Consider the following 55,701-nt stretch of genomic DNA (forward strand, 5'->3'; position numbering starts at 1 on the left):
TGCCGGCCCGGGGATAGAGCTGCTCGGTCTGCAGCATGGAGCGGGTCTGGTTGTCGTAGAGGGTGAGCGACCAGAAGCGGGCGGCGGGAATCTCCTTGGGAAGTCTGAGCCGATAGGTCTTCGCGCCGTCGAAGGGTTCGCCGTCGGGATCGACGTTGCTGACCAGGTACTGCGAACCGACGCCGGTCAGCCGCATGCACATGGCGGGGGTGATGCAGGTCGCGGTATAGAGGAACGACGTGCGTCCGTGCAGCCGACGAGCCCCCTGGTTCGGGAAGAGCTTGATCCCGTCCGGGGTGACCAGTGGCGGCGGGTTGGTGAACTCGAACCCACCGACCCACAGCATGTTCCACCATGCGGAGCCACCCTCGTAGTACCGGAAGTCGTCGCTCGGGAGGGCCCCCATCCCGAGGGTCCGGGAGGCGGCGTTGCCCACAGCCGCCGCCTCATCGAGGATCGCCCGCAGCCGCTTGTCGGGGGCGAACTTCTCGCCCTTGACGATCCCGATCGCGGCGAACTGGCCGGCGAGCTCGGTGTCGAGCGCCTCGGCCGGCTCCAGTTGCACGAGGGCGTCGAGGAGCTCGTAGTGTCCGAAGTCGGCGGGCGGAATGGTGTTGAACGCCAGCCCTGTTCCCTCCACGAACCGGGGGCTCTGCGGACCGGCCGGCTGACCGAGACGACCCTCCCCCGTCAGGAAGGCGCCGATGCTGCTGCCGACGCCGCCGGGAGCGTACGGGTAGATCTTCAGCTGCTCCTTGACCTTGGCGACGGTCGGCGCGGGGTCCATGCCCGGGTTCTCGTTGATGAACGCACGTCCGACGATGGTCAGGTGGTTCGTGCGCGATTGGCGGACGTAGTACCCGCCTTCGGGCAGGGGCCCGTCGTACCCGGGGCCGACCAGCAGGTAGGTGCCGCCCTGGCCGCGATCCGCACCGGGCAGCCCGAAGTCGCTGATCCAGCGGAACCACATGTCGTCGAAGAGGCCGAGCGTATCGGCGGGAGTCTCCACCACCAATGGTCCCTGCGACAGGTCGAGAAACGCCCAGAAGTAGACCGTGTCGGCGTTGCCGGTCAGGAACAGCGACCGGGAGTCCATCAACTCGGAGCAGATCATCACATCGCCGTCCGCGATCCCGACCTCCAGGAAGCCCTGTCGCAGGGCGTAGGTCGACACACCTTGGAAGGTGTTCATGAACGTCTCGACGCCGTGCAGGTAGTCCAGGTGGTCGCGCAGCTTCTCCGCGGTCCCGCCCGTCGGGTAGCCGTCGGTGAACTCCAGGACACCGATCCCTGCCTCCACCCTCGCCGGGGTCATGATCGCGGTGGGTACAGGCGTCTTGGTCACATCGGCGGGCATCGCGGCCTCCTCCAGATCGTTTCCTCTGGCTGGAACGTAGTTCTGGCCTTTGCCACGGTCATCACGCTGTTCGTGTGAATTCACATCATGTGAGTGATGCGAGCGGTGACAGCTCCGCCGTTCAATGGCACTGTCCCGAACCGGGACCTGTCCGACGACGGGTCGGGCCGTGGAGGCCGGAAAGGAAGCGTCCCTTGGACTACACCGCCGTCCTACGCCGCCTCTCACTCCACGACGACCAGGTCGTTGCAGATGTCCTCGGCAGCGCGGACACCCAGCCGGGGCTTGATCCGATTCTCGATGCGAGAACGGTCGCGCTAGTGCGGCTTGCTGCTCTGGTCGCGGTCGGCGGAGCGGTTCCGTCGTACGGCGCTCAGGCCGATGCCGCGGTCGATGCCGGCGCGACGGCTGCCGAGATCGTCGAGGTGCTGGTGGCAGTCATTCCGGTCGTCGGGCTGCCGGTCGTGGTTGCGGCGGCCCCGAAGCTGGCGCTGGCGCTGGGGCAAGACGTCGACGACGCCTTCGGAATCCTGCCTGGTGGGTGATCGGGGTCAGCCGCCGAGCAGACCGATCCTGGTGGCCTGTTGCACCGCGTCGCTGCGTGAGGAGACGCCCAGCTTGCGGTAGATCGACGCGAGTTCGGAGCTGACGGTGTTGCGGCTGACGAACAGCCGTTCCCCGATCGCGCCGATCGTCAGATGCGTCTGCAGGTAGGGCAGCAGCCGCAGTTCCGCTCCGGTCAGGGGTGCTGCGCGGGTCGCCGCGCTCTGGGCGTTCGCTGCCACGGTCTGGCGGACCTCCGCTACCTGTTCGACGAGCGCGCCCAGGGCCGGCCGGTGGCGCAGGATCTCGTCGATCTCTCGCAGGAGATGGCGAGCGGTGGCCTGATCGCCTCGTGTCGAGTACGCCTTGGCGAGCTGCAACCGGGCGCGCACCGCGAAGAAGGGCAGCACGAACGTGCACGACGGACGTGCTCGCATCGCCCGGGCGAGCTCTCGGTCCGCCCCCTCCAGGTCGCCCCGATGCACCGCAAGGCGAGCCGCCAGGGCGAAGGCCAGCACGCTGACCGCGTAGTCCTGCATCCGATGCGCGTCGATGACCGCGACCGCCCGTTCGACGCGTTCGGTCGCCTCGTCCCAGTGCCCGTGATCCATCGCCAGCAGTGCGAGCTCGGCCTCGCCGTCGACGACCGTGTCGGTGTTGCCGAGTGTCGTCCCGATACTGACCGCCTCGACGAACAGCACCCGCGCCTCGTCCAGGTCGGCAGCGAGCAACTGCGCGTGCGCGGACAGTAGTACCGCCGTGTCGAGCCACGGGCTCCACGTCGGCTCCTGGGCTACCGCGGCGTTGGCGTCGACCATCATCTGCTCAGGTCCCGAGGCGCACACGACGGCGCGCAGCATGGCTCGAGCGGAGTCGAACGATGCCGTACCGTCCACCGGCACCTGGTCGAACGATGCGGCATCCACGATCGCCGCCCACCGTTCGGCCGCCGCGGTCTGCCCGGTCAATGCGGTCACCCAGCCTGCCAGTACGGCGAGCGGTGGATATCCCTCGACGGCGGAGTCGCCCAGCGTCGAGAGCCATCGCTGGACGGTCGACATCTGGCCGGCGTTGTACGTCGGCAGCACCAGGGCCGTGACCAGCTGGACGCACCGGTCTGCCACGGCGGTGTTCAACAGGTGCTCGACGGCCAGGCCCGGAGATCCGTTCGACTCGTACCAGTCGGCGGCGCGCAGGTGCAGTTTGACGAGGACCTCGGGCTCGACGCGCCGCAGCTCCGCGAGGAGGAACTCCCGGTACAGGGCGTGGTAGCGGAACCACTCCCGGTGCCGGTCGAGCGGGATCAAGAACGAGTTCGATGCCTCCAGAGCGCGCAGCCGTCCCTGCCCGCCGGATTCGCCCGTGACGGCATCACACAGCGGGGCACACAGCTGGTCGAGCACCGCCGTACGCCGCAGGAAGCGCTGGGTCTTCTTGGGCAGCAGCATCAAGGATTCGCGGTACAGGTAGTCGGCCACATAACGGTCGTCGCCGGAGACTTCCAGCCCCCGGTCGCGGTCGTGGCCTGCGATCACAGCGGCGAGGTAGAGACCGACCGGCCAGCCCTCGGTCCGCTCGGTGACCGCGGCCGCCAGCTCATGAGAGATGCCGACGCGAGCCTCGGCGAAGATCTGCTCGGCGCCGGTCTCGTCCAGGGCCAGGTCGCCCGCGTCGAGTTCCACCGCGTCGCCCGACGCGCGGAGCCGTGGCAGGTGGGGCTGCTCGAACCGACTTGCGGCGACCAGCTGGGAGCCGTCGGGTATCCCCGAGATCGCCACGCCCAGGGCGTCGTGACAGGCCGACGCACGGAGCTCATGAAGATCGTCCACGATGAGCACGAACGGTTCCGGACTCGACCTGAACGCCGCGGCGAGGCGGGGCGCGGCACGTCCCAACACATCCACGCACAGGCCGCCCATGTCGGCGGCCAGGCCGGCGTTGTGCGGCGAGACCCGGGCGAAGGCCGAGGCCAGCAGGGTGAGCAGAACCGCGGGGTCGTCGTCGTAGCGGTCCAGGGACACCCAGCCGACCGGACGATCCTCGACGAGCGCCCATTGCGCCAGCAGGGTCGTCTTGCCGTAGCCCGCGGGCGCGGTCACACCGACGACGCGGCAGCCGCCGGCCCGCGTCGCATCGATGATCGCGGCGCGACTGACCGACCCCCGGCGAGGCTGTGGAATCGAGAGCTTGGCCTCGAGCAGGGATTGATCAAGCTGAACCGCGGCGCCAGGTCCGTCCCACACGACCTTGAACCTACGTTTACCGGGGCAGGAGGACCTCATCCCCCGCGTATGAAAGCCGGACAGACGGGTTCACGCAGTCTGCATGATGCGGCGCCTTCTCATTACGAGTGCGATCGGAGCATCGAGCGAGCAGTGACGACGGAGGTCATCATGGCGACCGACTACAACGAACGCGCCCGACGGCTGCGCAATGCGGTGGAACCGGTGGCGGCCGGGGTGTACTTCGCTCCGGAGGCGCACGCGGCCTACGGGAAACTGGGGTTCGATTCCACTGAGGTGGTGGGCAAGGACGGCATCAGCCGACCGGAGATGAAGGCGTACTTCACCAGTCGGGGCGCGAGCCTGGGCCACGTGCCGGGAGAGGTCGTGGCTGCCGCCTTCGGCTGCTTCAACCCGAAGGTCGTCGTACCTGGCGTGGAAGCCGGCTGGCGGATCACCGACCGGGAGCCGATCCTCGAGGCCCGGCTGCAAGGTGCGACCGAAATGCTACAGCGGGTGCTCGGCGAGAAGCCCGAGGGCCTGGGCAGGGTCACCGACCTGCTGCGGCGGGCGGCCGACGCGGCGCCGTGGGCCGGTCGGGCCATCTACTCAGGACTGCGCTCGGAGGGCTTCCCCGGCACCCCGATAGGTGACATGTGGCGGGCCGCGGACCTGGTGCGCGAGCACCGCGGAGACAGTCACGTCATCTCCTGGGCGGTCGGCGGCGTCGACGCCATGGAGATCCTGCTGCTGACCGAACAGTATTGGGGGGTACCGGCCCGCGCCTACGCCCCGAGCCGCGGCTGGACCGACGCTGACATGGACGCCGGATTCGCCCGGCTCCAGCAACGGGGCCTGATGACCTCCGACGAGCGGATCACCGACGCCGGACGGGCATTCCGAGAGGAGATCGAGGTCCGCACCGACGAACTCGAACGGCCGCTCCTGGACGCACTCGGCAACGACCTGGACGAGCTGCTCGAACACCTTGACGCCTGGTCCGAGGCGATCATCGACGCCGGCTCCTACCCACAGCGGATCGCGGGGGTCTACAACGTCGGCGGCGGACCACACTTCGGCTCCGGGCTGACCATCGACACCGCAGCTGCGCAGTACGGCGAGAAAGCCTGACGATGAACGAACTGCGCCCATGAAGCCACTGACTGCGCGGCGACGACGGTGGCTGATCACGCGGGGACTGCTCCGGGCACTCGTCACCGCGGTAGTGATGGTTGCCCTGTACTACGTCCTGCCACTAGACAGCCGGTCTGACATCGCTGTGTTCGTCGTGCTCGTGGTCGGCATTGCGCTGCTCACCGGAATGATCGCCTGGCAGGTGCGAGCGATAGTCCGCTCGGACTATCCGGGCGTCCGCGCCGTCCAGGCCCTCGCCTCCACGACTCCCCTTTTCCTGCTGCTGTTCGCGTCCACGTACTTCGTCCTGAGCCTCAACGATGCCGCGATGTTCACCGAGCCGCTGACCCGGTCGGACTCGATCTACTTCACCGTCACCATCTTCACCACGGTCGGCTTCGGCGACATCTCGGCCAAAGCCGAGACCACCCGGCTCGTCGTCACCGCCCAGATGCTGCTGGACCTCGTAGTGCTGGGACTCGGCATCCAGGTGATCCTCGGGGCCGTGAAACAGGGCAAGGCGAACACCGACACCGAGACCTGACGGGTGGCATTTCACACGATGTAGGTGATTCAGCATCGGATGTACGGCGGTTGCATGGAGCATGCAGACGCGACATCGCCAGGTGACCCGCGGCCGCCGACTGTCGTACCTACCGGCGGCGACAGGAGGAATCAGATGACGAGCACGCCCAGCACCGCACGCGACGTCTACGAGCGGGCCCGGCCATTCGCCCTGACGCTCCTGCTGGGGGCCGCCGCCTTCACGATCGTCCTGGTCGGGATCCGGTCCATCGCCGACATCATCGGGCCGGTGTTCCTGGCCCTGGTCATCACGGTCACCCTGCACCCGATCCGCCGCCGGCTCGAGCGGCACCGTCTTCCCGAGTGGGCCGCCTCGATCGTCATGCTGCTCGCCGCCTACCTGCTGCTCTTCCTCCTCACCCTCGCGCTGATCGTCTCGGTGGCGCAGCTGGCCGCGCTGCTCCCCCAGTACGCCGCCCAGATCAACGAGGCGGTCGCGAGCGTGGGCAACACCTTGCGCGGTCTCGGTGTCAAGCAGGATCAGATCAACGCCGTGGTCCACGCGATCGACCCGGCGCGGATCGTCGACCTCGCGATGTCGATACTTTCCGGCACGCTGGGAGTCGTCAGCAATCTCTTCTTCCTGTTCACCGTCCTGCTCTTCATGGCCTTCGACACCGACTCCACCCGCCGGGGTCTGGCCACGGTGGGCGAACACTTTCCCAACCCTGTGGCCGCGCTGGACAACTTCGCGCGGGGCGCTCGCAACTACATGGGCGTCTCAGCCGGCTTCGGACTCGTCGTCGCGGTGCTAGACGGCATCGCCTTACAGATCATGGGCGTACCCGGGGCGTTCGTGTGGGCCGTGCTCGCGTTCGTCACCAACTTCATTCCCAACATCGGCTTCGTCATCGGCGTGATCCCACCCGCGCTGATCGCGCTGCTGGACAGCGGCCCCGGGACGATGATCGCCGTCATCGTCGTCTACAGCGTGATCAACTTCTTGATCCAGTCGGTCATCCAGCCACGCGTGGTGGGCGACGCCGTGGGACTCACGGCGATGCTGACCTTCCTGTCCCTGGTGTTCTGGACCTGGGTCATCGGACCACTCGGCGCGATCCTCGCCGTACCACTCACACTGCTCACCCGGGCCCTGCTGGTCGAAGCCGACCCCCGCACACGGTGGGCCTTACCCCTCATCGCTGGTACGCCGGCACCGGACAAGCAGCCGAAGTCCAAGGCCGCGCCCGAACCGCTCCAAGAGGAACCCCTCGGATGAGTTCGTGCTGGGTTCATTCAACCTGGATGATGCCTCGAACCGGCCGCAGGCGCAGGGTGGGCTGCGGCGTCGGACTCGCCGTCGCAGCAGACCTTCTGAGGAGAAGCCATGTCGGATCCCACCGCATCTGATACCCCCGTTCTCGACCTCCTGGAGCGCATGACCGTCGATTCCGTGGCCACGTCGAGCCTCGACGTGCAATCCATCGCGCTTGTCAGACTCGCCGCCCTGGTGGCCAGCGGTGCACCTGCCGTGTCCTACGCCCTGAACCTGGCCGTCGACGCCGAGGTCGGCCTCAACGCCGACGACGTACGCGGCGTCCTCGCCGCGATCGCACCCATCGTCGGAACGTCGCGCGTCGCCGCGGCAACAGGCCGCATCGCGATGGCGCTCGAAGTCGCCATCGACGTGGCCACGGCAGACCTGGAAGACGACCTCGACACCAGTGACTGAGCCAGCGGCTTCATCTGGCTCTGACAGGACGACTATGTCCGGACTCGACGCAGCAGGCGCGGTGTTGCCGTTGCCTGTCGCGAATGGAGGTGCGTGATGGCGACCCAGCCGAATGTGGTGTTCATCCTGTGCGACAACGTGGGCTGGGGCGATTTCGGGGTGTACGGAGGGGGCACGCCGACTCCTCGCATCGACCAGCTCGCGGGCGAGGGCATCCGGTTCAACAACTACACCGTCGAGGCGCAGTGCACGCCTACACGTTCGGCGATCATGACGGGTCGCCAGTCGGTGCAATCGGGAACGTACAGGATTCCGTTCGCAGGCGAGGGGAAAGCCGGGTTGGCGCCCTGGGAGTACACGATCGCCGAGCTGCTTTCGGATGCTGGCTACGCGACGTCGTTGTTCGGCAAGTGGCATTGCGGTGACACCGAGGGCCGGCTCCCGACGGATCAGGGCTTCGACGAATGGTGGGGCTACCGCAACAGCGTCGATGAGGCCGGCTGGACGTCGTACGCGACGTTCGATGCGATCGCCAAGGCCAAAGGGATCCAGGCGCCCCAGCTCTGGGAGGGGACGAAGGGCGGCACCCAGACCGCGGTGCGTGAACTGAACCTGGAGGTGCGCCCGCTTCTGGACGAGTTGATCGTCGAGCACACGACCGAGTACATCAAGCGACAGGCTGCAGGAGATAGGCCGTTCTTCACCTATGTTGGGTTGTCGCACATGCATCCGCCGGAGGCGGTGCACCCGGACTTCGACCAGACGTCCCCGGCGCGGTTGGGGCAGTACGCGGACCTGATCGCCGAGATGGACTACCGCGTCGGACAGATCGTGGACTGCATCGAAGAGGCCGGGATCACCGACAACACGCTGATCGTGTTCTCCAGTGACAACGCGGCCGGCGGGACCCACGCGTTCCAGGGCGGATCGAATGGACCTTTCCGCGGGTCGTTCGTTACACCTCCGTGGGAGGGCTCGATGCGGACCGCCGCAATGGTCCGCTGGCCGGGGACGGTGCCTGCGGGCGTGGTCACCGAGGAGATGTTGTCGGCCCATGACTGGTACCCGACGTTCGCGGCGCTGGCCGGGGCTTCGGACAAGGTGCCGACCGACCGGCCGATCGACGGCATCGACGCTTCGAGGTTCCTGCTCGGCGAGAGCGAGACCAGCGGCCGGGAGAGCATCTTGTTCTTCGGTCCCGATGGTTCGCTGATGTCGGTCAAGTGGCACAACTTGAAGGCGGTCCTGCGTTACTGCGAGGGCATTGATCAGCCGATCGTGACGCCCCAGTGGCCGATGTTGTTCGACCTCGCCAGCGACCCGGGCGAGTTGTACAACATCATGGAAACCAAGCTGGATATGGGCTGGATGGTGGGCGTCGCCCTCAAGTTCGTTGCCGACTACAAGGAGAGCCTCGCCAAGTATCCGAACATCAAGACCGGCCAGGACTTCAACGGGTACCGGTGATGGCCACCACCACGCACCACCTCCGGCACCGGCGGGCCCTCAGCCCAGAGGGCCTGCCATGCTGATCGCGCTGCTGGCGCTGCTCGGTGTCAACCTGATCGTCATCGTGGTGCTCCTCGGCTTCGTATTGGCTCGCAAGCGATGGGTCGACCGACAACCGGGCGCCTTCCGCGGAGCCATCCGCCTCGCCGACGGTCAGCTCGACGGCATCGCGCCGAAGTGGCGCCGCGGCTACGGTCGCTGGGTCCGAGACGTCTTCGTCTGGACCAAGGCGCCGTTCCTGTTCCGCAACGAGCTACTCGCCGCCGACGGCGTCGAGGAGCAACGCACCGCGGCGCCCGGCGAGGTCAAGCGGCTGGGTGACAACCCCGCCGTGATGCGGCTGAAGGTGGGCAGCGCCAGTGTGGAGGTGGCAACGCCCGCCGGCCAGGAAGAACGCCTGCTCGGGCCGTTCCGCTAACACCATCCGCGGTGCAGCTCGGGCCTGACCAACTATGCGACTGCCGCGACACGGACATGCGTGCATTGCCATTCGTCGGATCCGGAGCGGCTGCCGATGCCACGAATGGCCTGGGTGCTCCTCGGAGCGTTCGTAGCCACGATGGTGGTGCGCCTCGCCGGCATCCGGTGGGGCGCTCAGCGGCGCCGCGTTCTACTTCTTCCGCCGGGCCTTCGGGCTCATCGTCGTGGCAATGGTGATGCACGGCTTGTTCGACATCGGGACGTTCCTGACACCTGACTACGCCCCGGACTCGATAGGCAACACGGCGTTCGTGCTCAACATCGTCGTGTACGTCCTTGCGGCGGGCGCCGTCCTTTACCTGATCCGGAGGGACCGCACCTTCAAGGTCACCCCAGCCGGGATCGTCCCGCTGGCAGAACAGGAGGCTGCAGGTTGAGGCGAGCGCGAAGCAAGGCCTCCCCGGGGCGAACAACACGCCCCGTCCGGCTGCGACGCCGAGGAAGGCCTGCCAGTTGGCAGGGCCGTCGCCGGGGTCAGTGCGCCGGGTGTGACCGCAATCGCTGGGGGTCAGCAATCCCTAGTGGTGGGTCGGTGGGATGGGGGCTTGGCTCGCGTTCTTGGGCAGAATGGCGTCGGGAGCACATCCCATCGAGAGGGGAACCATGGCCGAACCCGGCGTGACCCGCGTCGCCGTCTACATCGACTTCGACAACATCGTGATCTCGCGCTACGACCAGGTGCATGGTCGTAGCCAGTTCCAGCGTGACAAGGTGCGGGCGTTCGACCGGGCGGAGACGTCGGCCGAGCCCGACATCGCGGACAAGCTCAGGCGCGCCACGGTCGACATCGGCGCAGTCATCGACTTCGCCTCGTCGTTCGGCACGCTCGTTCTCACGCGCGCCTACGCGGACTGGTCAGACCCCGTCAACGCCGACTATCGAGGGCAACTGGTCAGCCGCGCAGTGGACCTGGTGCAACTGTTTCCCGCCGCCGCCTACGCCAAGAACGGTGCCGACATCAGACTGGCCGTAGATGCGGTAGAAGACATGTTCCGCCTCCCGGACCTGACCCATGTGGTGATCGTGGCCGGGGACTCCGACTACATCGCCTTGGCACAACGCTGTCGGCGCCTTGGCCGCTACGTCGTGGGCGTGGGGGTGGCCGGATCGACCAGCAGATCGCTCGCCGCAGCCTGCGACGAGCTCGTGACGTACGACGCCTTGCCCGGTGTCACACCCATCGACACCTCCCAGTCGGCGACCGAACAACCGGCAACCTCCAAGGCCGAACCCGACGCACCCGCCGGAACCTCGCGACGTATCAGGCGCGCGGGCGCCGCGGTGCCCAACGAGGCCGATCCCGACTCCGAGGACCCCCAGCGGCTGGCGACGAGCCTCCTCGAACGGGCGCTGCGCCTGGGACAAGAGAAGGACGACGCAGACTGGCTGCACAGTTCCGCGGTGAAGAGTCAGATGAAGCGGATGGACCCGTCCTTCAGCGAGCGGGCGCTCGGCTACCGATCGTTCTCGGACTTCGTGAGATCACGGGAAGCCGTCGCCGAACTCGACGAGACAACCTCCGCACAGCTCGTACGGCTCAATCCGACGCTGGCCGCACAGTAGCGGACGTTAGCTGCACTCGGTGGCGAACTGTGAGGTGATCGCGGATCGCCGTGCTACTGGGTGTCGACCACGCGCACCCCGGGACCGCCGGAGGGATCGCGGCCATCGAGCCAGTTGTCGATCACCTGCGCCAACTCGCGTGGGTGGCTGAAGTTGATGGCGTGTGCTGCGCGCTCGATCACCACCACGCTGACATGCGCCCGCCCACCGACGTCTCGTACGCGATCCGGGCCTGGCATGAGCGGATCCCGGCCGCCCAGGACGGCGAGCGACGGAACCGGCGCGTGCAGCAGGCGCTCGAGGGATGGGAACCGGGTGAGTTCGTGAAACAGTCGCAGACCGTTCAAGGGCCCGAACTTCACATAGTCGGGCAAGGCGACCGGCACCATCCGCGGGCTCTCCCGGATCACATCGAGACCGAGCTGGCCGAGTGCGCGCGGAAGTGGCTGGTTCTGGATTCCGCCGGCCGGGGAGACGAGAACCAGGCGGTGCACCCGTTCGGGCGCTGCGTGGGCGATCTCGAGGCCGATGGGACAGCCCATGGAGTTGCCCACCAGGACCGCGGTGTCGATGTGCATCTCGTCGAGGACGGCGAGGAGCGTCTCGGCGAGCTCGGGAATGCCGAGCACGTGCTCGCCTCGTTCGCTGCGACCGTAGCCGGGCAGGTCGGGCACCAGGTTCACCCGACGCCCGGTCAGTAGCCGTGCGGTCGGCATCAAATAGCTGCCGGAGATGCCGAAGCCGTGCACATGAACGATGGGGACGTCAGCTGCATCGCCGAGACTGCGGCGGTAGTAGACCGACCGGCCGCGCACGCTGATGTACCCGGCAGTCCACCCGCCGCCTGTGAACGTGTCACGCTCCGAGCGCACCCGGCTCACTCCTTCGACCGCCGTCCGACAAGTGTCGGATGGACGGGGAAAGCAGCCATCATCCGAGACGGATGACTGGACGCGTCGTCCGGGCGGCGTGCTCAGCCGCTCAGCCCGACGCCGATGACGAAGCCGCCGATCAGGATCATCATCGTGGCACCGACCGTGGTGGAGTGCGCCGCGATCCACCCCTTCGCCGAGAGGAGGCGAGGTTCCATCCACCGCGGGAACAGGAGCGTCGCCACGATCGGAATGCCAACGGTGCAGGTGGCGATCGCGGTGTAGAAGACCACCAGACCGAGGTCGTCGTGGAACACCAGGTTCAACTCGACGATCGCCAGGCCTGCCGCCACCGCCAGGAGCAGCGCCTTCGGACGAAGGTTCAGCACCAGGCCGATGCCGAACACGGACAGGATGCCGAACGTGCCGATTCTGTCCAGCCACCCCGGTCCACTTCCGCTCCCTGCGCGGGACCGACGCGCGAGGGTCACCACGCCCAGCAGCACGAGGACAATGCCGATCACCACCTCGAGCTTCCCGACGAGGGCCTCATGTTGGCGCGGTCGGCCGGGAAGTGCCTGGCCGGCCACAATCGCCAACTCGACTGTGGCGAAGGTGCCGAGCACCGTGCCGGCCAGGAAGCCCAGGCCGGAACGGCTGCGGCTGTCCGACAGCAGGAGGAAGATGGTGGCGGTGATGGGGACGCTGCTCAGCGCCGCCGCGAGGGCCAGCGGTATTAGCTGAAGCAGCGCCTGCCCCATCGCGTCTCCGATCTCCACCCCACGACCAGGCTTCCGGCTTGGCATACCAGGCCGTCCCGTCATCGGAAGTATCGCGCACCCGGCACCCAATGCCTCAGCGAGGAAGGCCGCGGCCGGCAAGTCGGTAGGGCGGTGACGCTGAGGGGCGTAGCGGGGGGCGTCATACCAACCGAAGGAGGTCAGGCACGGATCAGGAGGACTGGACGGGTGGGGGCTTGTACAGTTCCTGGACAGCAACGTCGATGTCCCCGCCGCCTACCTCGACCGGCTCCAGGTACAAACGCGCCGCGGCAACCAAGCCGCCACGCACGATCAGGATCGTGACACCGCGCATAGCGAACAGTGAGCCGTCCGCGTGATGACCGCGCCAATCCCACTCCCCCCACTCGGTCCCTCCCTCCACCGAACAGGCAATCAACTCCGAGACAAAGTCCGGCACACCCTCAAACACCGACGACCAGTTCTCCAGGACCTGCGCGCGCCCACCAAAAGCACGGCTCGGGTGAAGCGGTTGGACGCTTTGGTAGTCCTCGGCGAACAGAGACGCTACCGCCCGGGCATCATGGGAGTTCGTCGCATCCCTGAGCCGTTCGAGCATGGTCGACATACCAACAAAACCTAGACCGCGACCACCGTGGACGTAAGGCCACGCATGTGACCTCCTTCGCGACCGGAGGAAGGCTGGAGACACAGCACCTCGCGGCGGTTTCAAGCAAGCGCCGTTCGCCGCGATGGTGGGGAGGCGGAGGCCCTGTTGCTCGGTTGAGTAACAGGGCCTCTGAGGCGGTGACATCGCCAGAGCATCTACTTGACTTCGGACTTCATGACCAGGTGGAGGCCGAGGATGGAGGGCAAGACGAGCCAGGTTGACGCTGTGACTGCGACGTTGGCCCATTGCTCGGCGGTGAGGGTGCCTTGGAAGAGGGCGGCCTGGGCGTAGTTGAGGTCTACCCATGGCTGTAGGTGTCGGAACCAGTCTTGGCTGGTGGCCAGGATGCCGGCGACGGTGGGCAGCAGGAGCGAGTAGACGAAGTACGTCACCAGGGCCGCCGCCGAGCTGCGGATCAGCATGCCCAGCATGGTGCCGGTCAGCAGACAGAGCAGGCTGCCCAGCACGATGTTCAGGCCCTCGGCGAGCGACACGTCCCACACCATGTCCGTCCCGGCGATCGCGGTTCCCACCACGTTGCCGATGGCTCCGATCACGAAGGCGAACAGCATCGAGGCGATGGCCACGGCGACCGACGAGACGACCTTGGCCGCGATCACGCGGTTCCGGTGCGGGACCAGCGTGAACGTCGTCAGACCGGTGCGTTGGCTCCATTCGCCGGTGATCGACAAGATCGCGATGATCGGCAGTACGACCGTCATCGGGAATCCGATCGCCTTGGCGAAGGTGTAGTAGGTGAGGTCCGCGTCGGGGGCGAACGCGATCGTCCCGATCGTGGTCAGCAGGGCGGTGATGACGATGCTCGCCATCAGCCAGAAGCCGGAACGGGTGTCGAACATCTTGCGCAGCTCGACCTGGACGACTCGCGACAGGGGCACCGGGTGTACGTCGGCGCGCTGCTTGTCGACGGGGTCGATGACGATGGCGGTCATGCGGCTTTCCTTTCTCGTTGGGTGTCGGCCCTTTCTCGTTGGGTGTCGGCGGTGAGCTGAAGGAACATCTCCTCCAGTCCGCCGTCGGCGGTGCGCAGCTCGATGAGGGCCACGCCTGCCTCGTGCGCCACTCGTCCGACCCGTGCCGGGTCCGCGTCGGTGCGCAGAGCCCCGTCGTCGGAGACGGTGGTGTGAAGACCGGATGTGTCGAGCGCCCGCTTGAGCGCGTACAGGTCCACGGCTCGGGCGACGGTGCCCGCGGACTGCAGGAGCTGCGTCTTCGAGCCCTGGCAGACGATCCTGCCCTTGCCGATCATCACGATGTCATCGGCAACGACCTCGATCTCGCGCAGCAGGTGCGAGGACAGCAGGACGGTTCCGCCCTGGTCGGCGTAGTCGCGGAGCAGGTCCCGCATCCAGCGGATGCCGGCCGGGTCGAGCCCGTTGGCCGGCTCGTCCAGGATCAGCACGGCCGGGGCGCCGATCAGGGCGGTGCCGAGGCCGAGCCGCTGGCGCATCCCCAGCGAGTAGTTGCGCACCCGGCGGTTCGCCTCGGTTTCGGTGAGGCTGACCAGCTCGAGCATCTCCGCGACCCGATGGCCGGGTAGCCCCATCGTCCGCTGGGCGATGGTGAGGATCTCGCGGCCGGTGCGGCCGGCATGCTGGGCCGAAGCGTCAAGCATCACGCCGACCTCTCGGCCTGGGTTGGGAAGGTCTGCGAACCTTCGACCGGAGATGGTGGCACTCCCCGAAGTGGGTGAGGTGAGGCCGACCATCATGCGCATCGAGGTGGACTTGCCGGCCCCGTTCGGACCCAGGAAGCCGGTCACCCGGCCTGCTGGCGCAACGAAACTGATGTCGTCCACGACGGTGCTGGCGCCGTACTTCTTGGACAGCGAGTCGATGGTGATCATGTCTCAAACGCTAGGAACTCGGCGGCGTCAGCGCGTCGTCATGAGGTCGCGCTTCAGTCCGACCAGCCGATGAGTTGAGGGTCCTACTCAGGTAGGACCCTCAGCTTGGGTCGTCCGGTTGCGTCTCGGACGTGTCGAAGAGGCCCGTCTGGTAGGCGAGGACGATCGCCTGTGCACGGTCGCGCAGCGCGAGCTTTTGCAGCAGGCGGGTGACGTGAGTCTTCACCGTGGTGTCGCTGATGAACAGCTCGTGCCCGATCTCGGCGTTGGACAGACCGCGCGTGATCAGGCGGAACACCTCTGTCTCGCGGGTGGTCAACGTGTCCACGGCCTTCGGCGGAGCCTGTCGTTGGAGTCGGGTGAAGTGCTGGATCACCCGTTTGGTGATAGCGGGCGAAAGGAGGGCATCTCCGGCGGCGACGGTTCGCACAGCGGCGATCAGCTGCTCGGGAGGGTCGTCCTTGAGGACGAACCCGCTCGCGCCGGCTCGCAGTGCTTGGTACACGTAGTCGTCGAGATCGAACGTGGTGAGGATCAGGATCCGCGCGGACGCATCGGCGGCGAGGATCCGTCGGGTCGCCTCGAGCCCGTCGAGCTCCGGCATGCGGATGTCCATCAAGATGACGGTCGGGTGGAAGCGGGCTGCCTGGGCGACGGCCTCGAGGCCGTTGCTCGCCTCCGCCACGACCTCCAGGTCGGCTTCGTCGGCGAGCAGCAGCCGGAACCCCGCCCGTACCATCGATTGGTCGTCCACCACGAGGACACGGATGGTCATCCGGCACCGTGATCCAGCGGAAGCTGCGCGCGGAGTACGAAGCCGCCGGCCCGGGATGTGCCCGCGCTCATGCCCCCGCCGAAGATCCTGACGCGCTCGCGGATGCCGACCAGTCCGTGGCCGACACCGGCGTCGGTGGAAGGACCGCCGGGACCGTCGTCGCGGACTTCGAGTCGAAGCTCTGTGGCGGAGTAGTGCACTTCCACCTCCGCCTGGCTCGCACGAGCGTGCTTCAGGGCATTGGTGAGCCCCTCCTGCAGGATCCGGTAGGCGGAGAGGTCGAGGCCTGGCGGCAGCGCGACCGGCTCACCGCTGATCTGGAGCCGTACGGGAAGCCCCGCGGCTCGTACGTCGTCCACGAGTGAGTCGAGGTTGCCGAGTCCCGGATGCGGCAGGAGCTCGAGTTCGTCGTCGTCATGTCGCATGGCGTTGAGCAGGCGGCGCATCTCCGCGAGCGCCGTGCGTCCGGCTTGCTCGACGTTCGTGAGGGTCTCGCGATCCTCCGTGTCGGTCTCGGGCATCCGGTGGCGCACAGCCCCCACCTGCAGGACCATCACGCTGACGGCATGCGCGACGACATCATGGAGCTCTCGCGCGATCCGTCCGCGCTCCTCGGCCACCGCGACGCGAGCCGCCGCCTCTCGCTCTCTCTCGGCCCGGGTCGCGCGCTCCTCGGCGGCCTTGGTCTGCTCGGTTCGCTCCCTGAGCGCGTAGCCGACCAGCCAGCCGATCGCGAACAGCACCGGCGTGAAGATCACGTCGCCTCGCGCGTGATTCGGGTCGTTGTAGATGACGATCGCCGCACCGCCGAGCACGATCGCCAGGCCGACCCGTGCCTGCCTGTCGCGGGGCAGGTTGCCGAGCAGTAGGGCAGCACCCATTCCGGCGAGGAAGAGCCCGGCTTTGTCGACGATGAGCAGGCCGTCCACGAAGGAAAGCGCCGCACTCCACAGCCAGGTGACCGCCGGTGCGCCGAAGGGGAAGCGGCGTCGCGCGAGCAGGGTGAGAACGATCGCGGTGACCGCGAGCACTTCGAACAGGAGCAGGAGGCCGGTCGGGTGACCCGGGTCGTCGCGCCGCGCCGTACTGATCGCACTCTCGACCGCCGCGATCACAATCAGGACGTCGAGACCGTACTTCGAGAAGAACAGCCGCGCTCGGCTCACCTCGTCAACGTACGTCACCACGATCGTTGTCGCGTCCTACCAAGGTCGCACGGCCACTCATCGCTTGGTGCCCCCGTGAACAAGGCCTTCCGACGACGCGCCCCGGGGGGACCCGCCCATAGCGTCGTGAACACCAAGGATTGCTGAGGACAAGCCTCAGCCCGCGGAAACGAATGAGTGGGCGACATGACGACATCCGATACCGCTACCCGGGCAGTCCACATCCCGACCTGGTCCCGCGGCACTGTGCTGAAGGTGTGGGCAGCGGCGGCCCTTCCCATGGGAGTACTCGCCTGGGTCGTCGCGCCCGCCCTGGCGCACGCTTTCTCGGGGCCGATGGCCCTTCCACAAGCACTCATCGTGTGCCTCGCGGCTGGATTGATCTGGCAGTTCGTCCTCGTTCTCATCGTCGTACGACGCGAACAGGGCACCTTGCGCTGGCCGGTCGTCAAGGCCGCACTGTGGCTCAACGCCCCGATCAGCCCGCGCACCGGCAAGCGCAGCAACCGGCTCTGGTGGATGGTCCTGCCGCTGACGGCTCTGCTGGCCCTCGAAGAAATGTTGCCGTCTCTCCCTACTCCGGTGTCCCGCGACCTCGGTCTGCTGCTCGGATCTGACAGCGGGCAGGCGTGGATGTCCGGCAACTGGATCTGGTTCGCCCTGCTCGTCATCGTGTTCATCTTCAACACCGCTCTCGGCGAAGAGCTGTTGTTCCGAGGTCTGCTGCTGCCCCGGATGGGAACATTCGGCCGAGCCGACTGGCTCGTCAACGGCGTGCTCTTCGCCTGCTATCACCTGCACGAGCCGTGGGTGATCCCACAGACGTTCCTGGTCGACACATTCGCCGAGGCCCTGCCCTCGCGCCGCTGGCGCAGCTCCCTGATCGGCATCGCGGTCCACAGCTCACAAAGCATCTTCTTCTTCGTGATCGCGCTCGCACTCGTCCTCCGCTGACACTCGATGTCAAGAGCCCTCGGTCTCGGGGTCGAGGCGTTGGGTCAGCCACTGCTGATAGGACTTGGATTCGTCGAGATCGGGCTCCGCACCGCCGGGGAGGGGGTGGTTGAAGACGAGGTGGGCGGTGGCCTCGAGGGTGGTTCGGAGCAGCTCGGCGGGACCGCTCGCCTCGAACCCCAGGGTCCACCAGTATTGGCCGATGGTGCTGACCTCGGTCAGTTCCACGTCGCACTGCGGCTCCTGGTCCAGTTCCGAGGGCCGCGCCACGATCTGTCCTCCGGCCAGCGCGAAATGGGCCATGCGTCGGTTCTTGCCAACCGGTCGCCAGCCGAGCGGGCTGCCGCTGTCCTGGTCGGCCACGCTGACCGGGAAGGACCACTTGTGCCAGGACTCCAGGCGTCCCCTGGCGCGGCCCTCCACCTCCAGGTTTCCCGGGCTCCCGTGGTACATCTTGACCTCCAGCGCCCTGCCCCCGCGGATCTTCACCGAAAGCCCGGGCAGCCGCGGATCCAGCAGGTAGCTGTCCTCGCGTGACTCCGTCCCGATCGGGAACCGCGCGAACCATCCGGCCACCGCGGTTTCCAGCCGGCCCGGGAACATCCAGCGAACCTCCAGGCTGCGCTCGCCGGCCTGGCCCGCAGGCGGTTCAGCCGTCATCGCCACACGCTCCTGACGCTGGCCGGGGGCCAACATGTCTGCGGGCCGCCGACTCACTGGCTTTCGGGCGTGGGGGTGACGGTCATCGGCAGGGCGCCGCCCTCGGCGGCCTCGAGCTCGTCCTTGTCCGGCAGTCCGCGCACAGCTCCGATGATCGCCACAGCGATGGCGGCTCCGAGCAACGGTCCTGCGATATAGACCCACCAGCCCGTGTAGTCGTTGCCGACGATGTCGGGCCCGAGGGTACGGGCCGGGTTCATCGACGCGCCGCTGATCGGGCTGGCGAACAAGCCGAGCAGCGCGACCGTCGAGCCGACCGCGATCGCCGCGTTGTGGCCGATGCTTCGAGCGCCGGTCGCTGTGTTGAGGATGATGCTGGCCAGGATCGCGGTCAGGACGGTTTCCATCACGAACGACTTCCACTCCCCGCCGGACGAGTTGACCGGGTAGTTCCCGCCCGTACTGACGTCGCCGAACATCAACTGCAAGAACAATGCGGCACCGATGGCTCCGGCGAACTGGACCACCCAGTACGGCACCACCCATTTGGTGGGAAACACTCCCCGGGCGGTGAAGGCGAAGGTCACAGCGGGGTTGATGTGGAGTCCCGACAGCGGGCCCCAGGCATAGATCATGGCCATGACCACCGCCCCGGGCGCGATCACCGCCGCGGTCCTGCTGATCGGTGCGTTGCCCACGTAATGGTTGATCACACCCGATCCGGCCGCCACCGTCACCAGGACGAAGGTGCCCAGAAACTCGATGATCAGCCGGATCCACAACGGCCGTTGCCGCAGGGTGTCTTCCTCGAACCGGACGAAGTACCGGTGCCCAAGCGATTCGATGCGCTCGGCATCGGGATCGACGGCGGGGTCTGCCATGACGCCTCCCTTTCCTTGTCAGCCGTCCGGACTGGACCGCCCGGCTTCGGGTTCAGATGTCGGTGGTCGCTTCGACCCTGCCGTCTTTGACGGCGCGCTGGAGCGCGGCGTAGTCGCGTTCGTTCTGGTCGGCGTAGGTTTCGGCGAAGTCGGCGATCGCCTCGTCGAAGGCGCTCGAGCCGCCGAGGTAGGCGGCCAGGGCGACGCGGTCGCCGGAGCGAGCGTGAGCGCGGGCCAGGGTCCGTCCGCACACGCGGGCATAGACCGCCAGACCCGAGGGAGCCACGTCCTCGATCGGGAAGGAGAACTTCCAGTCCTTGAGCTGGCGGACGTAAAAGTCCCGGTCCACTCCGTCCGGGCCCAACGTGTGGGTCCAGCCGAGGAAGATATCGCTTTCGGCCTGCATGAGGTGCTGTCCGGCGACCACGCGCTCGCCCTGGTTGGCGTACCGGCTGCGCCCGCAGTAGTCCGCCAGGACCGACGGCTGTGCCTCCTTGGCCTGCAGGAACACCGGCTCGACGCCGTCTCCGCTGTCCATCAGCACGATCCAGGCGCGGGTGCCGACGCTGCCCACGCCGACGACCTTGCGGGCCGCCTGGACCAGCGTGAACTGCTCGAGCATGTGCCGCCGGTCGGACTGCAGGGTGCGCCGGTACTTGCCCAGCACCGTGCGGATCTGCTCGTACACCTCGCCGGCCTGTACGTCGGCGAAGACCTCCTCGACAGGGACGATCATCGGGGGGTCACTGATGATCCGCCGACGGCCTTCGTCCACCGTGGTCAGCTTGCGCAGCGCCTGGGTGCTGTCCCGGGTGTGGGCCTTGGCCAGCAGCTTCTCCGTTTCCTTGAACCCTCTGGGCTTCATCTGGGATCGGAACTGCCCGATGGCGTCTTCGATGTCCAGGTGCGCGTACCACACCTGCAGGAATGTCTGCTTCGCGAACGCGCGCATCGCCTTCCGGTACGCCTTCACCCCCGTGAGGACGATCTTGCGGCGGTGTCTGCCTGGGTACCCGTTGTCCCGCCCCGCCACTGCCAGGCTCGCCGCGAGCCGCTTCACGTCCCATTCGAACGGCCCGGGCAGCGTCTCGTCGAAGTCGTTGACGTCGAAGACCAGCTCCCGCTCCGGTGAGGCGTACGCGCCGAAATTGGACAGGTGCGCATCTCCGCACAGCTGCACCCGCAGCCCCGACGTGGGCGTCGTGGCCAGGTCGGCCGCCATCGGCAGCGCGGCCCCCCGGTAGAAAGTGAACGCCGACACCAGCATCCGCCCGTTCCGGATCGGCACCAGCTCCGGCACCCGCGACTTCGCCTGCTCCAGGAGCAGTCCCACCGGATCCCGCGACCCGCTGGGCTGGAACTCCGCCTGCGACTCCAGGGGAGTGAGCCTCCGGGCGTCCTTCCCCAGCGCGACCCGGTCCGCACGGCTCAACTGGCTTCGTGTCGCGGCCGGCTTCGAAGGCCTATGGACCGCCCGCGCAGCAGGGCGCGCCGATCTGCTACCCCCAGTCTTCACAGCCATGGCTCCCCCTTCCGCCCCACCCCTACCCTGATACCGAGAAGGGCGGCGCGGCATCACCCCTGCTGGGTGACAAGAAGCGGAGAGTTTCCGCCTAGAAGCTGCCGATGCCCTTGCCGATCATGACGACGCCGATCACGAGCAGCAGCACCGCCATCACGGTCGTGTTCTCCCGGACGAGCCAGGTGCGCAGAGCTTCGAGCGGCTGGGCCATTCGGTCGGCGGCGACGAGGTAGGCAATGACCGGTATCGCGACGGTGGAGGCGGCGATCGCCGTGTAGACGACGATGACGACCACGATCTGACCGGTACTGAGGTCGCTTTTCCCGATGACGACGCCCGCCCCCGCGGCCATGATGAGGTTCTTGGGGTTAACAGCCGAGAGCAGTACTCCGAGCCCGAGCCCTTTGACCGGGGTCAGCGTGTCGATGGCCGACATCCATTTCGGCAACTCCGGCGGCGCATCACCGCTGGGCCGATCGCGCCACTGCTTGCCGGCCAGGACGAGGAGGAGGGCACCGAGGACCAGTTTGATCGTGCCCTGGACCGGCTTCGAGGCGTTGGAATCCTCCTCCGGCAGAAGGGACGACAGCAGGGTGAACGCGGTGACGGCGATGACCACGCCGGCGACCCAGCCGGCCAGGAACCCGATGCTGGTCGTCCTCGCGTTCGGTGACAGGAGCATGAGGATCGCCGCGATGATGGGGATGGGGCTGATCGCCACGCCCAACGCGAGGGGAAGGATGTCACCGATGACGCCGCCCATGCCTACCCCCGTCGGAGCCATCCCACTCGCCGGTCGAGATTCGAGCGTCAAGCGTTGGCGGTGGCAGGGCATCACCCCGCGGGGGTGATCTCCCGGCAGATGCCGTCCGTTCACCAAGAGCCACCGAACCACTACGCCGGAGATCACCCCGCCGGGACGATGCGGTCGGTCGCGTCCACGCGGATGGTGGGGGCGGCTGAGAGGAGTCCGTCGTGTCGATCGGTGCACCGTCATCTTCGCCGCCGGCGATGGATCCTTCGGCGGTCATCCGTTCGAAGCCGTATCTGATCGCGCTGGTCCTCGCCGCGATCCTCGGGATTCCGATCTCCGCGATCGCGTACGGTTTCCTGGCGCTGACCGGTGCGATCCAGGAGTCCGTGTTCGACGATCTCCCGAAGCAGATCTTTACCGGGGGCGCGCCCGCGTGGTGGCCGGTGCCCTGGTTGGTGCTGTGTGGACTATTGACCGGGTTGACCATCCGGTACCTGCCCGGCAACTGCGGGCACTCACCCGCCTTCGGGTTCAAAGCCGGTGGAGGTCCGCCGGCTGACCGGGACCTCCCCGGCGTCATCCTGGCCGCATTGACCACCCTCAGTCTCGGCGCCGTCCTCGGGCCTGAGGCTCCTCTCATCGCCATCGGTGGTGGCCTCGCGGCGCTGACCGTGCATCTCATCAAGAAGGACGCGCCACCGATGGCCCTGACGATCATGGCGTCGGCGGGCAGCTTCGCGGCGATCAGCACGCTGCTCGGCTCCCCTGTGCTCGGCGCATTCCTGATCATGGAGGCCGCCGGCATCGGAGGTGCGACGCTGAGCTTGGTGGCGCTGCCGGGGCTGCTGGCCTCCGGCGTCGGCGCTCTGGTCTTCGTCGGTCTGGACAACTGGACGGGACTCGGCAGCTTCTCGCTGGCCCTGACCTCTGTGCCTCCGGCGGTGGATCCGACGGTGGCCACGATGGCCTGGGCTCTGGCCATGGGCGCGGTTGGGGCGCTACTGGGCTGGGTGATCCGCTGGATCGGGCTGTCACTGCGTCCGGTCGTGCACGTGAACCGGGTGCTGGTGACGGCGGGTCTCGGCCTGGTCATCGGCCTGACCGCGATGGCGTACCAGCTGATCTCCGACCACAGCTTCACACAGGTGTTGTTCTCCGGCCAGGATGCTCTGCCCGAGCTGGTCGACGACGCCGCGGACTACTCGGTCGGCGTGCTGATCCTGCTCGCCGCTTGCAAGATGTTCGCCTACGGGCTCTCGCTGAGCGCGTTCCGCGGCGGACCGGTCTTCCCCGCCATGTTCACGGGTGCGGTGATCGGCATCGCCGCGAGCGGGTTGCCCGGCATGAGTCTCGCGCCGGCGATCGGCATGGGCATCGGAGCCATGTGTGCCGCGATGCTGCGGCTGCCATTGACCTCCACGCTGTTGGCCACCCTGCTGCTGGGCAAGGACGGTGTGACGGTGACACCGCAGGTCGTGGTGGCTGTGGCGGTCGCCTTCGTCCTCACCGACATCCTCCCGACTCCGGGCAAGAAAGCCGAAGCGCCTGTTGGCGGTACGCCGCGACCGAGAGGAGACCCAGGTGAGTGAGACCGGGATGACAGCGACCGACGCAGAGCGTCCGCCGTACGTGCTCTCGGCGGACGAGGTCGTCGCCGCGGCCGGCTCCGATGCCGTTTCCGGGCTGACCGGGAGTACGGCAGCCAGCCGGCTCTCGTCGTACGGCGCGAACGAGATCGCCGCGGAGAAGCCGCCCTCGGCCTGGGCCATCGCGGTGCAGCAACTGCGCGACCCGATGAACATCATGCTGATCGCCGTGGTGGTCGTGAGCCTGGTGATCGGGGAACTCTCGACCGGAATCATCGTCGCGTTGCTCATCCTGCTGAACGTCGGGCTGGGCACCCGCCAGGAGCTCACGGCACGGGCCAGCGTCAACGCCCTCGCCGACCTCCAGGTGCCGCAGGCGCGAGTGGTTCGCGACGGCGAGGTGACGATGATCGCGGCCACACAGTTGGTCCCGGGCGACATCGTCCACGTCGAGGCCGGCGACATCGTGCCCGCGGACGGCCGGATCGTCCGGTCCGCGACCTTGGAGGCGCAGGAGGCCGCGCTCACAGGAGAGAGTGCGCCGATCGCCAAGGGCGCGAGCCCACTCGCCTCCGCGGACGTCGGTCTGGGCGACCAGACCAACATGTTGTTCCAAAGCACCTCGGTGACGCGGGGCACGGGCACGATCGTGGTCACGGCGACCGGGATGCAGACGCAGATGGGCCGGATCGCGACCATGCTCACCTCGGTGAAGCGCACCCGGTCACCGCTCCAGCGCGAGCTGGACTCGCTGACGAAGGTCCTCGGGATCGTCGCCTGGGGATCGGTCGCGGTCATCGTCGTGGTCGGCCTGATCCGCGGGGTGCCGGGCAAGGACCTGCTGCTGCTCGGCACCGCCATGGCCATCTCGGCGATCCCGACCGGCATGCCGGCGTTCGTCTCGGGCCTGCTCTCGCTCGGCGCGAAGCAGCTGGCCGAGGCGAAGGCCGTGGTGAAGAACCTCACCGATGTCGAGACGCTCGGTGCGACGAGCGCGATCAACACCGACAAGACGGGGACGCTCACGCTGAACCAGATGATGGTCTCGACGTTGTACGCGAGCGGGTTGTGGTTCACCGTCGACGGGGAGGGATACGCCAAGAGCGGCGCAATCCGTTCGGTGGCCGGCGCGCCCGTGCCGGACTTCACCCGCCTCGGCCTCGGGCTGGCCCTCGACAGCGACGCGGTGGTCGGCGACGACGGATCGGTGATCGGCGACCCGACCGAGGCCGCGCTGGTGGTGCTGGCCGCGAAGCTCGGCATCGACGCCGAGGAGACCCGGCAGGCTTACCCGCGGCTGTCAGAGGTTCCGTTCGATTCCGAGTACAAGTTCATGGCGACGTTCCACCGGGTGACCGTCGACGGCGCCGAGCACGTCATCGAGCTGGTCAAGGGCGCGCCCGACGTCGTCGTCGCGCGCTGCAGCCAGGCGGGCGGTCCGCTCAGCGGCTCGCAGGTCCCGATCGCGGAGTCGAGGCACGGCATCGACGAGGCCAACACACGGATGGGACAGAAGGGCCTGCGCGTCCTCGCGTTCGCGGCCCGGCTGGTTTCGGACGACGAACTGGCCACGATGACCGGTGATCCGATGTCCTTGACCACGGGGCTGTCGTTCGTCGGGCTGGCGGGCATCATCGACCCGCTGCGCACGGAGGCGAAGAGCGCTGTCGGTACGGCGCTCACCGCCGGCATCGACGTACGCATGATCACCGGTGACCACGCGGTCACCGCGCAGGCGATCGGTGAGGAGCTGGGCCTTGGTCCCGGCGCGATCAGCGGCGCGGAACTGGTGGCGCTCACCGACGACGAACTGAAGCGGCGGATGCCCGAACTGCACGTGTTCGGGCGGGTCACCCCCGAGGACAAGCTGCGACTTGCCCGGACCATGCAGGAGCAGGGCCTGATCGTCGCGATGACCGGCGACGCCGTCAACGACGCGGCCGCCCTCAAGCAGGCCGACATCGGGGTGGCGATGGGAAGCGGCAGCGAGGTGACCAAGCAGGCCGCGCGGATGGTCCTCACCGACGACAACTTCGGCACCCTGGTCCACGCCGTCGAGATCGGGCGGCGCGTCTACGACAAGGTCGTCTCGTACGTGCGTTATCAGATGACGCAACTGCTCTCGCTGGTCCTGCTCTTCCTCGCCGCCACCGTGTTCGACATCAACGACGGGGCGGCGATGACTCCGTCGATGGTGCTCTTCCTGTTGTTCTTCGCCACCGCCGCCGGAGTGGTGATCATCGCCGTCGACCCCGGTGATCCCGACGTCATGCACCGTCCACCGCGCGACCCCGCCGTACCGATCACGAACCGGAGCGCTGTGGTGATGTGGATCGTCTACGCGTTCGTGCTCTTCATCGCGGCGTTCGCACCCCTGGTCGCGGGGCCGGACGACCCGAGTACGACGCAAGGCAGCGTGTCGATGACGATGACTTTCGTGGTGATGGGTCTGGGGACGATGTTCAACGCGGTGGTCAACCGGCGCGACCCGGCCAGCGGCCTGACACCACCGATCGTGAAGGCGCTGGGGATCGCCCTGATCTCCGTCGTCCTGGTGTTCCTGGCCACCCAGCTCCCGACGATCCAGAGCGGGCTGCTCACCGTCGCGCTCAGTCCGCGTCAGTGGCTCACCTGCTTCGGCCTGGCCGCGCTGCTCCCGATCGTCGTCGAGTTGGACAAGCTGGTCAGGAGGCGCAGGCAGCCGACGCCGGCGACGGTCAGCCCGGAGCAGGCCGTCGCGCCGGCTCGGGCCCGGCACACGCCCGCCGCGTAGGTTCCGGCCTCGTCCGCAAGGGGGGATGCAGAACGTTCCGGTGAGCGGTCGACTGATGGTCGGGCGATACCTGAGGAGGTAGGGGCACAGAATGACATCTCGCGAGCAACAGATCGCCGACTTCATCGAGCCGTTCCGGGTCGAACCGGGCTCGAAGGTCAAGCTGGCGAGGGACTTCGCGCCGGACTTCCAAGGCACGATCCGGTCCAAGAAGCGCGGCCGCAAGATGCTCGACCGCGGAATCGACCTGTTGGCCGAGTATCAGTCCCGGCTGTATGCGCAGCACACCCACGGTGTGCTGGTGGTCCTGCAGGCACTCGATGCCGGCGGCAAGGACGGCACCATCCGCCACGTCATGACCGGGGTCAACCCACAGGGTGTGTCGGTGCACGGCTTCAAGGTCCCTTCCAGCGAGGAGCTGGATCACGACTACCTGTGGCGCTACGGGCTGCACCTGCCGGCCCGCGGTGAGATCGGCATCTTCAACCGTTCGCACTACGAGGAGGTCCTCGTCGTCCGCGTGCACCCGGAACTCCTCGACCGGCAGAAACTTCCGCCGGGCAGCCGCCAGGGCCTCTGGAAGCGCCGCTATCGCGAGATCAACGAATGGGAGCGGACCCTGAGCGACAACGGCATCAAGATCGTGAAGCTCTTCTTGAACCTCTCCAAGGAGGAGCAGCGGATCCGCTTCCTGCGGCGGATCGACCTGCGCGACCACAACTGGAAGTTCTCCTCGGCCGACATCCGCGAGCGCGACTACTGGGACGACTACCAGCGCGCGTTCTCGCGGATGCTGTCCAGCACCAGCACCGAGTGGGCGCCGTGGTACGTGATTCCCGCCGACCGCAAGTGGTACGCGCGGATCGCGGCCGGCGCGGTGATCGCCAACACGCTGATCGAGATCGATCCTCGCTATCCCAAGGTCGGCAGGGACGCACGGAGGGCGCTGCAAGAGGTCAAGAGCGTCCTCGAGGCACAGGCGCCGACCGGCGCGGCGGCCGATCCGTTCGCGGAAGAGTAGGCCACGCGCATGACGACTCTGGCCCTTGACGGCGAGTCTGTCCGGACGGTCGGCTGACCACCATGACCGCGACCGCGAAAGAACCGGATGTAAGACCTCCTGGGTGGCTGGACTACGTGCCTGGCGTGGGCATGGCCAGGTCGTACCAGCGGTCGTGGCTGCCCAAGGACGTCGTCGCCGGCCTCGTGCTGTCGGCGCTGCTGGTGCCCCAGGGGATGGCGTACGCCGAACTCGCCGGACTGCCGCCCGTGACCGGGCTCTACACCTCGATCCTGTGTCTGATCGGCTATGCGGTGTTCGGACCGTCCAGGGTGCTGGTGCTCGGTCCCGACTCGTCCCTGGGCCCAATGATCGCGGCGACGATAGCGCCGCTCCTGCTCGCCAACGGTGATCCCGCTCGGGCCGTCGCGCTCGCGTCGATGCTGGCGGTGATGGTCGGCGTGGTGATGACGGTCGCCGGGCTGGCCCGGTTCGGGTTCGTGGCGGACCTGTTGTCGAAGCCGACGCAGATCGGCTACATGAACGGGCTGGCGCTGACCATCGTGATCGGTCAGCTGGCCAAGCTGTTCGGGTTCAAGGTCGATGCCGACGGGCTGCTGGCCGAGCTGGGCGCCTTCGTGTCGGGGCTCGCGAACGGCGACGCCAACACGACCGCCGCGATCCTCGGGATCGGTTCGCTGGCCGGCATCCTGCTGCTGAATCGTTTCCTGCCCAAGCTGCCGAGCGTCCTCATCATCGTGGTGCTGGCCTCCGTCCTGGTCAGCGCGTTCGACCTGCAGTCCCACGACGTCGACACGGTCGGCAAGCTCCCCCAGGGCTTTCCGCCGTTCACGATCCCAGGGGTCAGCTGGGGCGACCTGCCGCCACTGTTCGTCGGGGCGCTCGCCATCGCCGTCGTCGCGCTCGCCGACACGATGTCCACGGCATCGGCGTTCGCCGCCCGCCGGGGCGACCGGGTGCGCGGGAACCAGGAGATGGTCGGCATCGGTGCGGCCAACATCGCGACCGGGTTCTTCCAGGGCTTTCCGGTCAGCACCAGCGGGTCCCGCACCGCCGTCGCCGAGCAGGCCGGTTCCAAGTCTCAGGTGACCGGCATCGTCGGCGCCGCGACGATCACCGTGGTCCTGGTCTTCGCCACCTCCCTGATGCAGTACGTGCCCCAGCCGACTCTGGCCGCGATCGTCATCGCCGCCGCGCTGTCGCTGGCAGACATCGCCGGGACGCGCCGGCTGTGGCGACAGCGCAAGACGGAGTTCACGCTGTCGATCATCGCGCTGCTCGGCGTGGCGCTCCTGGGTGTGCTGCCCGGCATCCTCATCGCCGTCGGGCTGTCCATCCTCAACGTCTTCCGCCGCGCGTGGTGGCCGCACCAGGCCGAGCTCGGCCGGGTCGAGGGGATCGACGGCCTGCACGACACCGAGAGCTATCCCGACGCCGAGCTACTGCCCGGCCTGGTCGTCTACCGGTTCGACGCGCCGCTGATCTTCGCGAACTCGCGGATGTTCAGCGAGAAGGTCCGGGAGATCGCCGAGGATCAGCCCGATCTCCGCTGGATCATCGTGGCCGCCGAGCCGATCACCGACATCGACACCACGGCCTCGGACATGCTGCACGAGCTGGACGCCTGGCTCAACGCGCGCGGTGTGTCCCTGGTCTTCGCGGAGATGAAGGATCCGGTGCGCGAGAAGGTCGGGCGGTACGAGCTCACCCGCACGATCGATCCGGCGCACTTCCTCCCCACCCTCGACGAGGCTGTCGAGGAGTACGTCCGGCAGACCGGCGCGACCTGGCGAGCTCCGAGCCCGGAGAGCTGAGCGCCCTGTTTGTTGTCTGCTTGTCGGCGTAGGTTGTTGGTACCGAGGATCTCCTGTGCCCTGACCCCGCTGGGACCACCAACCACTGCCGACACCATGAAAGTAGAAGCGGATGGACGCTCAGGGCGTGTTCAGCACAGAAACGGTCGGATTGGCTGATGTAGCGCCCACGGGCTTGGTGCGGCTGCATGACGGCGACCTGCTCGAGCTCGGCATCGGTGCGGTCCGCAAACGCATCGAGGACGCAGAGCTGCGCATGCTTGCGTACAACGGGTCGATCCCGGGCCCGACGCTGCACGTGGACCAGGATTCGGAGATCACGGTGCAGGTGCGGAACGACGGTGACGTAGAGACGACCGTGCACTGGCACGGCCTGCGGTTGGAGAACCGGTACGACGGCGTCCCGCACGAGACGCAGAAGCCGATCGAGATCGGCGGATCGTTCACCTACACGTTGCAGTTCCCCGACGCCGGCCTGTACTGGTACCACCCGCACATGCGGGAGGACTTCGCCCAGGAGATGGGCCTGTACGGCGCGATCGTCGTCGAGCCGTGGGACTCGTCGTACTGGCCCGCCGTCGACCGGCAGCTCACCCTCACGGTGGACGACCTGCTGGTCGAAGACGGACACATCGCGCCCTTCAACCGGTCCGGGCCGACCTTCACCGCCATGGGCCGGTTCGGCAACGTCATGCTGATCAACGGTGAGACCCAGTTCTCCGGCCAGGCAGTGCAGGGAGAGGTCGTGCGCCTCTACCTGGTCAACACGGCCAACACCCGCATCTTCAACGTGGCCGTCCGCGGTGCCCGGGCGAAGCTGGTCGGCGGCGACAGCGGCCGGTACGAGCGCGAGACGTTCATCGAGGCGGTATTGCTCGCCCCCTCCGAACGCGCGGTCGTCGACGTACTGTTCGACACCCCCGGCGAGGTGCGGCTGGAGAATCGCACCCCGGACCGGGTGTACGACCTCGGCGGGTTCACGGTCACGGCCGGCGAGGGCGGCGCTGCTGCCGCGTCGTTCGAGACGTTGCGGACCGACCCTGAGCTCACCGCCGTACACCAGTCGATCGGCCCCGACCTCGACCGGACACCCGACAAGATCCTCGCATTCCTGTCCCAGATGCCGCTCCTGTACGGCACGAACGACGTACTCGCGTCCAGTTACGCCTGCCCGATGCATCCCGACGTCACTGCCACCGAGCCGTCGAAGTGCCCACAGTGCGGCATGAAGCTGGTGCCCTCCACCGCGATGCCTCAGGAGGCCGCAGCGCACGGCGGACACGATCACGGCGATGGCCTGGAGTGGGAAGATCTGATGCCGGAGATCAACCGCGCATCGGATCCCGGCAACATGATCTGGCAACTCGTCGACCGGGAGACCGGCGCCGAGAACGGAGCCATCACGTGGGCTTTCACCGTCGGCGACCGGGTGAAGATCCGGCTGGTCAACGAGATGGACTCCGACCACCCGATGCACCACCCGTTCCACATCCACGGCGCCGGCCGCTTCCTCATCCTGTCCAGGGATGACGAGCCGGAGACCAACCTCGTCTGGAAGGACACCGTCCTGGTGCGCGCCGGCGAAACGGTGGACATCCTGCTGGACGTGTCGAATCCCGGGCTGTGGATGGCGCACTGCCACATCGCCGAGCACACCGAGAGCGGCATGATGTTCAGCTTCAACGTCGCCCGGCGTCCCGAGGCGGTGTCGTCATGACGGACGTCCTGGACGCGCTGGTGATCGGCGGAGGCCAGGCCGGTCTGGTGATGGGCTACCACCTGGCAGAGCGCGGGCGGCGCTTCCTGATCCTGGACGCCGGCCCGGAGATCGGCCACGCGTGGCGCTCGCGATGGGATTCCCTGCAGTTGTTCACACCGGCCCAATTCGACAATCTGCCGGGAATGCCTTTCCCCGCAGCGAAAGACACCTATCCCGGCAAGGACGACGTCGCGGACTTCCTGCAGGCGTATGCGGCGCGGTTCCAGCTACCGGTGAAGCTCAACACAACCGTCGAATCGCTGACGCGGAGCGACGGCGGGTACGTCGTGACGACGGGGCGAGACACCTGGAAGGCACGGCAGGTGGTGGTTGCCACCGGGCCCTTCCATACCCCGTTGATCCCGCCGATCGCGAACGACCTCGGCGCAGATGTGATCCAGATCCACAGCGTGGAATACCGGCGACCGCACAACCTTGCGGGCGAAAAGGTCCTGGTCGTAGGAGCCGCGAATTCGGGCTGCCAGATCGCCCTGGAGCTCAGCGCCACCCACACCGTGGAACTGGCTGCCGGCCAACGGATCCCGACGATCCCTCAGCGGCCCTTCGGTCGCGACGTGTGGTGGTGGGCGAGCGGGCTCGGACTGGACCGGGTCACGGTCGGCTCCCGGCTGGGAAACCGGCTGGCCGGACGTGACCAGGTGATCGGCAGCGGACCGCGACAGCTTGCGAAGCGGCACGGCATCCGGATCCGTCCCCGCGTGACGGCGGCGACCGGGCGGACCGTGACCTTCGCCGACGGGACTGCGTCGGAGTACGACGCTGTCGTGTGGGCGACCGGGTTCACCACGGAGTACAACTGGATCGACGTGCCCGGCGTACAGGACGAACGGGGACGCATCCCGCACAACCGCGGCGTCACCTCGTCCCCCGGTCTGTACATGCTCGGCCTCACCTGGCAGCACACCAGGACCTCGGCCCTCCTCGGCTGGGTCGGCTCCGACGCGTCGTACCTCGCGGATCAGATCGCCGCCGCCGGCTCGGATCAGTCGATCCAGACCGTGCAGTCCCCACCCCGCTGATGTCGAGACTGTTCGCCGACGAGCGGGTCCCGCTCGCCTGGGGACTCGTCTGGGGCGTCATCCAGGCCGCGGCGCCGCTCGGCTTCTGGTGGCTCGATGCGGCGACCGTCTACGCCCTCTCGGTGGTACTGATCGCAGCGGTCTACATCGGCTTCGCCGTCGCCGACGGACGACCGGCGGTCATCGCCGTCGAGACCACCGTCGCCGGCGCATTCGTCGTACTCGCCGCTGTGGGCATCACCGGATCGGCGTGGCTACTCGTCGTCGCCCTGATCGGCCACGGGTTCAAGGACCTCTGGCAACACCGCACGCACTATGTCGCGAACACCCGGTGGTGGCCCCCGTTCTGCCTCGCCGTCGACTGGCTCGCCGCGACGATCATCGCGATCGCGATCGTCGCCGGCGTCTCACTCCGCCAGTGACGGTTCCCTTCCGGGCACCTGGCAGGACCGCGGTCCGGCGGCCGATGACGCGAGTACGCTCGGAAAGACACCAGCGGCTTCGGGATCAGTGGAGGTAGCGATGACTGACGAACCCTTCGAAACGTCGGAGGATGTTCACCACGACCGCCGCGAGCACGGCGGCCTGCCACTGCACCCGGACGATGATGATCTCGCCCGCCGGACGGAGCAGGAGCGGGTCGAAGCCGGTGTCGACGCCTACGACCCCGACGACGTCCCGCCGGCCACCGATGTGCCCGCGGCGGACGATCCGACCGACACCGAGGAGTATCGGGAGGAAGAGGCGGAGATCAAACGCCAGACGGAGGAGAGCGAGCTCTACCCGCTGACCGATCGCCACCCGTTCCCGCCCTCCCACTACGACAAGTCCTGACCCAGCCGGCGCAAGCGTGTCGTAGACGGGTCGGTCACTGTGGGGCAGGGTGGGGGACCTGTAGTTGTCGCAGGCCGCTCAGCCGGGTACGGCAGGAGGGTTTCGCACCCGGCTGAAACGGTCGGCGCCGCTCGCGGCGTCGCCGGCAGATCCGTGATGAGGGGATCCGTCCGTCAGCGTCGCGGAGCGGGGTAGGGAAGTCGCGGTTCGCGAGTTGAGGGGTCGCGACCTCCGCTAGGTTCACAGTGGGGTCCGCGGCATCGCACCGCAGGATAGGCTCCAGGAGAACCGGCCAGACGGGCATTCCTCCGTGGTGAATCCGGCCGCGCTCGTCCGGCTGCGCGCTGGTCATCGTCGCGCAGCCACGCTGGAATGGCGAGCGTCCGGCGACGCTCCGAGAAACGGACACCCAGGCCCCAACTCAAGTCACTAGCTGATGAACCGCCGGGTCTGGGGCAGCGCGTCTGTGCCACGGTACGCGGCGGACGCACCTCGAATGTACGTCAGACCAGCCGCAACCGGAACCACGAACCGCGCTTCACGCCCTGACAGATAGGCAAGACTGGGCGCCGAGTCCTGTGGAAGGGGTATCTATGCACGTTGTCGTCGGCGCCGGTCCTGTCGGGTCTGCTACTGCTCGGCTACTCGCGGGTCAGGGAGAACAGGTTCGCGTGATCACCCGCTCGGGGAGCGGGCCTGAGGGCGGCGGGATCGAGCGGGTCGCGGCGGATGCGAGTAATGGGGAGGCGCTGGCGCGGCTCGCCGAGGGCGCGACGGCGATCTACTCGTGCGCGGGACCGCCGTACCACCGGTGGTCGACGGATTGGCCTCCGCTGGGGGCCGCGCTCATCCGGGCAGCCGAAACGACAGGCGCCGTACTGGTGACAACCGGCAACCTCTACGGGTACGGCGCTGTCGACGGAGTGATGACCGAGGAGACGCCGCTGCTACCCAACTCGGTCAAGGGGCGGGTGCGCGCCAAACTGTGGACCGATGCGTTGGCCGCGCACGAGGCCGGGCGGATCCGGACCGCGGAGGTGCGGGGCTCGGACTACCTCGGCGCCGGCGCGGTGTCGGCGTTCAGCGTGATGGTGCTGCCCAAGGTGATCAAAGGCGGGCGCGGCCTGGCGCCGGCGGACCTCGACGCACCGCACAGCTGGACGTACGTCGGTGATGTCGCGAAGACCCTGGTAGCGGTAGCGGCCGACCCGAGCGCCTGGGGCCGCCCATGGCACGTGCCGACCCCGGCCCCGGTGTCGGTCCGGGCCCTCGCCACCCGCGCCGCAGAACTCGCGGGAGCACCCCCGGCCCGCGTTGCGAAGATGCCCGCGATCGCGCTCCGGCTCGCCGGCCTGTTCAGCCCGGACGCCCGCGAGATGCTCGAGACGCAGTACCAGTGGCAGCGCCCGTTCATCGTCGACTCCACCGCCGCAACCGTTGCCTTCGGCATCAAGCCCGCCCGCACCGACGACGCCCTCCAGGAAATGGTCGTTGCGTGAGGACCTTTAGGCTGTGCGGATCGACGGAAGGGCAGGGATGAGTTCCAGGAGACCGCGGCGCTGGTTGCGACGGCTGGTTGTCACGTTGGTGGTGCTCGGGGTGCTGGCGGTTGCCGTCGACCGGGCCGCCGCCTGGGTTGCGGAGAACCAGCTCGCGACGATGGCCGAGAAGGAGGCGGCGCAGTACGACGTACGCGCGGCCGACACGTCCGTCAAGATCGGCGGGTTCGGGTTCCTGCCGCAGCTGGCCAGGGAGCGGTTCTCGAAAGTCACGCTGACCATGAAGCAACCGACGTTCGACTCGATCCCGGCGGAGGATCTGAAGGTCGAGCTGCACGGCGTCCACGTGCCGCGCGGTCTGCTGACGCGGACGCCCGGCGCGGCGGTCACGATCGACACCACTGACGTCCGGCTGCAGCTGTCACCGGCCGAACTGGCCAAGCTCGCGGTCCGCAGCACCGGTGTGCAGGGACTGACGCTCGATGCGGTCGACGGCAAGCTGCGCGCGAAGTTGTCGATCCGCGGTGTCGAGGCCGAGGCGACGCTGCGCCCGCAGGTCGAGAAGGGCCGCATCGTCCTCACCGTCGACGAGCTGTCCGACGCGGTCCCGTCGTTCATCCGGAACGCGGTGCGCAATCAGCTCTCCCGGGCGATCACCCTCCCCAAGCTCCCGTACGGCGCGACGCTGAAGCAGGTCAGCGTCGAAGGCAGCTCCATCGTGCTCACCGCCACCGCCGGCGACCTGAAGTTCGCCGCCTGAATACCTGTACTGACAGGGCCTCCCACAGCCGGCGGAGTCCTCGTAGCGTCGAGCCCAACGGAAAGAGGGTTCGACATGGAGTATGTGCGGTTGGGGCAGACCGGCCTCAAGGTCAGCCGGCTCGCATTGGGATGCATGAGTTTCGGCGAGCGCAACGAGTTCCATCAGTGGACGCTGGACGAGGAGAGCTCGCAGCCGTACTTCCGGCAGGCACTGGAGCTCGGGATCACCTTCTGGGACACGGCGAACACGTACGGCGGTGGGAGCTCCGAGGAGTTCGTCGGTCGCGCGATCAAGCGGTACACCCGGCGCGAGGACGTCGTACTGGCGACCAAGGTGTGGGGCAAGATGCACGACGGCCCGGGCGGATCGGGGTTGTCGCGCAAGGCGATCCTGGAGCAGATCGACGCTTCGCTGACCAGACTGGGCACGGAGTACGTCGACCTCTACCAGATCCACCGGTGGGACCCGGAGACGCCGGTGGAGGAGACGATGGAGGCGCTGCACGACGTCGTACGGGCGGGGAAGGTCCGCTATCTCGGTGCGTCGTCGATGTGGGCGTGGCAGTTCGCGAAGCTGCAGCACACCGCCGACCAGGGCGGGTGGACGCGGTTCGTCGCGATGCAGAACCAGTACAACCTGATCCGGCGTGACGACGAACGGGAGCTGCTGCCGCTCTGCGCGGACCAGGGCGTCGGCTCCATTCCGTACTCGCCACTGGCCAAAGGCAAGCTCGGCAAGCCATGGGGTACGCAGACGCTACGTGCGGACACCGATCGGATCTCCAGGGCCCTCGCCCGCGACAGCGACCAGCAGAGTGTCGATGCGCTGGAGGCCGTGGCAGCCGAGCGCGGTGTGCCGATGGCACAGGTCGCACTGGCCTGGTTGCTGACCAGACCGGTCGTCTCAGCGCCCATAGTCGGTGCTACGAAGCCACACCACCTCACGGACGCCGCTGCGGCGCTGGAACTCGAACTGACCGAGGCAGAGCTCAAGCGCCTGGAGGAGCCCTACCCCGACCAGCCGCGTAACTGGTACTGACCCGTACACCCCCGCGCTAGCCTCGAAAGCGTGGGATGCCGGCGACCTCGAGCTCGCTCTGTGAGTCCCTTGGGTTGCGATGGTTGGCGATATATCGTCGACGTATCGCAATCTCTTGTGAGGGACGGTGGTCGTGATGACCGGATCGACGTACGCCGCGGGGTGGCCCTGGCAGCACTTCGCGCGGCACTGTTCAGCCTTCGAGGACATCAAAGAGGAGTTGCGCGCCGCGATGACCGGGCGGCGTGTGCACCACGGGCACCAGGGATTCGGCCCGCCGTGGGGGATGTTCGGCGGTGGCCAGACGTTCGGGCCGCCGTGGGGTCCGCCGCCGCGCTGGCGTGGACCGAAGGCCCGGCGCGGTGACGTGCGGGCCGCCATCCTCGCGGTCCTCGCCGAGCAGCCGATGAACGGCTACCAGCTGATCCAGGAGATCGCCGAGCGCAGCGGCGGCGTGTGGAAGCCGAGCCCCGGCTCGATCTACCCCACCCTGCAGCAACTCGAGGACGAGGGCCTGGTCACCGCGGATGCCGAGGTCGGTCGCCGTACGTTCACGCTGACCGACGAAGGACGCGCGTACGTCGCTGAGCACCAGGACGAGGTGTCCGCGCCGTGGGAGGCGATGAGCGCCCCGGCCGCGGATGACGAGAACGGGCTGAAGCCGATGCTCGGCCAGGTGGCGACGGCGATGTGGCAGATCCTCGCGACCGGTACGCCGGAGCAGCAGGCTAAGGCGCGGGAGGCACTCGGCGAACTGCGCCGGAAGCTGTACGGCATCCTCGCCGACGAGAGCACGGACGAGGACCGCTCATGAGTCTCCCGTTTCCCGAGTGGCGCGACCCCGAGCAGCGCCGGGCTGAACGCCGGGGCTCGCTGCGGATCGGCGACGCCGAACGCGATCAGGCCGTCTCTATGCTCAGCGATCACTTCGTCGCGGGCCGGCTGACCCAGACCGAGTTCGAGGAGCGCAGCGAGCAGGCGACCCGAGCGCGGTACGTCGACGACCTCGCGCCGCTCTTCGACGACCTCCCGAGCCCGGCCGAGCTGCAACTCGCCCAGGGCCCGTGGTCGCCGCAGACGGCCCGCACCCGCCGCCGTCCCGGCCCACCGCCGCCGATCATGATGTTGGCGCCGTTCTTGATGATCGGCCTCGTCGTCGCGGCCATCACCCTGACCGCACCGTGGCTGCTGTGGGGCTTCTTCTGGATCATGCTGTTCAGCGGCATGGGCCGTCGCCGCTGGGAACACAACAACCGCTACCGCCGCTGACTCAGGTACGCCGCCGCCCTCGAGCCCGCGGGATCTCCGCCGCGAACTCGACCACGAACCCGTCCGGGTCGGCCACATGCACCGTCCGATGTCCCCACGGACGGTCGGCCGGCCCGCTCAGCAGCACCACGCCCAGCCCCGCCAGCCGCTCCGCGCATGCATCCGCGTCCGCAACCATCACCACCACTTCCCCACCCGCGCCCGGCGCCACGTCCCGCCCCGTCAACCACTCAGCCCGCCGCCGCTCATACAACGCGAACCGCACCCCACCGGCATCGAACTCCGCATACCCCGCGTCCGTGAACTTGTACTCGAACCCCACCACATCCCGATAAAACGCCACGGACGCAGTCAAATCGCCGACGTACAAGATCACATAGCCAATCTCCACAACCCCACGCTAGCGTTGGCGGACACGGGGGTTGCATATATGCTACTCCCGTGAGTGCTGGAGAACTGGTTCGGCGAGCTCGGGAGGACGCCGGGCTGTCTCGCAGTGCGCTCGCCGCCAAGGCCGGCGTTCCGACGTCGACGGTGTCACGGATCGAGGCCGGGTCGAGCGATCCGACACTGACGATGCTCTCGCGGCTGATCGCGGCCAGCGGTCGCCACCTGTCGCTGACCCTCGACGCCGTCCAGGATCGGCCGCATCGGATCGCCATCGAGACGCTGACCGAGGCCTACACACCCGACGCAAAGGTCCGCAAGGTCAACTGGGCCCAGGTGCGAGGGTTCCTCGACCAGCTCACCGAACATCGTGAACTCACCGCAGAGGCGATCGAGTCTCCCCCGTACCGGACCGGCGACGCGGCGTACGACGCCCTGCTGGCCGGGATCGCGGAGAAACTCGCCGACGACGCCGGGATCCCACGACCTCGATGGACCCGCTCGGTGCCACCGTCACCCACGCCGTGGGAGGCGCCAGGCACACCGGCACGAACCAAGCGAGCACGCGCGCAAGCTCCCGCTCAGCTCGCCGCCCGCAACATCTGGCTCGCCGCCCACGACCTCTGGCGCAACGCCGCATGAACCAAGGCGCACCGGAGCCACCAGCCGTCCTCGACAAGGCCGAGATCCTCACCCGCCTCACCGAGGTCGCCGACGAGCTGGCCACCCGAAACTTGATCTGCTCTCTGGTCGTTGTCGGCGGCTCGTACATGGCGCTACACGATCTGCGCGAGTCGACCGCGGACGTCGACTCCTTGACCGTGCTCACCGCAGAGCTGAAGGCCGTCGTCCGGCAGGTCGGAGAGCGGCACGGTCTTCGCGCCACCTGGCTCAACGACTCGGCCACTATGTTCGCGCCGGTCGGGTTGGGAGCTCGATGCGTGTGAGCTGCTGTACGAGCACAGCCACCTGACAGTCCTCGGGCCGCCGCCTGGCCAGGTGTTCTTGATGAAGCTGCTGGCCGGCCGCGCACCGGATCACGACGACATGATCGCGTTGTGGCCGACGTGCGGGTTCGCCGACGCGCGCGCGGCGGTTGAGGCCTACTACTCGGCCTACCCGTTCGAAGAGCACGATCCTCACCTCGTCGACTACGTCCAGCAGATCGCGGAGCTGGCTGTCGGTGGGAGTTCGTAGGCTGCGGAGGTGCAGGCGTTCGGACGGCCTGGGGATCCCGGAGGCGCAGTTGGACTGGGTGAGATAGATCTTCTGGGGATGTCAAAAGGGTTGGGTTTGGTTCGACCAGGGGGAGAGAGTCGGGACTAGTCGAGGAGAGCGTCATGGCGAAGGTTCGGGTGGAGAACTTCACGATCACGGTGGATGGGTTCGGGGCCGGGGTCGGGCAGCGGTTGGACGCGCCGTTCGGGGACGGGGTGGACGGGCTGCACAACTGGATGTTCGCGGCGTTCGAGGACAAGGCGGCCGGGAAGGGCGGGCTCGACGTCGAGCAGGCCGGGCGGCACGAGGAGGGCATCGGCGCGACCATCATGGGGCGCAACATGTTCGGGCCGATCCGTGGGCCGTGGGAGGACGAGTCGTGGACGGGCTGGTGGGGTGACAACCCGCCGTACCACACCGATGTCTTCGTGCACACGCACCACCTGCGTCCGTCGCTGCCGATGGAGGGCGGTACGACGTTCCACTTCACCGACGACCCGGTCGAGGTCGTACTGGAGCAGGCCCTCAAGGCCGCCGACGGGCAGGACGTGTTGATCGCGGGCGGTGCGTCGACGGTCCAGCAGTACCTGCGCGCCGGACTGATCGACGAGCTGCACATCGTCGTCGCACCCATCCTGGCCGGGGCCGGCGAACGCCTCTTCGACAACGTCGCCGACGCCCTGGGCAACTACAAGGTCACCAAGACCGCCACGTCCCCCAAGGCCACCCACATCGAGATCGTCCGTCGGTGATCACGGGACCCGGGTGAGCCACTCCTCGGTTCCGAACTTGCTCGCCACGAGGTCGACGGCGCGGTCCACGGTGCCGGCGTCGATCGTGCCCGGGCCGAGGCCGTAGCGGTTCCGGAACGAGTCGACCATCCGGTCGATCACGTCCACGCGGTCGAGGCCGGTCTGACTGCGCAACGGGTCGACGCGTTTGCCGGCGCTCGTGGTCCCTTTGTCGGACAGCTTCTCGCGGCCGATCCGCAGGACGTCGAGCATCTTCGCGGCGTCCATGTCGTACGCCATCGTGACGTGATGCAGTACGGCGCCACCCGCGAACCGCTTCTGCGCGGCGCCGGCGATCTTGCCGGCCGGTGAGGTGATGTCGTTGATCGGCTGGTACGTCGCCGCGATGCCGAGATCGTTGAGCGCGCCGATCACCCAGTCGTCGAGGAACGCGTACGACTCGACGAACGACAACCCGGACACCAGGGACTCGGGGACGTAGAGCGAGTACGTGATCGTGTTGCCTGGTTCAACGAACATCGCTCCGCCGCCGCTGATCCGCCGTACCACTGTCACGTCGTGCTTGGCGGCGCCCTCCAGGTCGACCTCGTTACGCAGCGACTGGAAGCTGCCGATGATGACCGCGTTCGACGCCCACTCCCACACCCGCAACGTCGGTGCGCGCTCGCCGGAACCGACCTGCTCGGCCAGCACCTCGTCGAGCGCCATCTGCAACGCGGGCTCCCGCGGTACGTCGTGCACGAACTGCCACTGGTGATCGCGCCAACCGGTCGCGCCGGTCAGAGCACGCCGTACGGCGACGGCCACAGCCTCCGGTGAGAACCCGAGCATCTCCACGCCATCACCCAGTACGGCGCGCACCCGCGAGGCGATCTGAGCAGCCGGAGTCGCGATCGGCAGACCGGCGAGCGCGCCGTTGATCCGCTCCAGCGCGTCGTCGGGCTCGAGGAAGAAGTCCCCACTGATCTGCGCCTGTCGCACGTGATCGCCGACCACGTCGAGATCGGCCACGACAAGTTTCCCGCCCGGCACCTTGTACTCACCATGCATATCCACCAACAACCGGCGCCCACCTACGGATGTTCCCGGCAACGAACTCGCCCTGCGTAGTGGTCCGAACACCCCACTTCAAGCCCGCTTCAGCCTAGACTCCGGCGTATGGCGGAAATGAGCATGAACAAGGCGATTCACGCGGCGTTCCGGCGGGATCTGGGACGCTTCATTGACGCACTGGGGCGGTTTCCGGCGGGGAATCGGCAGCGGGCCGAGCAACTGGCGACGGCATGGGCGAACTTCGACGACCAACTGACGCGGCACCACGAGGGCGAGCACGACATCGCCTGGCCCGCGCTGGAGAAGGTCGGGGTGAGTCACGACCTCCTCAAGCAGATGGACGCCGAGCACGACACGATGGCGGCCGCGCTGGCCGCGACGCGGACCGCGATGACGGCGCTGCACAGGTCCGCCAGCGCCGAGGACGCGGCGGCCGCACTGACCGCGATGCAGGAGCTGCAGCGGGTGACGGTCCAGCACCTCGAGCACGAGGAGGCGGAGATCGAGCCGGTCTACCTGGCGAAGAAGGACACCCCCGAGATGAAGGCGATGGGCCGCGAGTTCGCCAAGGTCGGCCCGGTCCAGGGCGGCACGTTCTTCGCCTGGGCCCTCGACGGCGCCGCCCCCGACGAGTCCGCCGCCATCACCGGCACCGTCCCCAAGCCGGTCCTCACCGTCATCACCGGCGTCTTCGGCCGCTCCTACCGCAAGTCCGTCGCCCCGGTCTGGCGCAGCTAACGGTTGCTCCAGGCAACGGTTACGCGGCGGGCTGGAGCAGGGTGGCGACCTGCCGGACGCGGATCCGGACGGTGTCGATGTCGGCGGAGGCGTCGATCTCGTGGCGGATACCGCGGTTCGCGTAGAGGCTGAGCAGCGGGGAGGTCTGGGCGTCGTACACCTCGAAACGCCGGCGGATGACCTCCTCGGTGTCGTCGGAGCGGTGCTCGATCTCGGCCCGGCGGAGCAGCCGCTGGACCAGCTCTTCGGGGTCCACCTGGAGCACGACGGCCGCGTCGAGGGACCGGTCCTGCCCCGCCAGGATGTCGTCCAGTACGACGGCCTGGTCGAGCGTGCGCGGGTAGCCGTCGAGCAGGAAGCCGAAGCGGGCGTCGTCCGCGGCGAGCCGCTCGCGGACCATCGCGTTGGTGACCTCGTCGGGGACGTACTCACCGGCGTCGAGGAAACGCTGCGCGGTCCGGCCGAGCTCGGTGCCGTCGGCGACCTGAGCCCGGAAGATGTCGCCGGTGGAGATCACGGGCACACCGAGGTGTCCCGCGAGGTGGTCGGCATGGGTTCCCTTGCCGGCCCCTGGCGGACCCATCAGCACGATCGTCGTCACAGCGCGCTCCCTTGCTCCCGGTAAGTCAAACAGGATAAGGAAACCTCCGCCCGTGCGGTACGGCGTACGTCACTCCGTACCGCACGGACACCTCACATCCGCGCGTAACCGTCCGTATCCGGCCGAAATCGCTAATTCTCGAGCAAATCCCACGTCGAAAGGCAGAACGGATGGCCGGCCGGATCGGCGAAAACCAGGCAATGGTCGGCGTTCGGCTGGTGGTCATACCTGGTCGCGCCAGCCGCCAGCACCGTCACCTCGGCCGCCGCGAGGTCCTCGACGAAGAAGTCGAGGTGGAACTGGATCGGGACCGCCGGATCCGGCCAGGTCGGCGGCACGTGGGCGGGATCGGTCTGGAAGTCGATCCGCCCGCCCGGCCCGTCCACGGTCGCCCAGACCGGGTCGCTGTACGCGATCCGGCCGCCGGTGATCTGCGCGTAGAAGCCGGCCAGCGCCAGCGCGTCCGGGCAGTTGATCGTGGGCGAACTCAGCCTGATCCCGCCGGCCACCGTCACATCTCCGGCCGCAGTTCGATCGTGTCGCCGGGGCCGGCGAACTTGGCGGCAAGCTCCTCGGCGCGCTCCCGGGTGGCGCAGTCCAGGATGAAGAACCCGGCCAGGTGCTCCTTCGCCTCGGCGTACGGTCCGTCGGTGCTGACCGGCCGTTTTCCCTCCCACCGGTAGATCCGCGCCGACTCGGGCGACCCCAGCGCGAGCCCGCTCACGAGCTCACCGGACGCGGACAGTTCGGTCAGCATCTCCTCGAACTCCTTGCCCATCGCCGCCCGCTCCTCGGCCGGGATCGCCCGGCCGATCTCGGTGAAGTCGATCGTCGGGTGATTCCACGGCTGCGGGTTGGAGTGGATCAGCACCACATACTTCATGACAACCTCCAGTGCTCTCAGCCGGTACGCCGTACTGCGCCCGGCATCCGAGACGTCGGACCCGAACCAAGGCCCTCGACACTTTACGCGGCCGGCATGCTGCACAATCGCCAGGCTTGCTCGCGTCTGGGACCTCGAAGGTCGTACGGCCTGGTCGGATGTGAGCCACTCACCAAGGCCCCTCACAGCTCGGCCAACCCACGCTGCCGTGGGCTGACTCCGATGATCGACAGAGCTTGGTGAGTGGGCCCGGTTCACGAACGACGGTGATCCGCGGGGACAACCTGGGTGTCGCATCGCCTACCCCTGCGCCGATCGCCCGGATTCGTGTTCGCGCGCCGGGTCCGCACCGCCTGCCGTTCGCCGCGGTCGTTCAGCGCTCACGTCGCCCCATCGAGCACCGGCGGACGCAGTCCGGACAGGAACGGTTCTACATCGAGCAACGGGTGAGCGACCCACAGCCGAACAACCCACAGCCGGGAGGTACGGCACCGTGATCATGCGCGTGGGTGGCCCGGGTGGACCCGTTGCCAAGGTCACTGTGTTCGTTGACGGTCTGGCCGCGTCCGTTGGTGAGGACCACCGGGTCAGGCAGCTCGAGGCTGAACGACACCCGGCACAGTCGTTGCCGACAGCAACGGCCCTGAACCCGTCCGCTCCGGGTGGTAGCACAACGCCTCACCTCCCGGGCCCGCGTTGTCCACAACCCGGCATCGTTGTGGACAACCCTCTTGTGAACGGGATCCCTTGAAAACAAGGGCATCCAGGTTTGAAAACTGTCGGTGGCGCCGCCTACAGTTTGTGCATGGAGATTCTCGGACAGCGACCGGTGTGGTCGATGGGCGGCAGCGACATGCTGTCCACTCTCGACGCCACCTACGCCGAGATCGCCCGCCTGGAAACCCTCGCCCTGCACCTCATCGCCGGCCTCGACACCACCGGCCACGCCCAAGAACTCGGCGCCGGCACCACCGCCCGACTCCTCACCTTCCGCTACCGCATCGACCCCACCAAGGCCCGCCGCGACGTCCACCTCGCCACCACCCTCGACAAGTACCCCGCCGTCGCCGCCGCCCTCCCCAAACCCAACCCCCTGACAGACGACCCAACGACCGATACCGGCGCCAGCGACGGCGACCTGACCGACGACGCGAGCGACAGCGACACGAGCGACACGAATGGGAGCGACGGCGAGCACGATGCGGGCGAGCATGATGCGGGCGGGAACAGTGCGGGGGTGGGGGTGCTGCTGCATCCAGCGCAGGCCGAGGCGATCGTGTCCGCGCTGGACAAGGTCCCGACCACCGTTCCGGCCGACGACGTGCAGGTCGCCGAGCGGGAGATGGTGGAGCTGGCCCGCACGCACGGCCCGCTCGAGCTGCGCAAAGCCGGCCGGCTCGTCCGCGACCGCCTCGACACCGACGGCCCCGAACCCACCGAACAGAAAGCCTACGATCGTGAGTCGCTCACCCTGAAGAACGCCGACCACGGCGTCGCGTTCACCGGCTACCTGGCCAACGAGAACGCCGAACTGTTCCGCACCCTCATCCACACCCACGCCAAACCCCACAAAACCATCGACGGCGCCCTCGACCCCCGCCCCCGCACCAAACGCCAGGCCGACGCCCTCACCACCCTCCTCACCACCCCAGGCGCCACTACCACGGCCGCCACCACAGGCGCCGCCACGGCCGCCACCCTAAGGAGTCACGCGTCCGCAGGCACCGCCGCCACCGCGCCCGCAGAGACCGCCACCACTACGGACAGCACACCCGCGGGGACCGCCACCAGCACCGACAACGCGGGCAGCGCAGGCAGCGCGGGCAGCGATGCGGCCCACAAGAACAGCGGCGGGCCAATTCCCGGGCACGGCCCGAAGCCACACATCACCGTCACCATCGACTACAACGACCTCAAAGCCGCCACCGCCGACAAACTCGGCCACCTGATCTACGGCGACGCCCTGTCCGCGGCCACCATCCGCCGACTCGCCTGCGACGCCCACATCCTCCCGATCGTCCTCGGCTCGGACTCCCAGCCACTCGACGTCGGCACCACCGTCCGACTCGCCACCGGCCCGATCCGCAAAGCCCTCATCACCCGCGACAAAGGCTGCGTCTGCTGCGGCGCCCCACCCCTGTACTGCGACGCCCACCACGTCATCAGCTGGATCGACGGCGGCGAAACCAACATCACCAACCTCGTACTCCTATGCAAACGGTGTCACCGCGACCTGCACGCCGGCCACTGGACCATCCAGATCACCAACGGCATCGTCGATGTCGCCCGCCCCGCCTGGGCCACCCCCGACCCCGTCCCCCGCGACAGATACCGGCCACCAACCACCACACCCCACCCACCCCAAGCCACACCCACAACCAGTGCCACCACCGGTCACGCACCCACAACCGACCCAACCCGTCGCGCACCCACAACCGACCCAGCTACCGGTCGCGCACCCACAACCAGCACCACCACCGGTCGCCCACTCACAACCGACTCAGCTACCGGTCACGCACCCACAACCAGCACCACCACCGGTCGCGCACCCACGACCGGCGCAGCCGCGGGCGGGCCAGTCACCCGCGCCTGGCCCCGCGACACCGACCCACCCTGGATCACCCCCGACGACACCGCACGCCTCAACCCCTGGGGAGACACCCCCGACGAACGACCCACTCGCGCCAAGCAGCGCCCACCCGCCACCGACGTCGATCCGTGGGGTTACGCCCCCGACGAACGACCCGCTCGCCCGCAGAAACCCCCACCCGGCGGTGACTTCGCCCCCTGGGGACACGCCCCCGACCAGCGACCGCCCCATACCCACACCCGAAAGCAGCAGGACCACCAGGAGCCGTCACCGGAGGCGTCCTGGCCTCGACCGCCCTCGCCACCCGAGCCGCCGCTCCCATCCGCCGGTGGGTTCGACCCCTGGGGCGAAGGACCGGACAGCGGGCATCGCGGCGTACCCAGCAAGCCAGCCCGCCCAGCGCGGGCCGGCACAGGCCTCGACATCTGGGGCGACACCGCGGACCCGAACCCGGCCGTTGATCGCCGCAGCCAGCTCGGAACCGAAGTTGTCCTGCCCCTGGATCAGCGGCGCACGAATGCCACCCGCACGTTCGACCCATGGCACGACCTCGCTCCGGAGTCCGCTGACGAGCACAACCCTGCTGACGACGACCCGAAACCCAGCCTCCACTCCGCAGACCCCTGGGCCGACACCACAAACCCTCATAAGGCCTCCACCAGCGCGGCGTAGGCCCGGCACTCGGTTCAGTCGCAAGCAAACCGCTCACGCGGCCAGGCACATCTCAACCCGGCCGGCGGCTGCCACCTGTGATGAGTGACTGCCAGAGTCGGACTCATCGGGGAGACGGTCGCCGTTCCGGTGTTCGGACTTTCCTTGCGGATAAAGGACTTGCGATCACCGTCCTCCGGCCTCTGCTGAACGCCGCCCCAGCACAACAACCCCGGCGCCACCACCAGCACCCCGGCCCGCCGCAGCCGACGCCACCACCAGTACCCCGACCCGCAACCACCACCAACCCCCAGGCCACCTCCCCCGCCCCGGAACCACGAGCACCCCGCCCCGCAACCACCACCAACCCCCAGGCCACCTCCCCCCGCCCCGGAACCACCACCAACCTCCCGGCCGACCAACCCCCCGACCGCAACCACCACCAACCTCCTGGCCCATCCCTCGGACCCCAACCACCGCCACCACCGGAACCCCGGCACAGCGCGACTGGCGCTACCACCGCCACCACCGGCGGTCGCTGTCACATCCGACTGTTGAGGTCCGTCAGAGCGGTGGGCTCCGGAGATCGGGGCCGCGGACGAGTGGAGGAAATCGTGGGGACGATGTTGGTGACTGGTGGGACAGGGACGTTGGGGCGGCAGGTTGTGCCGTTGGTGCAGGCGGCGGGCTGGAAGGTGCGGGTGCTGAGCCGCCACGCGCGGGAGAGTGGCGACGAGGTCGAGTACGTCGCGGCGGATCTGCTGAAGGGTGACGGGATCGACGAGGCGCTGAGCGGAGTCGAGGTGGTCGTCCATCTGGCGGGCGGACCGAAGGGGGACGACATCGGGACGCGGAATCTTGTCCGGGCCGCGGAGCGGGCTGGGGTGCGGCATCTGGTGCACATCTCGGTGACGGCCGTGGACCAGCTGTCATTGACCTACTTCAAGTCGAAGCTGGGCGCCGAGCAGGCGGTGCTGGCGTCTTCAGTGCCGTCGACCGTCCTGCGAGCGGCGCAGTTCCACGACTTCGCCGTGAAGACAGTGGGGGCGATGGCCAAGCTTCCGGTGATGCCCGTTCCGGGTGGGTTGCGGCTCCAGCCGGTGGATGCGCGCGATGTGGCCGAGCGGCTGGTCGAGCTGGCGCTGGGCGAGCCCGCTGAGCTCGTGCCCGACCTGGTGGGCCCGAAGGTCTACACCATGGGCGAGCTCTCCCGCGACTACCTGCGGGCCACGGGCAAGCACCGGCTGTCGATGCCGATCCACATCCCTGGTAACGCCGGCAAAGTCTACCGAGCCGGCGGGAATCTGACCCTCAGCGGTGCCACCGTCGGCACGCGTACCTGGGAGGACTACCTCGCCGAGCACATCCCCCAGCGCTGAGTGGGCTTCCGCTTCGGGTCGCCGGGCGCGATGCTTGGCGCATGGCGATGGTGGGGCGCCTGGGGGAACTGCGGGCGCTGCGGGGGTGGGTTGACGAGGCGCGCGCGGGCAGCGGGCGCCTCGTGGTGTGTACCGGCGAGGCGGGAATCGGCAAGACCCGGCTGGCGCAGGAACTCGCTGGATCGGCCCTCGCCAAAGGCGCTGCCGTTGCCTGGGGCCGCTGCGCCGAGACCGACGGCGCGCCGGCGTACTGGCCCTGGCGGCAGGTCCTGCGATCCCTCGGCCTGGACGCGGATCAAGTGCTGTCCGGTGACGACCGCTTCCTGCTCTTCGAAGAAGTCACCGACTCCGTACGACGAGCCGCCGGCGACCGCGGCCTGGTGATCATCCTCGACGACGTCCACCGTGCTGACGAACCCTCCGTCCTGGTACTGCGTCACCTCGCCGAAGAGCTCGCAGACATGCCGGTCCTCATCCTGGCGACCGCCCGCGACGCGGCGAACCTCGGCGACCTCTCCACCGCCGAACGCCTTCAGCTGCGCACCTTCGATCGCCCCGAGGTCGCCGAACAGTTGCTGACAGCAACCACAGACTCCACGGTGGTGTCGACGGTGCATCGCATCACCGGCGGCAACCCGCTCTTCGTCCGGGAGATCGCCCGCGCCATCGCCGACGGCTCCTGGCAGCCGGACCGGCCGCCGCGGTCGGTGCTCGAGATCGTCACCGCCCGGCTCGGCCGCGCCTCGGACGACTGCCGCCGGCTGGTTCAGGCCAGCGCAATCGCCGGCCGCGAGATCCGGCTGCGGACCATTGCCGCGATGCTGCAACGATCGGTCGACGAATGCCTGCCACTGGTCGACGAGGCGACCCGCCTCGGCTTCTTCGAACACCTGGGCGACGGTTTCCGCTTCATCCACGCCCTGACCCGCGATGCCGTCGAGGCGTCCCTGTCGACCACCGAGCGCACAGCCCTCCACCGGGCGATCGCCGATGCGCTGGCAAAAGACGCCGGTGACCACCTGGCAGCGATCGCCGGACACTACGCGGTCCTGGCTCAGTACGGCGACGGTACGACGGCACGCACCTGGCTGGTCCGCGCCGCGGAGGACGCCGTACGGCGACTGGCCTATGAGGAAGGTGTTCGGCTGTATCGGCAGGCGCTGGCGACGCGGCCGCTCGGTCCCGCGGAGTCGTGCGACCTCTTGGTTGCCCTGGGCAAGGCGGCGTACCTCGCGGGTGATCTGACGGCGTGCTGTGCGGCGGCGGTCGAAGCCGCTGCGGCAGCGCAGACTCCGGAGCAGTGCGCCGAGGCCGCGCTGGTCCTCGAGGCCGTACCCGATCCGACCATCAACGCGACCGCTGAGCGACTGTGCGAAGCAGCGCTTGCCCAAAGCATCGATCTCGCGCTGCGAGCCCGCTTGCTTGCCCTGCGCAGCCATCTCGCCTTCTACGCCGGCGAACAGGCACGACTCGACGCGTTGAGCGCGACCGCCCTCGAGCTGGCCCGATCCTCGGCGGACCATCGAGCCCTCGCCGACGCGCTCCGCGCCCGGCAGGAGGCGTGCCCGGGGGCGGACGGGCGGGCGGAGCGGCTGGACCTCGCGGCCGAAATGCTCGAACTCGCCCAGCGGACGGACAATCCCCGCGCCGAGATGTGGGGCGAGATCTGGCGGCTGGACGCGCTGATCGAGAGCGGCCGGCTCGCCGCCGCGGCCGAGGAACTCCCCCGGCTGCGGGTCGCGGCCGATCGCCTCGGTGGACCGGTCGCGGCCTGGCATCACGACCGCATCGCCGCGTGTATCGCCCAGGCTCGCGGGCAGTACACCGAGGCGGCGGCGGTCGCGCGGCGCGGGTTCGACCGGATGCGACCGGTCGAGAGAGCACCCGCGACCGGCGCGTACTTCGCGCTCCAGATCGCGTTGGCCGGTCATGTCGGCGTCAGCGCGGAGATGCGTGACCTGATCGAGCAGCGGTTCGATCCGCCACCGCGATTCGCCACGATGTCGCTGCTGTCCCGGGCCCAGCTGTTGCTGTGCGCGGACGAACCCGAGCAGGCGGCGGCGTCGTACCGGCTGGCCGGCCGGATCGACGAGTGGTCGTTGCCCGCGTTCTTCGTGCTGCCGGCGTACGTGTACGCGACGCTGGCCTGTTGCGGCCTCGGCCGGTACGACGACCTCGGCGTCCTGCTGGACCGGTTGCAACCGTTCCGCGGGGAGCATGCCGTAGGCAACGGTGTCGCGTACATGGGGCCGGCGGAGCTGGCGATCGGACGGGCCGGCGCCGCGCTCGGACGGTTGGACTCCGCGGTCGAGGATCTGGCCATCGCGGTGGCGATGGCCGAGTCTGCCGGGGCCGCCGGGTTCGTCGCCGAGGCGCAGTTCCACCTCGCCCGCACTCTGTTCACCCGCGACCGGCCGGGTGACCGCGAACAAGCTCGACCACTCGCCGTCGAGGCTGCCCGCCTGGTCGAGTCGCTGGGGATGGCGGCGTACGCCGATCAACTGAAGGTGCTGCTCGGCCGGCTGAACGGCGACCCCGAGCACAAGCTGAGTGGGCGCGAGCTGGAGGTCGCCGGTCTGGTCGCCGAAGGGCTGACCAATCGCCAGATCGCCGCCCGGCTGGTGATCTCGGAGCGGACCGCACAGAACCACGTCCAGCACATCCTCACCAAGCTCGGCTTCGCCACCCGCAGCCAGATCGCGGCCTGGTCCAGCCGCCGATGAGTACCCAGGATGAGTGATCTGGCGGATTCCGGATCGCCGGCGGATTCCTACCGTGATGAACATCCGCATCATCAAGGAGGAATCATGCAGTGGATCGCAGTCGCCACCCCGCCGTTCGCGGCGATCGAACAGTTCGACCAGGTCATGGAGCAGCTCGGCGCCGACGAACCGGACGGCCTGCACGCCAGGTACGTCGGCGGCACCGGTGACGGACTCCGGGTCGTCACGCTCTGGGAGTCCAAGGAGCACGCCGACCGGTTCTTCGCCGACCGCCTCGGACCGGCCTTCGCCAAGGTCCTCGGCCCCGAACCGGCCGGCCGCCCCGAGATCGTCGGTATCGCGGTGGCGCGCTCCTACACCCGCCAGCCGGTGGGCTGACCGTTCAGGTAGGGAGCGAGCAACTCGGCCAGCTGGGGGGTGGCCGGCCGGGTGGTCAGGTGGCGGCCGATTCCAGCGAGGAGGTCCGCCACCTGCACGCGCGGGTCGGCCTTCGAGTCGACCTGCGTGAGCGTGAGCAGGGGCGGTGGTGCCGGGAACACCGCGTCGGCAAGGTACGTGCGCAATCGCGCCACCCGATGTCGCGTCAGCGCACTCTGTTCGTCGTGCACCACGGCGACCGACCGTTGCCCAGCACTCCAGAACAGCGCGGTTTCGGCGAGCGCGGGCACCAACGGCTCGAGCGGCGGCGGGATCGTCCGATCGTCGTTGATCAGCCGCAGCATCACGCCTTCCACCCGGGCACGCGTCACCTCACGCAAGGCCGGCACATCAGACGGCATCGTCGCGAAGAACCGGTCGACAGCGGCGTGGTCGATCAGCCGCAACCGCTTCGTCCGCGTCAGGTCGACGAACGCGGCCAGAAAGTCGGTCCGGTGCCGCAGGGCGAGCACGCCATCGCAGTGTTCCCGGGCCAGGCTCGTCCCATCGCCGTACGACGGTTCGCCGGTGAACAACTCGAAGACCCGGGCGGCGACGTACCGGGTCTTGTCGATGACGTGGACGTGCGCATGCCCGCGCAGAGTGGTGAGGAACCACTCGAGTTCGGCTCGCTGCGCGGGTCGCAGCAACTGGTTGGACTTGTACTCGGTGCGGTGGCGGAGCCGTGGTCGCAGGATGGCGACCAGGTCGGCGGCTGCGGGGATGCCGAGATCGACACTGGCGTGGGTGATCACGGGCGAGGCGGGATCCAGGAGGTTGGTCCCGGAGAATCCGGACTCGTCACACGCGATCTCGACCCACGACGACACATTGGTCATGAGGAACGAACTCCAAGGCTGAGGAACTGCACGCTGCGGGGCCCGTCGTCGCGACGGGCATGATCAGGCGAGCCCGGAGACATCAGGCCGGGCGCGATCAGTGAGCGGCAGCAGCCTTGGCAGACATACGACCCATCATCGGCCGCGGACGGCCGGATCACCAGTGGTTTGTCAGGGCTTGCGGGCGAGTGCCACCAGCAGCAACTGGGCCGCACCGGTGGCACTGAGGTGCTGATCGGCGCCCGGCCACCAGGCGGTCAGGTCGACCAGCCCGGGCTTGTCCAGGTCGAGGCCGGCGACGAACCCGGCGATCTCGTGCCGGGTCCGGAACATCACCTGCGGGAAGGCTTCCCGCACCTTCTCCTCGACCGCCGTCGAGAACTCGGCCAGCCGGCTGCCGTCGCGCGGGTTCAGCGGGTGGCTGAGCGCCAGGTACGACCCGGACGGTACGGCGGCCAGGTACTCCGCGATCACGCGCTCGATCCGATCGGTGTCCGGGATCGCGTGCAGTACGAGTCCGAGGATGATCCCGACCGGGCGGTTCAGGTCGAGCGCCGCGGTCACGATCGGGTGCCCGAGGACGGCGGCCGGGTCGGTCAGGTCGGCACCGGCGAAGAAGCTGGTCCGATCGTCGGCGAGCAGCGCCTGGCCGTGCGAGATCGCGGTCGGGTCGTTGTCGACGTACACGACGGTCGCCAGCGGGTCCGCCTCGGCGGCGATCTCGTGGGTGTTCCGCCGAGTCGGCAGGCCGGCGCCGAGGTCGAGGAACTGGCCGATGCCGCCGTCGGTGATCATCCGGCCGACCACGTCGGCCAGCCAACGCCGGTTCTCCCGGGCCAGCTCCGGCGCCTCGGGCGCGATCTTGACCAGCTCCTGGAACAGTTGGCGTTCCACCTCGAAGTTGTTCTTGCCGCCGAGGAAGAGGTCGTACAACCGGGCCTGGGACGGCTGCTCGAGGTCGATCATCGCGTGCTCCGGCTCCGGCATCGCCCCGATCCACCTCGATTCCGAATCCGAAAAGGCCGATTGCCGGGAAGGCTACCGCCAGCACGGACCGCAGTCGCACCGGGGCTCGTGATACGAACGCCCAGGCCATCACAATCACGCCACCACTTCCTCCGCACGCGGCGGCACGGGCTTGGGCCCGCGGTCGTGATGGCCTGGCGGTCCGCGATGAGTTTCCTCGGGCTCGCTCGTCTCAACGAAGGACACCCAGACGAGCGAGTCAGGAGGACTCGATGGCAATGGTTCTGTATTCAGTGACGATGTCGGTGGACGGTTTCATCACCGGACCGGACGGCGATATGCAGTGGATGCGCCCGTACCTCGGGCCCGATCCGGAGGTCGAGCAACTCCTCCCCCGGATCGGGTCTGTCCTGGCCGGCCGCCGTTCCCACGACGGCGACGACCCGCACAAGGGCGAGGCCGGCGAAGGGCAGGCGTTCGGCGGTGGGTGGACTGGGCCGCTGTTCGTGCTCACCCACCGTCCGCCGGACACCTCCGAGCCCGGCATCACGTACGTCGACGAGTTCGCGAAGGCACTCGCGCTCGCCAAGGAGGCAGCCGGCGACAAATACGTCAACGTGATCGGCGCCGACGTCGCCAAGCAGTGCATCGAGGCCGGCGAACTGGACGAGGTCCTGCTGCTCTTCGCCCCGGTCATGCTCGGCGACGGCACCCGCCTCTTCGACCACCCCGGCGGCTGCGCCGTCCGCCTCGACCGGCTGAGCGTGACACAGACCCCGCTCGCCACCCACCTCTGGTTCAAGGTCGCGGATTAGAAGTCGGCGGCGGTCGAGTGCATCACCGCGCGAACCTCGACGGATCGCCCGACGGTCCGGGCGTCCGGCAGCAATCGCGCGAGCTCGACCGCCCGCTCGCGACTCTCCACGTCGATCAGGTAGTAGGCGTCGATGGGCGTAGGAGCAGCCCGATCGGGCACGTGGACGGCCAGCTGCGGATCCGCGAGTACCTCGCCGCCGACCAGTTCGCCGGTGTCGCAGGCGATCCGCTCGAAGTCGTCGCGGCCCGGGCACGGCTCGCCCTCGCCCTGCAGGATCAGTAGGTATTTCATCGGTTCACCCCTCTCACCGATAGGACGGAGTCGAGGCCGTGGTTTTGACATGATGGCTTGATGTTCGTGCGCACCGAACGGCTGATTCTGCGCCGCTTCACGACCGCCGACGCCGAGGCGTTCGCGGCCTACCGGTCGGATCCCGACATCGCCCGGTACCAGTCGTGGGACGCCCCGCTGCCGCTGTCCGAGGCGGTGCAGAAGGTTGAAGAGTTCGCCCAGGGCGACCCGGCCGCGCTCGGCTGGTTCCAGTACGCCGTCGACCTGGACGGCGTACTGATCGGGGATCTCGGCCTCAACCTGGACGAGAACCTCATGCAGGCCGAGCTCGGCTTCACGCTCGCATCGGCGTACCAGGGCAGGGGCTATGCGACCGAGGCCGTCCGCGGATTGCTCGACGACGTCTTCATCGAGCGGAAGCTGCACCGGGTCTCCGCCGAGTGCGACGCCCGCAACACCGCGTCCGCTCGGCTGCTCGAACGGGTCGGCTTCAAGCAGGAGGGGCTGCGGCCGTCCAACAGCTGGTTCAAGGGCGAGTGGACCGACGACCTGCTCTTCGGCCTACTACGCAGCGACTACCTCAGCTGACCGCCTTCGCAGCCCAGGCCTTCGCCTTCAACTGGATCGTCCCATCCGCTTCGATCGGCAGCCGCGAACGCACTGCTTCCCGCAACGCCACCTGGTCTGACTCGTCCAAAGCACGCAGGTAGGCCGGCGCGACCCCCTGCCCACCCAGGAACGGCTGCCAATAGTCGTCGAACGACGCAAACTCCGTCGGTACGACGATCTCGCGCAGGTCGACCGTGGTGAACCCGGCCTCGCTGAACAGTCCGTCCAGGCCCTTCGACGTGCAGAAGGAGAACCGGAGACCCTCGTCGTGTTCGCGATCCTGCGGCCGGACCTCGATCATCGCGTCGAAGAAGTACCGCATCAGCTCCATGCCGTCCGAGTAGTCCCAGACGTAGACCGCGACCGTCGACCCGATCTCTCGCATCCGGCGGAGCGCCTCGACCCGCTCGGGGATGAAGTTGAGCACGAGCCCGGCGACGACCGCGTCGTACGGGCCGTCGGGGAGTTCGGCGGCCGACCGGACCTCGAAGGTCGCCCGTTCGTCGCGGACGGTCTGCCGGGCGTACTCGATGAAGCCGGCCGAGGGGTCGACCCCGAGCACCGACGCGGGATCCGCCGTACGCAGGATCGTGCTGGTCAGAGCGCCCGTACCGCAGCCGACGTCGAGCCAGCGCAGGCCGGTGGGCTGATCCAGCCAGGCCACGAACTCAGCCGCCACCAACCGGCTCCACCGACCCACGTAGGACTCGTAGATCTCCCCGCTCGACCATTCGCTCATTTGCGCAGGATAGGACCGGATGCGGGAAGTGAGACACCCGTCAGGCCCTCGGCGACCGACCACAGGCGAGCGTTGCTCTCCGGGTCCAGTGCGTTCTTCGGGGCCTTGACCAGCGTGGTGGGGCCCACCAGGCCGAGGCGGCCGGACGGGCCGTAGTACGCGCCGGGCTGGGCGTCCGGGCTGGTCGCCGCGAACAGCAGCGGCTCGGTGCCGACCTCCACGCCCTGTGTCGGGAGCGGGTTGAACCGCAGGCCCCAGTGGGTGAGGCGCGACGGCCGCTCCCGGCCGAGCGAGGCGCCGGCGGTCTGCAGGTTCGTGCGGGTGAAACCGGGGTGTGCGGCGACGCTGAGCAGGCCCCAACCGCGGTCGGCGGAGAGCTTGGCCAGGTGGTTGCTCATCATCAGGTCGGCGAGCTTCGACTGCGAGTACGCCGCCATCCGGCGGTACCGGCGTTCCCACTGCAGGTCGTCGAAGTGGATCCGGCCGAAGTTCGCGGCACCGCTGGCCATCGTCGCGATCCGCGGCGCAGGCGCGGCGAGGACGAGCGGCAGCAACCGCACGGTGAGCGCGAACGGGCCGAGGAAGTTCGAGCCGAACTGCAGCTCGAAGCCGTCCTTCGTGGTGATCCGGGTCGGCGGGTGCATGACGCCCGCGTTGTTCACGAGCAGGTCGACGTTCGGCTCGTCCGCGGCCAGCCCGTCGGCGAACTCCTGCACCGATGCCAGG

At 68.2% G+C, this 55,701-nt stretch carries 57 protein-coding genes (2 of these 57 cut by a window edge); 34 read left to right on the forward strand and 23 right to left on the reverse strand.

Translation table 11 applies throughout. From position 1 onward, the window contains the following. Positions 1-1,357: the 5' portion of a DUF1254 domain-containing protein gene (locus ACXC9Q_RS14915; protein WP_457057099.1), read on the reverse strand. It extends 212 nt beyond the left edge of the window; only the first 1,357 of its 1,569 coding nucleotides appear in the window; its start codon is at positions 1,355-1,357; its stop codon lies beyond the left edge, outside the window. Positions 1,358-1,551: 194 nt separating this feature from the next. Here ACXC9Q_RS14915 and ACXC9Q_RS14920 point away from each other — a divergent pair, with 194 nt between their 5' ends. Continuing rightward, positions 1,552-1,902, forward strand: coding sequence for a carboxymuconolactone decarboxylase family protein (locus tag ACXC9Q_RS14920; RefSeq protein WP_457057100.1), 351 nt, complete (start codon positions 1,552-1,554; stop codon positions 1,900-1,902). Positions 1,903-1,908: 6 nt separating this feature from the next. On the opposite strand, the gene ACXC9Q_RS14925 is transcribed toward ACXC9Q_RS14920, so the two are convergent. Beyond that, positions 1,909-4,143, reverse strand: coding sequence for a LuxR C-terminal-related transcriptional regulator (locus ACXC9Q_RS14925; protein WP_457057101.1), 2,235 nt, complete (start codon positions 4,141-4,143; stop codon positions 1,909-1,911). Positions 4,144-4,275: 132 nt separating this feature from the next. Here ACXC9Q_RS14925 and ACXC9Q_RS14930 point away from each other — a divergent pair, with 132 nt between their 5' ends. The 8 genes from ACXC9Q_RS14930 to ACXC9Q_RS14965 all read left to right on the forward strand — a co-directional run bounded on the left by ACXC9Q_RS14930 (position 4,276) and on the right by ACXC9Q_RS14965 (position 11,065). Then, on the forward strand, positions 4,276-5,253 hold the full coding sequence (locus ACXC9Q_RS14930) for an SCO6745 family protein (RefSeq protein WP_457057102.1): 978 nt from the start codon (positions 4,276-4,278) through the stop codon (positions 5,251-5,253). A 19-nt stretch (positions 5,254-5,272) separates the two neighbouring features. Next, a complete protein-coding gene (locus ACXC9Q_RS14935) occupies positions 5,273-5,800 on the forward strand; it encodes an ion channel (protein WP_457057103.1) in 528 nt (175 codons plus the stop codon). Between the two features lie 135 nt (positions 5,801-5,935). Continuing rightward, positions 5,936-7,060, forward strand: a complete 1,125-nt coding sequence (locus ACXC9Q_RS14940; RefSeq protein ID WP_457057104.1) for an AI-2E family transporter — start codon at positions 5,936-5,938, stop codon at positions 7,058-7,060. Between the two features lie 108 nt (positions 7,061-7,168). Next, the gene (locus tag ACXC9Q_RS14945; protein WP_457057105.1) at positions 7,169-7,513 is read left to right on the forward strand and encodes a carboxymuconolactone decarboxylase family protein; all 345 of its coding nucleotides are present in this window, start codon (positions 7,169-7,171) and stop codon (positions 7,511-7,513) included. 96 nt (positions 7,514-7,609) lie between these two features. Then, positions 7,610-8,980, forward strand: coding sequence for an arylsulfatase (locus ACXC9Q_RS14950; RefSeq protein ID WP_457057106.1), 1,371 nt, complete (start codon positions 7,610-7,612; stop codon positions 8,978-8,980). Between the two features lie 58 nt (positions 8,981-9,038). Beyond that, positions 9,039-9,440, forward strand: a complete 402-nt coding sequence (locus ACXC9Q_RS14955; RefSeq protein ID WP_457057107.1) for a hypothetical protein — start codon at positions 9,039-9,041, stop codon at positions 9,438-9,440. Positions 9,441-9,672: 232 nt separating this feature from the next. Continuing rightward, positions 9,673-9,879: a hypothetical protein gene (locus ACXC9Q_RS14960; RefSeq protein WP_457057108.1), complete on the forward strand. Its 207-nt coding sequence runs from the start codon at positions 9,673-9,675 to the stop codon at positions 9,877-9,879. 226 nt (positions 9,880-10,105) lie between these two features. Continuing rightward, entirely contained in the window at positions 10,106-11,065 is a 960-nt protein-coding gene (locus ACXC9Q_RS14965; RefSeq protein WP_457057109.1) for an NYN domain-containing protein, read from the forward strand. A gap of 53 nt (positions 11,066-11,118) precedes the next feature. Here ACXC9Q_RS14965 and ACXC9Q_RS14970 read toward each other — a convergent pair whose 3' ends face one another. The 7 genes from ACXC9Q_RS14970 to ACXC9Q_RS15000 all read right to left on the reverse strand — a co-directional run bounded on the left by ACXC9Q_RS14970 (position 11,119) and on the right by ACXC9Q_RS15000 (position 17,155). Beyond that, the gene (locus ACXC9Q_RS14970; protein ID WP_457057110.1) at positions 11,119-11,937 is read right to left on the reverse strand and encodes an alpha/beta fold hydrolase; all 819 of its coding nucleotides are present in this window, start codon (positions 11,935-11,937) and stop codon (positions 11,119-11,121) included. A 101-nt stretch (positions 11,938-12,038) separates the two neighbouring features. After that, positions 12,039-12,716 (reverse strand): GAP family protein, encoded by a 678-nt coding sequence (locus ACXC9Q_RS14975; protein WP_457057111.1) that lies wholly within the window; start codon positions 12,714-12,716, stop codon positions 12,039-12,041. Positions 12,717-12,888: 172 nt separating this feature from the next. Then, positions 12,889-13,305, reverse strand: coding sequence for a nuclear transport factor 2 family protein (locus ACXC9Q_RS14980; RefSeq protein WP_457057112.1), 417 nt, complete (start codon positions 13,303-13,305; stop codon positions 12,889-12,891). Between the two features lie 197 nt (positions 13,306-13,502). Then, positions 13,503-14,300, reverse strand: coding sequence for an ABC transporter permease (locus ACXC9Q_RS14985; RefSeq protein WP_457057113.1), 798 nt, complete (start codon positions 14,298-14,300; stop codon positions 13,503-13,505). Continuing rightward, a complete protein-coding gene (locus ACXC9Q_RS14990; RefSeq protein WP_457057114.1) occupies positions 14,297-15,214 on the reverse strand; it encodes an ABC transporter ATP-binding protein in 918 nt (305 codons plus the stop codon). Before ACXC9Q_RS14990 ends, ACXC9Q_RS14985 begins: the two co-directional genes overlap by 4 nt. 100 nt (positions 15,215-15,314) lie before the next feature. Further along, complete coding sequence (locus tag ACXC9Q_RS14995) at positions 15,315-15,989, reverse strand: response regulator (protein ID WP_457057115.1); 675 nt, start codon at positions 15,987-15,989, stop codon at positions 15,315-15,317. Next, a complete protein-coding gene (locus ACXC9Q_RS15000) occupies positions 15,986-17,155 on the reverse strand; it encodes a sensor histidine kinase (protein ID WP_457057116.1) in 1,170 nt (389 codons plus the stop codon). The genes ACXC9Q_RS14995 and ACXC9Q_RS15000 overlap by 4 nt, the downstream gene beginning before the upstream one ends. A 186-nt stretch (positions 17,156-17,341) precedes the next feature. Between ACXC9Q_RS15000 and ACXC9Q_RS15005 the strand changes: the two genes are divergently transcribed. Further along, positions 17,342-18,109 carry a CPBP family intramembrane glutamic endopeptidase gene (locus ACXC9Q_RS15005; protein ID WP_457057117.1) on the forward strand — a complete coding sequence of 256 codons (768 nt, stop codon included), beginning with the start codon at positions 17,342-17,344 and terminating at the stop codon, positions 18,107-18,109. 9 nt (positions 18,110-18,118) lie between these two features. On the opposite strand, the gene ACXC9Q_RS15010 is transcribed toward ACXC9Q_RS15005, so the two are convergent. From ACXC9Q_RS15010 to ACXC9Q_RS15025, 4 genes are all read right to left on the reverse strand, one after another. Then, on the reverse strand, positions 18,119-18,769 hold the full coding sequence (locus tag ACXC9Q_RS15010) for a hypothetical protein (RefSeq protein WP_457057118.1): 651 nt from the start codon (positions 18,767-18,769) through the stop codon (positions 18,119-18,121). Between the two features lie 53 nt (positions 18,770-18,822). Then, positions 18,823-19,650: an MIP/aquaporin family protein gene (locus tag ACXC9Q_RS15015; RefSeq protein WP_457057119.1), complete on the reverse strand. Its 828-nt coding sequence runs from the start codon at positions 19,648-19,650 to the stop codon at positions 18,823-18,825. A gap of 52 nt (positions 19,651-19,702) precedes the next feature. Next, complete coding sequence (locus tag ACXC9Q_RS15020; protein WP_457057120.1) at positions 19,703-21,082, reverse strand: DUF2252 domain-containing protein; 1,380 nt, start codon at positions 21,080-21,082, stop codon at positions 19,703-19,705. Positions 21,083-21,263: 181 nt separating this feature from the next. After that, positions 21,264-21,956, reverse strand: a complete 693-nt coding sequence (locus ACXC9Q_RS15025; RefSeq protein WP_457057121.1) for a GAP family protein — start codon at positions 21,954-21,956, stop codon at positions 21,264-21,266. A 191-nt stretch (positions 21,957-22,147) separates the two neighbouring features. Between ACXC9Q_RS15025 and ACXC9Q_RS15030 the strand changes: the two genes are divergently transcribed. The 13 genes from ACXC9Q_RS15030 (at position 22,148) to ACXC9Q_RS15090 (ending at position 37,322) form a co-directional block, all read left to right on the forward strand. Beyond that, positions 22,148-23,515: a chloride channel protein gene (locus tag ACXC9Q_RS15030; RefSeq protein ID WP_457057122.1), complete on the forward strand. Its 1,368-nt coding sequence runs from the start codon at positions 22,148-22,150 to the stop codon at positions 23,513-23,515. Continuing rightward, positions 23,508-26,285, forward strand: a complete 2,778-nt coding sequence (locus ACXC9Q_RS15035) for a cation-translocating P-type ATPase (RefSeq protein ID WP_457057123.1) — start codon at positions 23,508-23,510, stop codon at positions 26,283-26,285. The genes ACXC9Q_RS15030 and ACXC9Q_RS15035 overlap by 8 nt, the downstream gene beginning before the upstream one ends. A gap of 91 nt (positions 26,286-26,376) precedes the next feature. Further along, positions 26,377-27,306: a polyphosphate kinase 2 family protein gene (locus tag ACXC9Q_RS15040; RefSeq protein ID WP_457057124.1), complete on the forward strand. Its 930-nt coding sequence runs from the start codon at positions 26,377-26,379 to the stop codon at positions 27,304-27,306. Positions 27,307-27,437: 131 nt separating this feature from the next. Further along, entirely contained in the window at positions 27,438-29,120 is a 1,683-nt protein-coding gene (locus ACXC9Q_RS15045) for a SulP family inorganic anion transporter (RefSeq protein ID WP_457057125.1), read from the forward strand. Positions 29,121-29,247: 127 nt separating this feature from the next. Beyond that, on the forward strand, positions 29,248-30,837 hold the full coding sequence (locus ACXC9Q_RS15050; protein WP_457057126.1) for a multicopper oxidase domain-containing protein: 1,590 nt from the start codon (positions 29,248-29,250) through the stop codon (positions 30,835-30,837). Continuing rightward, positions 30,834-31,919: a flavin-containing monooxygenase gene (locus ACXC9Q_RS15055; protein ID WP_457057127.1), complete on the forward strand. Its 1,086-nt coding sequence runs from the start codon at positions 30,834-30,836 to the stop codon at positions 31,917-31,919. The genes ACXC9Q_RS15050 and ACXC9Q_RS15055 overlap by 4 nt, the downstream gene beginning before the upstream one ends. Next, positions 31,919-32,341, forward strand: coding sequence for a hypothetical protein (locus ACXC9Q_RS15060; RefSeq protein WP_457057128.1), 423 nt, complete (start codon positions 31,919-31,921; stop codon positions 32,339-32,341). The genes ACXC9Q_RS15055 and ACXC9Q_RS15060 overlap by 1 nt, the downstream gene beginning before the upstream one ends. A 100-nt stretch (positions 32,342-32,441) precedes the next feature. Beyond that, positions 32,442-32,753: a hypothetical protein gene (locus ACXC9Q_RS15065; protein WP_328526514.1), complete on the forward strand. Its 312-nt coding sequence runs from the start codon at positions 32,442-32,444 to the stop codon at positions 32,751-32,753. A gap of 593 nt (positions 32,754-33,346) precedes the next feature. Beyond that, the gene (locus ACXC9Q_RS15070; protein ID WP_457057129.1) at positions 33,347-34,252 is read left to right on the forward strand and encodes an NAD-dependent epimerase/dehydratase family protein; all 906 of its coding nucleotides are present in this window, start codon (positions 33,347-33,349) and stop codon (positions 34,250-34,252) included. A 37-nt stretch (positions 34,253-34,289) separates the two neighbouring features. Next, positions 34,290-35,012, forward strand: coding sequence for an LmeA family phospholipid-binding protein (locus ACXC9Q_RS15075; protein WP_457057130.1), 723 nt, complete (start codon positions 34,290-34,292; stop codon positions 35,010-35,012). A 75-nt stretch (positions 35,013-35,087) separates the two neighbouring features. Next, positions 35,088-36,053 (forward strand): aldo/keto reductase, encoded by a 966-nt coding sequence (locus tag ACXC9Q_RS15080; protein ID WP_457057131.1) that lies wholly within the window; start codon positions 35,088-35,090, stop codon positions 36,051-36,053. Between the two features lie 136 nt (positions 36,054-36,189). After that, positions 36,190-36,867 carry a PadR family transcriptional regulator gene (locus tag ACXC9Q_RS15085; RefSeq protein ID WP_457057132.1) on the forward strand — a complete coding sequence of 226 codons (678 nt, stop codon included), beginning with the start codon at positions 36,190-36,192 and terminating at the stop codon, positions 36,865-36,867. After that, on the forward strand, positions 36,864-37,322 hold the full coding sequence (locus ACXC9Q_RS15090) for a DUF1707 SHOCT-like domain-containing protein (protein WP_457057133.1): 459 nt from the start codon (positions 36,864-36,866) through the stop codon (positions 37,320-37,322). The genes ACXC9Q_RS15085 and ACXC9Q_RS15090 overlap by 4 nt, the downstream gene beginning before the upstream one ends. Before the next feature lies 1 nt (position 37,323). Here the strand turns inward: ACXC9Q_RS15090 and ACXC9Q_RS15095 are convergent, their stop codons facing one another. Continuing rightward, positions 37,324-37,713 carry a VOC family protein gene (locus tag ACXC9Q_RS15095; RefSeq protein WP_457057134.1) on the reverse strand — a complete coding sequence of 130 codons (390 nt, stop codon included), beginning with the start codon at positions 37,711-37,713 and terminating at the stop codon, positions 37,324-37,326. Positions 37,714-37,763: 50 nt separating this feature from the next. Here ACXC9Q_RS15095 and ACXC9Q_RS15100 point away from each other — a divergent pair, with 50 nt between their 5' ends. The 4 genes from ACXC9Q_RS15100 to ACXC9Q_RS15115 all read left to right on the forward strand — a co-directional run bounded on the left by ACXC9Q_RS15100 (position 37,764) and on the right by ACXC9Q_RS15115 (position 39,679). Next, positions 37,764-38,351 carry a helix-turn-helix domain-containing protein gene (locus tag ACXC9Q_RS15100; protein WP_457057135.1) on the forward strand — a complete coding sequence of 196 codons (588 nt, stop codon included), beginning with the start codon at positions 37,764-37,766 and terminating at the stop codon, positions 38,349-38,351. Then, positions 38,348-38,656: a DUF6036 family nucleotidyltransferase gene (locus ACXC9Q_RS15105; protein ID WP_457057136.1), complete on the forward strand. Its 309-nt coding sequence runs from the start codon at positions 38,348-38,350 to the stop codon at positions 38,654-38,656. Before ACXC9Q_RS15100 ends, ACXC9Q_RS15105 begins: the two co-directional genes overlap by 4 nt. A 61-nt stretch (positions 38,657-38,717) precedes the next feature. Then, on the forward strand, positions 38,718-38,906 hold the full coding sequence (locus ACXC9Q_RS15110; protein WP_457057137.1) for a hypothetical protein: 189 nt from the start codon (positions 38,718-38,720) through the stop codon (positions 38,904-38,906). Between the two features lie 143 nt (positions 38,907-39,049). Further along, positions 39,050-39,679 carry a dihydrofolate reductase family protein gene (locus ACXC9Q_RS15115; protein ID WP_457057138.1) on the forward strand — a complete coding sequence of 210 codons (630 nt, stop codon included), beginning with the start codon at positions 39,050-39,052 and terminating at the stop codon, positions 39,677-39,679. Here the strand turns inward: ACXC9Q_RS15115 and ACXC9Q_RS15120 are convergent, their stop codons facing one another. Continuing rightward, positions 39,680-40,729, reverse strand: coding sequence for a lipoate--protein ligase family protein (locus ACXC9Q_RS15120; protein ID WP_457057190.1), 1,050 nt, complete (start codon positions 40,727-40,729; stop codon positions 39,680-39,682). Between the two features lie 108 nt (positions 40,730-40,837). Between ACXC9Q_RS15120 and ACXC9Q_RS15125 the strand changes: the two genes are divergently transcribed. After that, positions 40,838-41,470 (forward strand): hemerythrin domain-containing protein, encoded by a 633-nt coding sequence (locus ACXC9Q_RS15125; protein ID WP_457057139.1) that lies wholly within the window; start codon positions 40,838-40,840, stop codon positions 41,468-41,470. Between the two features lie 19 nt (positions 41,471-41,489). Here ACXC9Q_RS15125 and ACXC9Q_RS15130 read toward each other — a convergent pair whose 3' ends face one another. The 3 genes from ACXC9Q_RS15130 to ACXC9Q_RS15140 all read right to left on the reverse strand — a co-directional run bounded on the left by ACXC9Q_RS15130 (position 41,490) and on the right by ACXC9Q_RS15140 (position 42,954). Continuing rightward, a complete protein-coding gene (locus ACXC9Q_RS15130) occupies positions 41,490-42,062 on the reverse strand; it encodes an adenylate kinase (RefSeq protein ID WP_457057191.1) in 573 nt (190 codons plus the stop codon). 140 nt (positions 42,063-42,202) lie between these two features. Further along, complete coding sequence (locus ACXC9Q_RS15135; protein ID WP_457057140.1) at positions 42,203-42,580, reverse strand: VOC family protein; 378 nt, start codon at positions 42,578-42,580, stop codon at positions 42,203-42,205. 2 nt (positions 42,581-42,582) lie between these two features. After that, positions 42,583-42,954, reverse strand: coding sequence for a YciI family protein (locus ACXC9Q_RS15140; protein ID WP_328526498.1), 372 nt, complete (start codon positions 42,952-42,954; stop codon positions 42,583-42,585). 805 nt (positions 42,955-43,759) lie between these two features. Here ACXC9Q_RS15140 and ACXC9Q_RS15145 point away from each other — a divergent pair. The 4 genes from ACXC9Q_RS15145 to ACXC9Q_RS15160 all read left to right on the forward strand — a co-directional run bounded on the left by ACXC9Q_RS15145 (position 43,760) and on the right by ACXC9Q_RS15160 (position 50,675). Next, positions 43,760-46,216, forward strand: a complete 2,457-nt coding sequence (locus ACXC9Q_RS15145; protein WP_457057141.1) for a DUF222 domain-containing protein — start codon at positions 43,760-43,762, stop codon at positions 46,214-46,216. Positions 46,217-46,818: 602 nt separating this feature from the next. Then, complete coding sequence (locus ACXC9Q_RS15150; RefSeq protein WP_457057192.1) at positions 46,819-47,574, forward strand: SDR family oxidoreductase; 756 nt, start codon at positions 46,819-46,821, stop codon at positions 47,572-47,574. A 41-nt stretch (positions 47,575-47,615) separates the two neighbouring features. Then, complete coding sequence (locus ACXC9Q_RS15155; RefSeq protein WP_457057142.1) at positions 47,616-50,297, forward strand: ATP-binding protein; 2,682 nt, start codon at positions 47,616-47,618, stop codon at positions 50,295-50,297. Positions 50,298-50,381: 84 nt separating this feature from the next. Further along, the gene (locus tag ACXC9Q_RS15160; RefSeq protein WP_457057143.1) at positions 50,382-50,675 is read left to right on the forward strand and encodes a hypothetical protein; all 294 of its coding nucleotides are present in this window, start codon (positions 50,382-50,384) and stop codon (positions 50,673-50,675) included. On the opposite strand, the gene ACXC9Q_RS15165 is transcribed toward ACXC9Q_RS15160, so the two are convergent. Together ACXC9Q_RS15165 and ACXC9Q_RS15170 are read right to left on the reverse strand one after the other, a co-directional pair. After that, positions 50,651-51,553, reverse strand: a complete 903-nt coding sequence (locus ACXC9Q_RS15165; RefSeq protein ID WP_457057144.1) for a hypothetical protein — start codon at positions 51,551-51,553, stop codon at positions 50,651-50,653. The two genes, ACXC9Q_RS15160 and ACXC9Q_RS15165, sit on opposite strands and share 25 nt — an antisense overlap. Positions 51,554-51,724: 171 nt before the next feature. Continuing rightward, positions 51,725-52,540 carry an SAM-dependent methyltransferase gene (locus tag ACXC9Q_RS15170; RefSeq protein ID WP_457057145.1) on the reverse strand — a complete coding sequence of 272 codons (816 nt, stop codon included), beginning with the start codon at positions 52,538-52,540 and terminating at the stop codon, positions 51,725-51,727. A gap of 251 nt (positions 52,541-52,791) precedes the next feature. Between ACXC9Q_RS15170 and ACXC9Q_RS15175 the strand changes: the two genes are divergently transcribed. Further along, positions 52,792-53,334 (forward strand): dihydrofolate reductase family protein, encoded by a 543-nt coding sequence (locus tag ACXC9Q_RS15175; RefSeq protein ID WP_457057146.1) that lies wholly within the window; start codon positions 52,792-52,794, stop codon positions 53,332-53,334. Here the strand turns inward: ACXC9Q_RS15175 and ACXC9Q_RS15180 are convergent. Then, positions 53,331-53,627, reverse strand: a complete 297-nt coding sequence (locus ACXC9Q_RS15180) for a YciI family protein (protein ID WP_329481671.1) — start codon at positions 53,625-53,627, stop codon at positions 53,331-53,333. The genes ACXC9Q_RS15175 and ACXC9Q_RS15180 overlap by 4 nt on opposite strands. Positions 53,628-53,687: 60 nt before the next feature. On the opposite strand from ACXC9Q_RS15180, the gene ACXC9Q_RS15185 reads away from it, so the two are divergent. Then, entirely contained in the window at positions 53,688-54,215 is a 528-nt protein-coding gene (locus tag ACXC9Q_RS15185) for a GNAT family N-acetyltransferase (protein WP_457057147.1), read from the forward strand. Here ACXC9Q_RS15185 and ACXC9Q_RS15190 read toward each other — a convergent pair. Together ACXC9Q_RS15190 and ACXC9Q_RS15195 are read right to left on the reverse strand one after the other, a co-directional pair. Continuing rightward, positions 54,208-54,975, reverse strand: a complete 768-nt coding sequence (locus tag ACXC9Q_RS15190; RefSeq protein ID WP_457057148.1) for a class I SAM-dependent methyltransferase — start codon at positions 54,973-54,975, stop codon at positions 54,208-54,210. The genes ACXC9Q_RS15185 and ACXC9Q_RS15190 overlap by 8 nt on opposite strands. Further along, positions 54,972-55,701: the 3' portion of an SDR family oxidoreductase gene (locus ACXC9Q_RS15195; RefSeq protein WP_457057149.1), read on the reverse strand. Its footprint extends 212 nt past the window's final position; the window shows 730 of its 942 coding nt (coding positions 213-942); its start codon lies beyond the right edge, outside the window; its stop codon occupies positions 54,972-54,974. Before ACXC9Q_RS15195 ends, ACXC9Q_RS15190 begins: the two co-directional genes overlap by 4 nt.

The organism is Kribbella sp. CWNU-51 (assembly GCF_054073265.1).

What these genes read in the sequence shown, in the direction of transcription:
- ACXC9Q_RS14935 (WP_457057103.1), top strand. Translation starts at nt 5,273, where the DNA reads ATGAAGCCACTGACTGCGCGGCGACGACGGTGGCTGATCACGCGGGGA.
- ACXC9Q_RS14940 (WP_457057104.1), top strand. Translation starts at nt 5,936, where the DNA reads ATGACGAGCACGCCCAGCACCGCACGCGACGTCTACGAGCGGGCCCGG.
- ACXC9Q_RS14945 (WP_457057105.1), top strand. Translation starts at nt 7,169, where the DNA reads ATGTCGGATCCCACCGCATCTGATACCCCCGTTCTCGACCTCCTGGAG.
- ACXC9Q_RS14950 (WP_457057106.1), top strand. Translation starts at nt 7,610, where the DNA reads ATGGCGACCCAGCCGAATGTGGTGTTCATCCTGTGCGACAACGTGGGC.
- ACXC9Q_RS14955 (WP_457057107.1), top strand. Translation starts at nt 9,039, where the DNA reads ATGCTGATCGCGCTGCTGGCGCTGCTCGGTGTCAACCTGATCGTCATC.
- ACXC9Q_RS14960 (WP_457057108.1), top strand. Translation starts at nt 9,673, where the DNA reads ATGGTGATGCACGGCTTGTTCGACATCGGGACGTTCCTGACACCTGAC.
- ACXC9Q_RS14965 (WP_457057109.1), top strand. Translation starts at nt 10,106, where the DNA reads ATGGCCGAACCCGGCGTGACCCGCGTCGCCGTCTACATCGACTTCGAC.
- ACXC9Q_RS14980 (WP_457057112.1), bottom strand. Translation starts at nt 13,305, where the DNA reads ATGTCGACCATGCTCGAACGGCTCAGGGATGCGACGAACTCCCATGAT.
- ACXC9Q_RS14985 (WP_457057113.1), bottom strand. Translation starts at nt 14,300, where the DNA reads ATGACCGCCATCGTCATCGACCCCGTCGACAAGCAGCGCGCCGACGTA.
- ACXC9Q_RS14990 (WP_457057114.1), bottom strand. Translation starts at nt 15,214, where the DNA reads ATGATCACCATCGACTCGCTGTCCAAGAAGTACGGCGCCAGCACCGTC.
- ACXC9Q_RS14995 (WP_457057115.1), bottom strand. Translation starts at nt 15,989, where the DNA reads ATGACCATCCGTGTCCTCGTGGTGGACGACCAATCGATGGTACGGGCG.
- ACXC9Q_RS15005 (WP_457057117.1), top strand. Translation starts at nt 17,342, where the DNA reads ATGACGACATCCGATACCGCTACCCGGGCAGTCCACATCCCGACCTGG.
- ACXC9Q_RS15010 (WP_457057118.1), bottom strand. Translation starts at nt 18,769, where the DNA reads ATGACGGCTGAACCGCCTGCGGGCCAGGCCGGCGAGCGCAGCCTGGAG.
- ACXC9Q_RS15015 (WP_457057119.1), bottom strand. Translation starts at nt 19,650, where the DNA reads ATGGCAGACCCCGCCGTCGATCCCGATGCCGAGCGCATCGAATCGCTT.
- ACXC9Q_RS15025 (WP_457057121.1), bottom strand. Translation starts at nt 21,956, where the DNA reads ATGGCTCCGACGGGGGTAGGCATGGGCGGCGTCATCGGTGACATCCTT.
- ACXC9Q_RS15040 (WP_457057124.1), top strand. Translation starts at nt 26,377, where the DNA reads ATGACATCTCGCGAGCAACAGATCGCCGACTTCATCGAGCCGTTCCGG.
- ACXC9Q_RS15045 (WP_457057125.1), top strand. Translation starts at nt 27,438, where the DNA reads ATGGCCAGGTCGTACCAGCGGTCGTGGCTGCCCAAGGACGTCGTCGCC.
- ACXC9Q_RS15055 (WP_457057127.1), top strand. Translation starts at nt 30,834, where the DNA reads ATGACGGACGTCCTGGACGCGCTGGTGATCGGCGGAGGCCAGGCCGGT.
- ACXC9Q_RS15060 (WP_457057128.1), top strand. Translation starts at nt 31,919, where the DNA reads ATGTCGAGACTGTTCGCCGACGAGCGGGTCCCGCTCGCCTGGGGACTC.
- ACXC9Q_RS15065 (WP_328526514.1), top strand. Translation starts at nt 32,442, where the DNA reads ATGACTGACGAACCCTTCGAAACGTCGGAGGATGTTCACCACGACCGC.
- ACXC9Q_RS15070 (WP_457057129.1), top strand. Translation starts at nt 33,347, where the DNA reads ATGCACGTTGTCGTCGGCGCCGGTCCTGTCGGGTCTGCTACTGCTCGG.
- ACXC9Q_RS15075 (WP_457057130.1), top strand. Translation starts at nt 34,290, where the DNA reads ATGAGTTCCAGGAGACCGCGGCGCTGGTTGCGACGGCTGGTTGTCACG.
- ACXC9Q_RS15080 (WP_457057131.1), top strand. Translation starts at nt 35,088, where the DNA reads ATGGAGTATGTGCGGTTGGGGCAGACCGGCCTCAAGGTCAGCCGGCTC.
- ACXC9Q_RS15085 (WP_457057132.1), top strand. Translation starts at nt 36,190, where the DNA reads ATGACCGGATCGACGTACGCCGCGGGGTGGCCCTGGCAGCACTTCGCG.
- ACXC9Q_RS15090 (WP_457057133.1), top strand. Translation starts at nt 36,864, where the DNA reads ATGAGTCTCCCGTTTCCCGAGTGGCGCGACCCCGAGCAGCGCCGGGCT.
- ACXC9Q_RS15105 (WP_457057136.1), top strand. Translation starts at nt 38,348, where the DNA reads ATGAACCAAGGCGCACCGGAGCCACCAGCCGTCCTCGACAAGGCCGAG.
- ACXC9Q_RS15110 (WP_457057137.1), top strand. Translation starts at nt 38,718, where the DNA reads ATGAAGCTGCTGGCCGGCCGCGCACCGGATCACGACGACATGATCGCG.
- ACXC9Q_RS15115 (WP_457057138.1), top strand. Translation starts at nt 39,050, where the DNA reads ATGGCGAAGGTTCGGGTGGAGAACTTCACGATCACGGTGGATGGGTTC.
- ACXC9Q_RS15120 (WP_457057190.1), bottom strand. Translation starts at nt 40,729, where the DNA reads ATGCATGGTGAGTACAAGGTGCCGGGCGGGAAACTTGTCGTGGCCGAT.
- ACXC9Q_RS15125 (WP_457057139.1), top strand. Translation starts at nt 40,838, where the DNA reads ATGGCGGAAATGAGCATGAACAAGGCGATTCACGCGGCGTTCCGGCGG.
- ACXC9Q_RS15140 (WP_328526498.1), bottom strand. Translation starts at nt 42,954, where the DNA reads ATGAAGTATGTGGTGCTGATCCACTCCAACCCGCAGCCGTGGAATCAC.
- ACXC9Q_RS15145 (WP_457057141.1), top strand. Translation starts at nt 43,760, where the DNA reads ATGGAGATTCTCGGACAGCGACCGGTGTGGTCGATGGGCGGCAGCGAC.
- ACXC9Q_RS15150 (WP_457057192.1), top strand. Translation starts at nt 46,819, where the DNA reads ATGTTGGTGACTGGTGGGACAGGGACGTTGGGGCGGCAGGTTGTGCCG.
- ACXC9Q_RS15155 (WP_457057142.1), top strand. Translation starts at nt 47,616, where the DNA reads ATGGCGATGGTGGGGCGCCTGGGGGAACTGCGGGCGCTGCGGGGGTGG.
- ACXC9Q_RS15160 (WP_457057143.1), top strand. Translation starts at nt 50,382, where the DNA reads ATGCAGTGGATCGCAGTCGCCACCCCGCCGTTCGCGGCGATCGAACAG.
- ACXC9Q_RS15165 (WP_457057144.1), bottom strand. Translation starts at nt 51,553, where the DNA reads ATGACCAATGTGTCGTCGTGGGTCGAGATCGCGTGTGACGAGTCCGGA.
- ACXC9Q_RS15170 (WP_457057145.1), bottom strand. Translation starts at nt 52,540, where the DNA reads ATGCCGGAGCCGGAGCACGCGATGATCGACCTCGAGCAGCCGTCCCAG.
- ACXC9Q_RS15175 (WP_457057146.1), top strand. Translation starts at nt 52,792, where the DNA reads ATGGCAATGGTTCTGTATTCAGTGACGATGTCGGTGGACGGTTTCATC.
- ACXC9Q_RS15180 (WP_329481671.1), bottom strand. Translation starts at nt 53,627, where the DNA reads ATGAAATACCTACTGATCCTGCAGGGCGAGGGCGAGCCGTGCCCGGGC.
- ACXC9Q_RS15185 (WP_457057147.1), top strand. Translation starts at nt 53,688, where the DNA reads ATGTTCGTGCGCACCGAACGGCTGATTCTGCGCCGCTTCACGACCGCC.
- ACXC9Q_RS15190 (WP_457057148.1), bottom strand. Translation starts at nt 54,975, where the DNA reads ATGAGCGAATGGTCGAGCGGGGAGATCTACGAGTCCTACGTGGGTCGG.